Genomic DNA, 57,671 nt, shown 5'->3' on the forward strand with positions numbered 1-57,671 from the left:
CTGAGGAAGCTCTGGCAGAAAAAACACGGGAGGCAGCTGCCTTGTCCGCTCAAGTGGCTCATTTGTCCGAGCACCCTTACGGCGATTTACGTTCGGAAATGACGCGGGCGCAAGAAGAAATCGGCGAAGTGCTGATTTCAGCTAAACAACAGGCAAAAAGAACTGTCAGCGATGCTGAAAAAGAAGCCGAAAGAATCATCAGCACCGCAAAGCTCGAATTGCTGAGCATTCGCGGAAAAGCAAAACAGATTTTTGACAGAATCAGCGAGTCAGAACAGAGCGTTGCTGCGATTTATGCAGATATGCAAGAAAAAATCGCTGACTTGACTAAACACTGTTCCTAGATAAAAAATCTGCTGATAAAAAAACAAGATACTCGTCCGGCGGTCGTTTGGCAGGTATCTTGTTTTTTTCGGCGTGAGCCTGCGGGAGTTGTTCTACTGCCGGCGGAGTCAAAAATAGACAAATAATCTGCCCAATTTAATAAATAGCACATGATTCGTTGAAATTAGTAAGCGTTTTATTTTTTTTCTGGTAAAATAAAGCTATAAGCTTATCGAACGACCGCTTAACAGCCAGTTATAAAAAGCCGACGTTTTAAGAAAAGGAGTGGCACGTATTAACAATTGACGAAATTATATAATTTAGGAGGAAGAAGGTATGAGTTCAATTGATCGATTTTCAATAACAGACCTTGTTAAAAAAAATCCGCAATTATCAGAGTTCAAAGCAATTATTGAAAGTGTTTTTTATGAAAACCACGTACAACCAGTCAACAGTTTGAAAGAGGCATACCAGTTGGCAGCTGAATCACCAGGAACGATTGTGACCGATATCCCTGTTTATCAGCCAGAGAAACTGGACATTCCGGCAGATGCCAAAGTACTGGTTGACAATTGTGGCGAGATTGTCGGCAGAACAGCCGCCGCACGGAGACTGATGAATCAGGACACCATCGACAGAAAAAAGTATGCCGCACTCTTAAGGGAAGCTGTTTATGTGTCACGTGACCGCACATTCTATCGTAGTCAAGCAGTGGTGGGATTGGATGAAGAGTTTATGGTCAAGGCCAACATCATGGTATCGGAAGGCTATGAATCGTTATTATATTCTTATTTGCTTAATTTCCAGATAGTCAATCACTCGTGGCGTGACAGGTACCGTCAGTCAAAAGCGTATCCTGAAACGGATTTGTTTTTATTTGTTGATCCTGAATGGCGGCACCCGGAATTTCCACAGGGCCTGGCTCTATTCGATCCGGATCATAATGTGGCGGCTGTTCTCGGCTTGCGTTATTTTGGCGAAATCAAGAAAGCCACCTTGACGATGGCGTGGACGATCGCGCACCGCAGCGGCTTTGTCTCTTGTCATGGCGGCATGAAACAGTTTCAGCTGCCTGATGACCGGACATATACGATGGCGGCATTTGGTTTATCCGGTTCAGGCAAATCGACCATTACGCTGTCGAACCACGGAAACAAATACCCGATCAAGGTGTTGCATGATGATGCGTTTGTCGTTTCCCATGATGACGGCTCGTCCATAGCTTTAGAGCCGGCTTACTTTGACAAGACACAGGATTACCCGATGACGTCAGAAGCCGTGAAGTATTTTCTGACTGTACAAAATGTCGGCGTAACACTGGATGATGACGGCAGAAAAGTACTGGTGACAGAGGATATCCGCAACGGCAACGGCAGAACAGTGAAATCTTTCTTTTCGACTCCGAACCGGGTGAATAAATTGTCGGAAAAAATTAATGCGGTCTTTTGGATAATGAAAGATGACAGCTTGCCGCCGCTGGTGAAAATCAATGATCCGGTGACCGCCGCAGTGTTTGGTGCAACGCTGGCAACTAAACGGACGACAGCTGAAAACGTCAGCCCCGATGTTGACCTGAAAAGTCTTGTGATTGAACCTTTTGCCAATCCGTTTCGCGTGTATCCGCTGGCGGAAGACTATGAGGCATTTAAACAGCTGTTTTTCACACACAAAACAGACTGTTACATTTTGAACACAGATCATTTTAACGGGAAAAAAGTCACCCCTCAAATTACATTGGGCAGTATTGAAGCGGTCGTGGAAGGGCGCGCGTCATTTGAACAAATGGGAGATATGGAAGACTTGTCCTATTTAGTTGTGCCTGAGTACCAGCCTGACTTTAATGATGCTGCATATGTTGAAAAAATTAAACAACGATTAGCTGTCAGACGCCAGCACATTTTAGCGAACCAGCAGGAAGCAAGTGGCTTTAACGCCCTGCCTTCAGAAGCGGTTGAAGTTTTAGACAAGTTAATCCAATCATTGTAGATTAAGCTGATTAGACACTGACGAAGGTGATGTTTTCGTCAGTGTTTTTTTTCATGACAAAGGCCGGATATGGTTAATAGTTATAATAAATATACATATATCGTTAATAACGGTTGTAATTATCGTAAAACTTTTGACTGAGAGGAAAAAATGAATATAATATAACTGAATGTATGATAAAAAAACAAAAAAATAAGTTAAATGAGAAGGTTTAAAGAACAGGTAATGAAATAACGCTTTTTAAATATTTTTTGATTTAAAAAAAAAATAATTAAAAATTTTGACAGAAGACGATGCTATAATTTTGCTACAGATCACTGGTTTTTTGAATGAAACGCCAAAAATTTAAAAAACGTTTTCTTTAAAAATGAATATTATATTTATAACAATCATCAGTATTAAAATAGTTTTGTTTTATTGTATAAAAAAACAGACATCTTCACTAAAACCGGCACAATATAATGTTGAATGTCTGACTTTATTGATGACTGAGATGAAATCAATTTTGGGGAATTGATTATAAAGTTATGTTTAGCAGACGAACTTCAACTGCACATATCATTTTCAGTTATCTGTTCAAGGAAGGATTAATTAGGGAGATATCCTTTCTTAATAGCAGTACATTCGACCAGACACAGCGACGTCTGGATTTGCCTTCTTATGACGAAGGAAAAGGTCATTGGGATATTGATGATTGGTAATGTAAGTGAGAGTGGTGAAAGAATAAATGTTTGTCGAATTTTTAGAGAAAAAAGAGTCAAGAAAACTGCGGCTGCTGCGTTATTTAGAAGAGCAGCCTGCAATGTTGGCAATCAAGGACACAATCATGTCGGAATTAGGGCTGTCGACATTTCTTCTGAACAAAACGCTGGAAGAATTGTCTGAGGATTTCAAACAGCTCGGGTTGTGTACACGCATATCAATAAATGAGGATTACCGTTCAGTTCAGTTGGAAGAATCCAGCAGAATTGATGCCAATGTACTTGAAAATCTGTATATTAGACGGTCAATGGGCTTTTCCATGGTTTCAACAATTCTTTTTGGCAGATTCGATTCAGTGGAAAAGTACGCAAATGACAACTTTATCAGTTATCCGGTTGTCTATAAAAAATTGAAAGTATATAGAAAAGAACTTGGCAAGTTGGGAATCACTGTTAACAGAGAATTCTTAATAGAAGGCTGTGAGCAAAGTATCCGAAAATACTTTTTATGGTTATTTTCAGCTGTTTATGAAGATGACTATTCTTATTATCCGGCCTCGGTTTTAAAAGCAGCTGAGGAGTTGTGCCAGATTATTTTCAGGTATATCAAACAAACGATTCCCCTGTCGTCCAGAAGAGACTTGAAACATTTCATTTCACTTTCGTTGCTGCGCATGCAGCAAGGTTTTTTTCTGGAAAAAACGGACGAAAACAAATTGCTGCGGGATTTTGAGTCGTACGATATTTTCGTTAGTCTTGATCAATGGTTCACCAGCAAAAATTATCGTTTTACCGAAGAGCAGAAAAACGTGGAAGTCTCTGAACTCATGTTTTTTCTGGTTGCACTCGACACCTTCCCAAAATCGTGGTTGTCGGATGTGGTCACCTCGGACTTGATAAAGGAAATGAATCAGGCGTTTATCAAAGGAGTAAGTCGTGAATTTTCTGTCAGTGCAGCAGAAAAACAACGGTTAAATGAAGAATGCAACCTCGTCCATTATCAGGCGTTAAATTTTTCATTTGAAGTCAATCGGATGCTGAAAGAGTACGATGTGGCTTATTTTCTGGAAGTTTTCCCTGAATTTGTTGATTTTTCCAAAAAATTTATCTCGAATCAGAAGAATAATACTATCATCTGGGAGTTAAGAGAGGTATTGTTCCTGAAATACTTGCTGATTTTAATCAATATCCTGTCTTTAAAAGACAGTTTGCCGCCGATTTATATTTATGTCGATTTTTCATACGGTCGTCTATACAATGAATTGATTCAAAAAGAGATAAAGAAAATCAACGATTTAAATATTATTTTTGATACGCATGTTACGAGGCGCACCAATCTTATTTTGTCAGACCGGAACTTTCAAACAAGTGTTTCCGCTGAAAAAATAATCTGGATATCCCCTCCGCGAGTGACAGACTGGTCGCACTTCAATGAAAAAATACTCGAAATACGCAAGCGCACATGATTGTTTATGATGGTGTGTGAGTCAAAATATCACTGACAGCTTCATCCCAATTTCGTATTGGGATGAAGCTTTTTTTCTATACCGATTTATTTGCCGGTAGTTGGGGTTGACTAAATCTAATAAAATAACGAATAAAATTATATTTATATAAACGAACACACATTATGTTATCATTATCCGTTATGTTATTAGCATAAACAATACATGGAAATCACATATAAATGCCTTTTATATTAAGTTTTTGCCATTTAAGCCCGTTTGCACATGGATAGGAAAAATGTGAATGTTTAATCAATCACAAATGACTGGATTTTTAAATAAATAACATTTAGTATGGTCTCCGTAGAAACGTGCTGCCACTGGCTGCATGCGAGATAGGAAAGTCGCTGAAGGAAAAATGGTCTGCAGCAATACTGGTTAAAACTTGTGCAACATGAGAAGTGTTTAACAGGAAGCTTCTTTGTTCCAGCAAGTTTTTTAATAAATGGGGATAAAGACTGTATTAGGGGCATAATTTATGCGCCATGTTGGGAAAAAATTTTATTTGTATAAGGGAGAGATACACTATGAAGAGAGAAAGACTAGTAGAGACGTTTAAAACAATGGTACAGATTGACTCGCAGTCTGGCGAAGAAGGTGCTATGCATGAGTTTTTGACAGACAAGTTCAAACAGCTTGGTCTGACAGTCAAAGAAGACGATTCCATGCTGAGTACAGGGCTTGGGGCAAACAATTTGGTTGCCACCCTGGCTGGCACTAATACTGCCAAAGAGCCGATTTTCTTTTCTGCCCATACAGACACTGTTTCACCGGGGAACGGTATCAAAGTAGTTGAGCGGGACGGAGTGCTCTATTCTGACGGCACAACTATTCTAGGTGCCGATGACAAAGCAGGCATTGCCATCATGCTTGAAGCGATTGAGACAATCATTGAAGAAGAGCTTCCAACTGGCAAAGTTGAGTTTGTATTGTCGCCAGGGGAAGAAATCGGATTGGTCGGCTCAAGTGCCATGTCTATGGATTTAATCGAGAGCAGGGTCGGTTATGTGCTGGACAATGCGGGACCAGTCGGCAGTGCGATCATTGCCAGCCCGACACTGTACATGTATGATGTGACAATTACCGGGAAAGCAGCACATGCCGGGTTGGAGCCTGAAAAAGGCGTGTCAGCAATGGCTGTTTTGGCACAGGCGCTGCCGCACATTCAAACAGGCCGGATTGACGCAGAAACAACGGCGAACATCGGCGTGATTTCAGGCGGACAGGCAACCAACGTCGTCATGGATGAAGCAGTACTGAAAGGCGAGGTACGTTCGATTTCCAAGGATAAAGCCGATGCGTTGATTAAAGAAATGACGCAGGCATTTGAAACGGCAGCCAAGGACAACGGGGCGGAAGTCGCCATCAATGTAGATTTGAAAGCTACCGGCTATCGTATGACAGATGATTTGACTGTCATGAAGCTGTTCAGACGTTCAGTCGAAGCGTTGGCGATTGCGCCTAGAACGGAAGTCAGCGGCGGCGGAAGTGACGCAAATGTGTTCAATGCTAAAGGGAAAGAAGTTGTAAATCTGTCGATTGGGTATGAGGAGATTCACACGACATCCGAATACATTCCGGTGTCGGAAATGGAAAAAGGAGTGGCGCTTGTTTTAAGGCTGATAGAGCATTCTCCAACAAAGAAATAAGGTGTGTATATGGTTAAAGTAGTTAAAAACATTGTCCAGATTCTGGTATCGGTATTCATTTTAGCAGTCGCCATCAATATGTTTCTAGGGCCGCATGATATTGCAGCAGGCGGGGTCAGCGGCATAGGGATTTTAGCAGAGTCGGCTTTGAATATTGACCGGTCAATCGTTGTGTTTGTATTGAATGTCATCATGCTGCTTCTTGCCATCATGTTTCTCGGAAAAAAAGTGTTTCTCAATATTTTATTCGGAAGTCTGGCTTTTCCATTTGCTCTTGCAGTTGTGCCTGAGGTGACGCTGACCACAGACAGACTGCTGTCAGTGATTTTTGGCAGCGCGGTCTTTGCTATTGGAGTGGCGATGCTTTACCGCATCCGGGCTTCCAGCGGAGGAACTACAATTCCCCCTTTGATTTTCGAGAAGTATTTCAATCTGAACACATCCATTGGCTTGTTGCTGACAGATATGGTGATTGTGTGCATGAGTCTGGTAGTTTTTGGCTTCGAAGAATTTTTGTATGCAATTCTGTCCATCATCATCACATCAATGGTTATGACGTATATCGAAACGGGTACCAAACGCCGCAAAGCACTGATGATTGTCAGTCCTCAGAATACCGGTGCCATTCGCGAAGCACTGAAAGTCAACTTGGCACGAGGCATGACAATCTTCGATGTGCGCGGCGGTCATGATGACAATGCGCACGAAATGATTCTCCTGACGATTTCAAACAAGGAGTATCCCAGAGCGCTCGAAATCATTGATGCAATTGACCCAAAGTGTTTTTTGATTACCTATAATGTTGCTGAAGTACATGGATTGGGTTTTACGTATCACCCGATTCAGTAGGATAAATAATGGAGGAATAATATGGAACCCGTATTAGCTTTTACAATAGTAATGGCGATCTGGACGATTGGAGAGTTTATCTCATCCAAGACCCGAGCGCTGATTTCAATGATGCTTGTTGCATCGATGATTTTTTTAATTGGTTTTTCGGCGGATTTTTTTCCGCATGATTTGATATTAGATTCGGGTTTGCTGAATCTGGGCACTGCAGTCATCGGTATTATCATCGTACACTTGGGCACCATGATGAGCTTTGAAGATTTAAAAGCTCAGTGGAAAACATTTGTCATCGGCGCTTCCACGGTCGTGGTGATGACGCTTGTGTTGCTGTTGGTCAGCCAGTTATTCTTTGACCGCAATATTGCGGTTGCCGGTACTGCTGCGATTACCGGCGGTACTGTTTCTGTATTAATGGTACAAGATAAAATACAGGAAATTTATCAGGCCGGTCAAAGCACAGGTCATTTAAGCAGTTATTTACTGGCGGTCTTTCCGCTTCTGATTCTAAACATGAAAAATTTAGTCGGCTTTTTGGTAACTGCCAATATTCTGAAGAAGGAAGCAACTCGTGTGAAGGGCGAGTACCGCAAGGGCAACTTGAGCTTTTATGAAGAAGAAGTAGCAGCTAACACTTCTGCTGATGTCAAAAGTGTGCTGCCTGACTTTTTGCAGACACCGTATGCAACGCTGTTTTTGCTCGGGTTGACCGTGTATGTTTCCGGCTGGCTCAGCCGGATGTCGGGAGGCTATATCAATACATTTGTCATCGCACTCTTGCTGGGGATTATTTTAAGGCACTTCAAAGTGTTCAAGCCGAATGCGTTGACTCCGACTGACAGTTTCGGTTTGCTGATGATTTCAATTATGGTGATTGCTTTTGGCCCGTTAGCGGATATCCAGCCGAAGGACTTGCTGGCGCTTGTTTGGCCAATCATCTTTTATCTGGTTGCCGGTGTGTTGATTATCTTTGCTTCTGCTTATGTTATCGGACGACGTGTCGGCTATTCCGGTCCGCTGTCCATTGCAGTCGGCATGACAAGCTTTTTTGGATTTCCGGGAACGATGGTCTTGACCAAAGAAGCAGCGGCAGCTGTCGGCGAGACGGAAGAAGAGATTGCTGTCATCGAACAGAATATTTTGCCGATAATGGTTACCGGCGGTTTCTCGACGATTACCATTACCTCAGTCATCACCGGCGGCTTGATAGTCGGTTTGATGATGGGCTTGTAACCTCAAAAAAACAACTCACAATCGTTAGATGTGCAACTAACGATTGTGAGTTTTTTTTCTTTTTCTAAAATTGAAAAAAAGTATTAAAAATAATCGATATGTTCCATGTTATATTTTTTCTAACCTGATTTGCTTAAATTAAATATAAATTTATGCGGAAAAAAGGATACGTGACGGCAAACGCATAAAATTTCTGAAAATTATAAATTTAAGACATGCAGGCAGATGTATTGCAGATGGTAAAACCGACGGATGGGAGAATGTTAACAGTGACGCAATTTGACAACCAAACAGACACAGCGGCTGCTGTGTCTAGGAAAAAAGCAGATGACAATCATACCATAGTAAAAAAGATAGGAGGGCTGCTTTGGCACTTCTCTTTTTATCTCTTCATTATTCTGATTATCAGCGGTGCCGTATTGTTTAAATTTAGTGATCATCCGGATAAATCGTTCTTCGGTTTCCGCATGTACAATGTTTTAACAAATTCGATGAAGCAAACAAGTCCCGCCCAATCAGGTAATTTTGTCGCCGGGGACATGATTATTGTGAGAGTGACACCGCCGGAGGAAATAGCAGTCGGTGATATTATCACGTTTAATCCGGGCGATGATGCGGAAGCTTTTCTGACACATCGGGTCATCCAAAAAGAAAAGCTGGATAATGGAGAAATCAGTTTTGTGACGCAAGGCGATGCCAATAATTTGGCAGATCCCGAGATTCAAAGCGGGCAAGTGATTGGCAGAGTCGCTTTTGTGATTCCATTTGGCGGCAAAGTCATGACATTTATTCGAGATAATCTGATGTTTGTCAGCATCATGATAATCGGTATTCTTGTTCTTTCTGTGCTAATCAAATACTTTATATCGTTATGATTGCCGCGGAAACAAATGTCAGGATATGAATCGCGGCCGTTGGGCTGTGTTTTATATATAAATTTTATAGGAGGAGAGTTGTTTTATGAAAAAATCAACTAGGAAAAAACGTGTTTTGGGAGCGACACTCGTGTTGTCAGCCGGTTTATTGCTTGCTGCAACCTATGCGTGGTTCTCATCCACCGACAATGTGACCAACAAATTTACTACAGGGGCACTGCCTGACGGCTCAGTGAAAATCTGGGAAATCTTTGAAGAACCGACAGCATGGCTTCCGGGCGAAGAAGTTGAGAAACAAGTTGGTGTGATTAACAATAGTGAAGGTGACGTCGTCGTTCGTTTGGCTTACAAAGAAGCGATGACTAAACTGGAAGCTGACGGCACGAACCTGAAAAAATATGTTTTTCCTACCAAACAAACAGGAAGCGAGTATGTTCCGGCACCATCTGTCGACTATTCTGTGACAGGCGATTATAAGGAACTGTCCATACTTGGTTTGACTGTTGACGGCAGCCTGCCGGATGGTGTCAAGCTGCTGGGTAAACGAATTGCGGAAGATGCTTCTGGTCAGACGAAGTATGCGTTTGTCATTTATGAAAAAGACGGTGACAACTTCCATTCAATTGCCGCAGACATTTCCATGAATGACGCAGGCACTGTTGTTAGTGTAAAAGATGTCCAATATGTTTACTACAAACCAACTGCTGAAGTAACTAAAGACTGGGCACAAGCGAAACCAGCTGGCACAAACACATCTGCTATTGACGACAAGCTGCTCTTCACATACAACAGCTTGACAAACACACCGACTGCTGAAAATTGGGTTTATGGCGAAGACGGTTGGTTCTACTACATCGGCAAATTGTCAACAGGTGAAGTTTCGCCAATACTGCTTTCCAGCGTGACACTGCACAGCTCTGCTGACAACACTTACCAGCTGATGAACTACAGCTTGGATGTCAGAATCGAAGCATTGCAAGCGACACCAGAAGCAATCAACGAAGGCGGTTTCCCAGGTATTCCTGACGCAATCAAGCAAGCAATGATAGATGCACTATAAGCACAGTCAAGTCAATCTCCAGTGAGGTTGCAGTGAACAGGAGTTTTGCACATGAAACAAATGCTTAAATTTTTTCTTAGCGGCATTCTCATCGTTTTTTTCTGTTCGACATCCCCGCATGTTGCAGCGGCTGCCAATCTTCCTGACGGTTTTTTAGTCGGTGATGACGAGGGTATTACCATCTCAAAAGATGGCGGCTATTTCTTTCACTTGGAAGATTTGCAACCTGGAGATACCATAACGAGGAAACTGATTGTAAAAAATACCAGAGATGAGGACTATCATTTAACACTTACAATTGAGCCGAAATCCAAGTCTGGAAAAATTGATTTAGTTGAAAAAATGTCTATGACAATCTTGTCAAACGACCGGGTAATCTATTCAGGAAATTTAAGCAGCGACTCTTCTGGAAAAACAGTCGCTAAATGTGAAGTTCCTTTTGGAGAGATTAAAAACAACTCGGAGAAAACCTACACGATTCAATTAAACGTGGCAGATGATATAGCTTATTGGGATTATTATTCAGGTAAAAGTGAAGCAATTGTTGATTGGCGTTTTGACGCCAAAACAGTGCCTAGCGAGAGCAAATCGTCGTCAACAGGCGGTTTTCTGCCAAAGACAAACGAACAGCATTCAGTGATGCTGACCTATTTAGGGATGACATTAACTTTCCTGACACTTATCTATATCTTTGTTCACACGCAAAAGAGTCGTAAAAGGCATATCAAAGAAATTGATGAATAATCGTAGACAAATCAAGTAAAAGCTGTTTGGACAGCACATGCTTGATTGGTGTAAGAAACGAGGTGTGGCAATGCTAAAACAAAAAAGTGCGGCTGTGTCGGCCGCACTTATAAAGAGAGTGAAAAGACTGAAGGAACAACACCCGAAAAGGTTATTCCTCGCCTGTCTTGTCACAGCTCTCTTGATTCTTACTTCCACCTTGGCTTGGTTTTCAGCGGCAGATTCAAAAGAAAATAATTTCAAGTCAGCGCATTATGAGTTTCAAGTGAATGTAGTCGATCACTTTTTGCCGCCGCTTGAAATTGAACCAGACAAGGAAATAACAAAAATAGTAAGTGCGACTAATACTGGTACAGTAGATGCTTTCGTTCGCGTTATGGTTTTTCCAGTCGCATTAAAAGACGGAATACCAATGGAAGTAAATTTAAATGACCGCGTTCAGTTGTCAAGCCCGAACATCACTCATTGGCGGTTTGGCAATGATGGTTATTATTATTATCTGGGAAAACTTTCTCCCGGAGAAACGGCTCCGACCCTGTTTGAGTCAGTAACGTTGACTATTCCTGCAGGCGCATCCGAATATGCCGATGCAGAATTCGATATTATCGTTAAAACTGAAGCTGTTGACACCGTCAAGTGGAACTACCGAAGCTCTTGGTGGGGGACACAGGAAGAACAGGATGCCAGTGATACTGCCTATAAAGCAATTGATGACATATTGTCATCACTTACTAAATAGCGGAAGGGAGTCGCAAAATGAAAAATAAACTGAAAAAGAAACGATTCATTAGGCTTCAGCTGCTGGCTGTCCTTCTTTCTGTCACCGTAGGCAGTGTTACCTTATTCAATGATCCAGTATCATTAAAAGCGGCTGAGCTGACCAGTTCAGAGATAAGCGAGTCAGTTCAGACGACTGACCAGTCTGTTGCCGAGACAATGGCATCGTCATCAACATCTGCAACAGCAGAAAGCATAAATCAGCCCTCAGGGAAAGATGACGCAAAGATAAGCAGCGAGGACACGGCCATTTCGGAAGAAAGTCTGCCCGGAGTGCCAACACTCAGGGCAGCCGCTCCATTTTCTGCTGCTGAAGATGCCTGGATTCCGGAGCAGCAATCCATTATCAAATTTGAACAGGCTGAGACAAACTATCTTGGAGGGATAGCCCTTGACGCTGCAGGGAAAGTTTGGACATGGGGCTATAATATTCACGGTATGCTGGGCACCAACAGACCGATAGTTCCGGCAACTTATGCCGGCGGTATGGAAAGACTGGATTATTTTGTCAAAAACAATATCGAAGTGGTTGATATTGAAGCTGGTTATCACACGAACTACGCAGTTGATATAAATGGTGTCGTCTATGCGTGGGGCAGAGGTAACGAAGGACAGATGGGGAATGGCACAGTAACTCCAAATAACCCGGTACCTGTCGTAGTGACGTCCTTAACAGGCAAAAAAATCGTTAAAATCTCAACAAGTATTGAAGCATCAAGCTTTACCTATGCTATGGATGACAAAGGCAACGTATATGCTTGGGGCTATGCAGATGATTACCGCATTCCGGATAAAATCAGCTATCAGTCTGTTGCCAGTGAAGTCCCGTCTTTGTCAGCGATTGACATTGTAGATTTCGATTTGGGCAACAAACACGGTATCGTACTGGATAAAGAGGGACGTGTCTATGTTTGGGGGTCGGATGCCTTCGGGCAAATCGGCGATGGCAGCAGTACTACACCCGCTGTCTATCCCAAAGAAGTAGCCTACTTCGCAGACAAAAAAGTCAAGCAGGTCTCTGCTAGCTTTGAGAGCAACTTGGTGCTGACAGAAGACGGCAAAGTCTTTCAGTGGGGGCAAATTTACAAAACCGCTGCCCCAGTAAATGTTAGCCTGCCGGAAGAAGTCAAAATCGACAGCTCTTCAGCGGGATATATGCCGCAAGTTGCTTCAGTGACTGCCGGAAGAATGGTCAATTATTTCACCGACACGAACGGTAGAGTCTGGAGTTGGGGGTACAACACCTATTACAGCTGGGGAACGGACGGCTCGCTGCCTTCCAAATTAAACCATTCCGTCGCTGTGGCAACTCAGATGCCGAAGACACTCGGTGACGGCGATACTGAAGGAGTCATCAATGTACCGAAAGCACCGGTTTTCTCCGGCCACACATATGGGCAAGCATATGCATCGTTTTTAAGCTATCAGAATCACGGTCAGTGGTCGTCAATCGGTGACGGATTGCACCCCACTATCTATGACAAGAAATACTCTGTCACAGACAAAGAGCCGACAGGCGATTCGCATACCAATGTTTACTTGCTGAACAAGCAAGGTGAACGGCTGGTTTATGTCATTAAAGTTGATGATGACGGTACATACCACGGCAACTACTATATTGCTGAAGACAGTTATAACGGCGCTTGGGCAGTCATGTTATCCAACAAAGAACTTCCGGCGGGAGTGACGTCTGAAACCAGTTTTCCTGCTATCAAAGAGTCGGAACGCGGCTGGATAGGATTGTCAGTGGATATTGATACGTTCGATTTTACAGGCAATAACTTGAAAGAGATGCCTTATGTTCAGAGTATCAACACGTACCAGTCTTCTACGTTGTTCCTTGACCCTGCCGGCAACTTGTACAAAACAGGTCTGGATGGTTCGGGGACAGTGGCGTGGGGTTGGGATTATTCAACCTATGAAAGAGGAACAGCAGGGAATAATGCCGCCAACGGTTTGTACAATATGTACACTTATGAAGTGATGTTCATGCGCGGTGCACCGCGGATGAGCGCGCCAAGCGTCACTGTTGATAAGCCGGAAAGCAAAAAATACGTGTCACAGGACTTGAGCGAATCCGTGAAATTGACGATTGAATTGGATGGTGCAATGCACGATGAACAGCTGAATATATCTGTCGAACCAGAATTAAGAGAGGCTAAATATGTCGTCATGCCTTATGACAGCTCAGATGAGAACGTCGTTAACAGCACACCGACGAAAGAGGATTTCATGAGTGCCTATAATAGTGGCGCTTATGAGAAAGGTGATTACATCCAAAAAAATCCGGACTGGGATCTGGTGCATAATTTGTCAGAAAAACCGATTACGCTGACTGATGACAGTGTAACAGTCAAAGACAATTCAGTTGTTTGGGTTTACACGGAAACCTTGGCCTACACGCAAAAAATGTCGCAAGTGACACGGGCTGTGTATGATAATTTCTATACAGATGCTGTCATTACCCATAATGGAATGGCCTACGGTCAGACTGACGAACTGTACCAAAAGACAAGTCAGAATGTCACCAAAGTCACTAAGGATAAGATTGCGGATAAAGTCGGATTTCCTCTTGATACAGAGGGGAATATTATCGGAGAGCCTAGTCAGCCGCCAACTTACGGCTATGACGAGGTTTCAGTCAGCAAATTCGACGAGGCAGTTCTGCCGACTTTTATCACATCCGATGAAACAACGATAGCAAAACTGAAAGAACAATACCGCTCGGACATGCTTGAAAAGGCTGAAAAGGACTACACCGACTCAGGTGCAGCTTGGAACAAGGAAATTGAGGATGCCTATCAAGCGTGGGTCGACACATGGTTTGATGACTGGTTTGAGAATGAGTGGCTGATGCGCTATGCAAGTGTCTGGAAATGGCACGAGCCTCAGAGCAGTCAAAAGACGTACACGCTGAACGGCGTTGACAAAACCAACAATGATGATTTGACAGCGGCAACCGGTGAATTGCCAGTGAGCGAAAGTTACACGCACACATTCTATTACACGAAAGACGCTGCTAAGTTTGCGCAAGTACATTATCTCGGAGTGGACCGGGAAGGCGACCAGCTTGACCAGTTCAGGATGAGCAGTGAGGAAGTACTCAAAGGTGTCACGTATCGGCGAATCCCCCCGGATTTATTAGAGACACTAAATGTCACCGCTAAAAAGTACATGACTCAAGATGGACAGCCGCCGACTGAATTTCCGTTGGACTTGTCAGTCGCTGCCGAGCTGGGGTCAGCCGGTGAAGCAGAATTTATGATTCCGCTTGGTCAAGACCTCAATAGTGAATTGACTGTTATCTTTATTTATGAACCGCCAAATGTGCATTTGAACGTCAGACAGGTGATATTGAACGCAAATTATCTGATTCCCCTTCCGGATAACGGCTATTTGAGCGTGGCTAATGTCAAACTGACCGACAGCCAACAAGCAGCCAGTTCTAAAAATCTGATTTCAGCCAGCGGAAAAAGTGATACTCGAGTTGCGTTTACCCCTTACATCTTGACTAAAGAAAAAGGGTATGACGGGATGCTCGTTTCATGGATCACACCGCAATATTATCAGTATGAAGGGTATGTCCTCACATCGGAGGAGGACGCACACAATTTGTCAGGACTAGTAACATCCCCTGAAGTCAAACTTGACTATACGTCAACCGATGCCTATTGGCTGACTATTTACTTGAGTCCGACAGATGAAACAACAGGTCTTTTTTCATGGGACAGCGCGACTAATGATTTCGGCACAATCAAGCCGTAATTCAGAACAGGAAAAGTAGCTTTATCCGTCGAATCAGTTGCTGTACCCTTTCATGAACCGTTAGTCAATTGGATAAAACAAGCGGACAATCAGCTGATTGTCCGCTTTGTTTTTATTGATAAACCGCGCGTTCGCCGCCGATTAGTTTTGGCCGTGACGTCAGTGCCGTGACGTGGGCGCCGCCGAGTTCCTTTTTAACAGGACGGATAGGAATCTGGACGTGTTTGATGTGCATGCCGATTGCCGTATCGCCGATATCAAGTCCGGCTTTTGCCGTGACAAACTCCACTACGACGGGGTCGTTCATCTGCCGGAAAGCAGCTACAGAACAGGCGCCTCCCGCATGCAGCGCAGGGACGACGGAGACGATGTCCAGCCGATGTGCGGTGGCTGTCTGGCGTTCGACGGTCAGGGCGCGGTTGATGTGTTCGCATCCTTGAACCGCCAAGTGAATACCGCGCGCAGTCAAAATCGGCAGCAATGTCTCGATAACCAGCTTGCCGACTTCTTCGCTGGATTGTTTGCCGATAACACCACCGACAATTTCGCTGGAGCTGCAGCCCAGTACAAAGATATCTCCTTCATTAATGTGTGATTGTTCGATGACATCTTCAATGATGTCGGTTAAATCGTCTGTTAACTGTTTGACGTTAATCATGTGACACACTCCTTTTACTTGTCAATCGTTTGGTTAAAATAGCGGCCAGCGGTACTGCAATAACCAGTCCTATCAGGTTTTGGAAAAGATTGCCGATAAGCGATGCCCATGCGGCAGCTGCGCCGTAGAGCACATAACTGGCAATAAAATAACCGATTATCATAACAGCGGATGCAGCTGCCAGAGAGAAGCCGCGGAGAAGCGGACGGGATTGCGTCCGCGCGTTTCCTGCGATGACACCTTGCAGTCCGTGAATGATTGCAGAAGCCAGAAGCCACTGCGGATAGCCGGAAATCAAATCCAGCAGCGCGCCGCTGATGCCCCCGACAAATCCGGCGGTCTTCCTACCGAAGAGCATAGCCGAGGTGTAGATGCCGACTTCCAGCAAATTCACATAGCCTTTTGTCAAAGGCAGAGGAATAATAAAAAAGAGTGCCAGTATGACTGATAAGGCGCTCATCAGAGCAACTAGCGCTATCGTACTGTTACGATGGTTCATGGCTGAGAGCACGCTCCTTTCGGTGTTTGGCCAGTCCGCCTTGCCAGACATTGCCGTAGTCTTCGGAAAAAGGCTGGCCATATTTGATGGCATAATAGACAAATTCTTTGCTGTCTGCCACAGCCTGTTCAGCAGGCAGTCCTTTGGCCAGACCGCAGGCGATGGCAGAAGCGAATGTACAGCCGGCGCCGTTAGTAGTATTGGTAGGGAGTTTTGAGACGACTAACTCACGGTATGTGCTGCCGTCGTAAAAGACATCTACTGCCTGACTGCCGGGGATACGGGCCCCGCCTTTGATGACTACTTGTTTTGCGCCAAAATTAAAAATGTTTGCTGCCGCTTGTTTCATATCATCAACAGAAGCGATATTGGTCATACCCGACAGCAGTTCCGCTTCCCGCAAATTGGGTGTCACGATGGTCGCAAGGGGCAGCAGCTGTTCTTGAAAAACAGTCACTGCATCCAGCTCAAGCGTCAGCGGCGACTCCTTCAGCGCGAGCACAGGGTCGATAATAACTGGGATGTCCTCACGCAAGCGTGCTAAAAATCGGGCAATTGTCACGGCGTTGTCGACCGTTCCCAGCATCCCTAGTTTGATGGCATTCAACTGCGGCAGGTAAGTCGTGATTTGGTTCAGCTGTTCGTTCAAAAGTTCTTCTTGAACGGCATCCACCTGAATCATTTGTGTATCGCTCAGCGTGGCAATGCAGGTTAAGACATTCAACCCGTTCATGCCGTATTCCTGAAATGTTCTTAAGTCCGCTTGCAGACCGCCGCCGCTAATCGTGTCTGAGCCGGCTATCGTCAGGATGTTGTTCATTAATCCATCACCTCTCTTGCTAATCATAGTACGAATAATCCAGAAAAAAAACAACCAATTGGGCTGTTTTTCACTCATCCATTTCAAAAAAGATGTTTTTTAAGTTACAGGGAAAATGTTTCATGATAAAGTGGGAGTAACAATAGACGAAAAAATGACGAGATTATTGCATGGGTTCATAGGATACCTGTACACTCGGAAGAAAAATCCTAAATACACAAAGCAAGGGTGAGAAAATCTTGGAAAAACCAGTGTTGTTGCTTGTGCCTGATATACCGGATGCGCTTATTTCGGCGGTAAAAAATGCTGCAGAAGGGTATGATGTGATGACCGCCGCTGACTGGCGTGACAAAATATTTGATACCGCGCGCATTGAGATTATGTTCGGCTGGAACAGGGAAATCGGCAAACAAGTGTTGCAGGAGGTGGACAGCCGCTTGAAATGGATTCAGGCAGATTCCGCCGGCGTCAATCAATTTGATTTTTCTTTGCTGCAAGCAAAAGGCATACTGCTTTCCAGTGCCAGCGGCATTCACAGTTTTCAGATGACGGAATCAGTGCTGGGCATGCTATTGTCGCACACGCGGCGTATCAGGCAAGCCGTCATCAATCAGGAACGCCGGCAATGGGTTCGCGGCGATAAAGGGTCTGATTTGAGCGGCAAAAAAGTTCTGATTGCCGGTACGGGGCAAATCGGCCAGCATTTGGCTAAAACATTGGGAGCCTTCGATGTGTCCGTCTACGGCGTGAACCGCAGCGGACGGCAGCCGCACGGATTTGTCAAAACGTATGTGTATCAGGAATTTTTGGCAGTCCTGCCGACGATGGATGTAGTTATCAATCTGTTGCCGCTGACAAAAGAAACGTACCACTTTTTTGACAGCGAGGTGTTCAGTCGCATGAAAAAAGGAGTGATGTTCATTAATGCGGGACGCGGCGAATCAGTGAAGACGCTGGACTTGATGACCGCGTGTCAAGATGGGACGATTGCCTTTGCAGGGCTGGATGTTTTTGAAGAAGAGCCTTTGCCCGAAGCTCATCCGCTTTGGGGGATGGAAAATGTCCTTATCACGCCGCATATTGCAGGCAGTTCGGATAGGTACTACGACCGTTTGCTGCCGCTTTTTCTGGACAATCTGGCTTCTTATTTGCATGATGGCACGTTGCAGAAAAATCACATCGACTATACTGCCGGCTACTAGCAAAACAGACAGCCCTGTTTCAATCATGGATGATGAAACAGGGCTGTCTGTTTGCTAATATTAGTCGTTGGCCGGGACAAAGAATGTGCAGACCGTCTCAGGTGCGTAGATGTCTTTGGCAAGCAGAGTCAGTTTGCCTGATGTCTGGTCCCGTTGGATGAGAGTCAGATTGTCAGTGTTTTGATTAGCCACAACGATAAAACGCTCAGTGTTATCCAATGCAAAATCGCGCGGGAAATCACCTTCTACACTGATCAGCTGAATCAGTTGAATACTCTCGCTGTTGTCGGCAACTGAAAAAACAGCCAGCGAATTATGCCCGCGGTTGGAGGCATATAAAAACTTGCCGTCACTGGAAATCCGGATGGCTGCTCCGCCGTTGAAGTCGTGAAAGTCTTCCGGCAAGGTGCTGACAGTTTGCAGAGCTTCGAAAGACCCAGCTGCTGCATCATAGGCCAGCACTGTAACAGTATTGGCCAGTTCGCCAAACAGATAAGCCGTTTGCTTGTTTGGATGAAAAACAAGATGACGTGGTCCGGTGCCTGGCTCTGCTGCGAAGCGGGCTGTTTCGGTCAGTTTGCCGTCCGGTGCAACGTGATACGTATAGACTGAGTCATTGCCCAAATCACAGACAACTAACCGGTTATCCGGTGTCAAATCAGCATAATGAACATGCGGACCTTGCTGGTTGGCATGGGGGCCGTTACCATCATGCTGGATTAAATCTGCCAGTTCAAGGCCGCCGTCTTCACGAATCGTATAAGATGCCACACTTCCCTGATGGTAAAAGGCCGAATAAACCAGCTGGCGTTCTTCATCAACCGCAACGTAGCATGGCGGTGCGCCGTCGGTCACTTCACGATTGATGAATGAAAACGTTCCGTCTTCATTCAGCTGATACGCAGCCACCCCGCCTTTGTCGGCTGCTTTGGTAACACAATACAGACGTTTGTCAGCTGACAATGTAAGGTATGTCGGATTATCTTCCTCAACCAAATGATTTAGCTCGATGAGTTCAGGTTTATCAGTGTCCAGTGATATTTGATAGACACCTTTGCTGTCGCGTTTGGTATAGGTACCAAGAAATAGCGTTTCTTTCATAAAAAAAATCCCTTCTTTTGCAGTTTTCATCATTGATTATAACATAATTGCGAAAAAGAGTTAAAAGGCTTCACAATAATTTTTATTTAAATGCACTTATGCTATAATAAAATTTGAATCAAGATAAGAGAGGTTATATTATATGTTAACATCAATCGTGCGTGAAATAGGGCCACAAGCATTGGATGCCAAAGACAAAATGCTGATTTTGTTTGACGATAAAGCAACTGATATGTTGAAGCAGTTTTCAGTTATTCAAAAGTTTAACAGTGATGAACCAGTGGACTTGACCGTCGGCGACAAAATTATGTTCGACCGTCAAGCTTATACCATCAAGCATGTAGGCCCGGTTGCCAATGAGCATCTAAACTCAATGGGACATGTGTCGCTCGTGTTCGGCAAAGTGCCCGAGGAAGATTTGCTGGCCAACGGTTTGTACTTGGAGCCGTTTGAATTACCTGTTGTGAATGAAGGGACGGTTATTTCCTACAGCCAAAATGGAGGAAAATAGCCGCTATGGAAAAAAATAAGGGAAAGCACAGTACCACTTGGTTTTTCAAGTGGTTTCTGAATAATCAGGTTGTCACGGCATTGCTGATTGTTTTGCTGTGTCTGCTGATTATTTTCGTCTTTACGAAAGTATCTTATTTATTTACACCAGTTATCGAATTTGTCGGGATAGTCGGGCTGCCTGTCATCATATCGGGCTTGTTGTTCTATCTTCTGAATCCCCTTGTCGATTGGCTGGAAAAAAAAGGTATCACCCGTGTGTGGGGGATTACCATTCTTTATATTTTGGTCGTGGCGTTAATCAGCTGGGGTGTCGTCATCTTAATTCCCCAGATTCAGCTTCAAACCAGAAGCCTGATTCAAGAATGGCCGAATTACTGGCGTGTCATCGAAGAAAAATTTACCGAGCTGCTGACGAACCCGCTGTTTGAACAGTTCCGGACACCGCTAGAGAAAACGGCCAATGAGATTTTCGACTCTATCGGCCAGATGGTCAGCACGTATTCGAAAAATGCTTTTCAAGGTATCGGCAATATTGTCGGTGCAGTGGCAAGTATTGTCGTGACGGTTGTAACAGTACCGTTTTTATTGTTTTTCCTATTAAAAGACGGTTCGAAAATGTTGCCTTACTTTACACAGTTTTTGCCTACGAAAGCGAGAAAGCCGATTACAGATGTGCTATTGGATATCAACAAGCAAGTTGCGTCTTACATTACCGGTCAGCTGACAGTTGCTTTTGCCGTTGCGGTCATGTTTATCATTGGCTTTTCGGCCATTGGGTTGGACTATAGTGTGACGCTTGGTGTTTTGGCCGGCTTTCTGAATCTGATTCCGTACGTCGGTTCGGCTTTGGCAACAGTGCCGGCAATCGTTATTGGGATAGTTGCCGGACCTAAGATGCTGATATCTGTTATTCTGGTTTTCATTATTGAACAAACGCTGGAAGGCAGATTTGTTTCGCCGCTTGTTTTGGGCAGTAAAATGGAAATTCATCCGGTCACGATTATCTTTGTCTTATTGACAGCCGGCAAACTGTTCGGGCTGATAGGCGTGATTTTAGGAATACCCGGTTATGCGGCCATCAAAGTTGTTGTGACACATTTCTTTGCTTGGTACAAGCAAGTGTCAGGGCTGTACGATGACGATATATTAGAAGAACAGCAAAAACAGGAGTCTTAGACTCCTGTTTTTTATCTTAAAATTGTTCGCCGATTTTTTCAGCTTCGCTCAGTGCGGCATTCAGGATGACATCGCGTTTTTCAGGGTCGTAGTCGATTCCTTCGATAAACAACTGAGTGACATCATTGACGCCGATAAAGTTGAAAATGCCTTTAATATATTGTGATGAATAATCATTACCGTTGTACACACCGCCGTTTGACTGGATATGCAGCAGCTTTTTATTTTCTGTCAGCCCTTTTGGCCCGTTTTCAGTGTAGCGGAATGTTTTGCCCGCAACATTGATGGTGTCAATCCATGCTTTCAGGCGAGTCGGTATATTTAAATTCCAAAGTGCGTTAGCGATAACGACTTTATCAACGCTTAAAAATTGTTCTGTCAGCTCACTAAACCGTTTGACTTTGGCCGCTTCCTCTGCGGAAAGGTCGTTTGCTTGAGCTGATTTTTGCCATCCGTTCAGCAAGTCGAAATCGATTTCAGGGATGAAATCATTGTACAAATCCAGTGTCGTAATCGTGTCGCCGGCATGTGCTTTTCGATATGAAGCTGTAAATGTATCGAGTGCTTTTAGCGTTTTTGATTCATTTGCTGTCAACGGATGTGCTTTAATAACAAGTAATTCTGCCATGTCTCCACCTCAAAAAAAATTTTTAAAAACATAATCAATATACATGAATTGAAAGACATTCTCAATTAAAATGCTTGCACTGTTTTAAAAACCTCCTTTTTTAACTAAAAATTAAAATAAAAGGCGCGATTGCACCTTATTTTTATTTATGGTACAATTAGTATCAGAAATTTCATAACCATAGGAAAACAATGATATGGTGGGTTTTACAAAAAAAGAGTATATTATAAGCGTGGTTGAATAACATTTTTTACAAAACCGTACCGTAAAAAAAATAATTATTTAAAGTCTTAAGGGAGGATTATTAATGAAAACGGTAGTGTATGTACATCAAACTGGCAATGAGGAGTATGTGAATCTCCAGTTAAAAGAGGTTGAAAAGTACCCTCATGACGAACTCGTGATTGAAAACGAGAACGACAGCAAAGACGCGAAAAAAATCAATCGTTTGTTGGATGAACTTTCTGAAGGCGACCGCATTGTTGTCTACCAATTGCGCTCATTGGGCAAATCAATCATTCAGCTGGCGGACTTCTTAGGGAAACTTGACGACAAAGGCATTTCTTTGGTCGTAATCGAAAAAGACAAAGAATTCAATGGTCTCGACAATGACGTTTACTTGAATTTAGTCAAACGGATTGCTGAAACAGAAAAAATCATCATCAAAGAAAGAACAACAAAAGGATTGGAAGAAGCGCGGAAAAACGGACGTATCGGCGGCAGACCAAAGATTTCCCAGGAAAAGATTAACCAAATTCGTTTCCTTTACAACAACAACCGCTACACATTACGTCAAATTGCAGAAGAATGCAATATCTCTTTAGGTACGGCGTACAAATACGTTCAAGAAAGATAGTCATGCCTATTTAATGATTATAAAGTTATCTGTTTTCGAACAGATAACTTTTTTATATGTTCCAGTCTGAAAATGACGTATAATAAAAGCATCATTTTTATTAAACAGGGATGATTGAAAATTTGTGAACAGTTGAGCTATTATGATCGGGCAATTGTTCGTCAGGAAAGGGATGTGGAGCTGATGATACAGGTCGTTAGTTTCGCGGGACTTGTGATTTGCGGTCTCGTCGCATGGTATGTTTACAGCCAGTTAAAAGTAAAACAGAAAATAAGAAATGAATGGGGTAAACTGCCTTCCCCGACAAAATATGATAAGGAAGACAGTCTCGCCAAGGCATACGATGTTTGGCGCAAACAGCAGGCAAAAATGTATCAGATAGATGATACCACTTGGTACGATTTGGACATGTGGTCAGTTTTTCAGATGCTCAATAAAACTGAAACCAGTGTCGGCTCAGAGTCGCTTTATCAGCGGTTGCGCGAGTATGACGCATCAGAGGATTTGTCGGATTTGAAAAACATGATGACTTTTTTCGATAAGCATCCGGAAACAAGGGAAAAAGTTCAATATCATTTGGTGAAAATGGGCAAGCAAGATAATAACTATTTACTGCCGCACATTGAAACGCCTGAAAAACAGTCGATTCCATACGAACCGTATTACTGGTTTTTAGGTGCCGGCCTAATTGTGTCACTGCTACTGACGGCTGTGGCAGGCAAGATCGGCCTGTATCTGCTGCTGCTTTTCTTGTGTGTAAATGTGCTGACTTATTACAGGGTCAAATCATTTCTGGAAACCGAGTTCCGGACATTACGCTATTTATCTGAACTGGCGGGATTGTCGGCAAAGCTGAAAAAAACAAGTGTGCCGCTGCCGGCAGAGACGCACTCAGCCATCTCCGAAGTCCAGTCCCTGGGGCGGTATAGCAATGCGTTCCGCGTATCAGGTACAACAGAGGCGGAAATTTTGGTTGAATATGTTAATATTGTGCTGCTGTTGCCGGTTTTTGCCTACATCCGTCTCAACCGTCTGTTGAAAAGCAAACAAGAGGCCATCAGAGCGGTTTACAAGGCGGTCGGGCAAATCGAAGTAGCACTTGCCCTGAATAATTTTAAGCTGGCAAAAACCGTCTGTGAAGCCACGGAGATGAAAAGCAGAGGTGTGGAGGCGGTCGGGCTGAGGCATCCCTTGATTGACGAATGTGTTCCTAATCCGGTCTGTTGGGAGCAGGCCACACTGGTCACCGGTTCGAACGCATCCGGCAAGTCGACTTATGTGAAAGCTATTGCCATCAACCTCATACTGGCCCAAACGGTGGGGATTGCCATAGCGGACACGTTCAATTATTTTCCGGGACTGGTGATGACGGCAATGGCCGTGGAAGATGATGTACTGGCAGGCGACAGCTATTTTATTGCTGAATTGAAATCCTTGCACCGCGTCATTTCGCAAGTTGAAGACGGAGTCATGGTTTACGGCTTCATTGATGAGATTCTGAAAGGTACGAACACGATTGAGCGGATTGCCTCGTCGGCCAGTGTCATGGTATGGTTGTCGCGTTCACAAGCACTGGTACTTGTTGCGACCCACGATATTGAGCTGACAGAAATACTGCACGATACATGTGCAAATATCCACTTCCGCGAAACAATTTCTGATGAGCAGGGGATGATGTTTGATTTTAAGGTGCGCTCTGGAGCGTCTACAACAAGCAATGCCATTTTATTGCTGGACCACTTGCTTTTCCCGCAGGAAATCGTCCAAGCGGCTAACCGCCGGGCGGCTGACTATAGAGATACCCGCGTCTGGACGTGATGACACCCAGCGTTTCTGTTTTTTTTTATTTTCGAAATCTGTTATACTACGTTATATGTTAATTGACTGAGGAAGTGTGGGGAAGCAAGATGAAGAATCTCTTAAAGATAATGACCAATCGCATCATTATTATTGTGTTTTTGATTATTCTGCAGCTGGCTGTCCTGTTGACAGTCGTCTGGCGATTCAATGATTTCTTTGTCTATTTTTATGCGACAAATATTGTTATTTCGATTTTTATTGTCTTGAAAATCATCAATAATCGGAGTAATCCGGCTTATAAAATAGCTTGGCTCGTGCCTATTATGCTGATACCCATTTTTGGCACAGCGATTTATTTGATTTTTGGCCGTGTCCGGTTTAAAAAATCTGAAAAGATTAAAATGTTTATTATCCAGAAAAAAGAAAAAGAGGCAAACGAGCGCACTGTCACCGCTTTGGACATGTCAGGGCTGTCGCTGGATGCGCGTGCGCAGGCGCATTATTTAAGTCATTTTGGTGAAAGTTCGTTGTTTGTCAATTCAAGCAGCCGCTATTTTCCTTTAGGCGAAGAAGCATTTCAGGCGATGCTGGAAGAAATGGAAAAAGCGGAAAAATATCTTTTCTTGGAGTATTTTATTATTGCGGAAGGCAAAATGTGGGACACTATTTTGGAAGTCATGGTCCGCAAAGCCAGAGAAGGGGTCGACGTGAGGCTCATGTATGATGATTTCGGCTGTTTGCTGACTTTGCCGCATAATTACGACAAAGAACTTGAGCGGATGGGCATCAAGTGCTGTATATTCAACCAGATAAATCCGGTATTGTCCCCGATCTTTAACAACCGCAATCACCGGAAAATTTTGGTCATTGACGGCAAGGTCGCATTTACTGGCGGAATAAATCTGGCGGATGAATACATCAATCAATACGAGCGGTTCGGCCATTGGAAGGACAATGCCATCATGGTCAAAGGAGAAGTGGCATGGGGCTTTACGCTGCTGTTTCTGTCTTTATGGGAGTACTCGCGGGGGAAAGAGCGGGACTATGCCTATTATTTCCCTGGTTACGAAGCGTTGCGTCTGGCTGCAGGGGAAGAATCTCAGGGCTATTACCACCCGTATGTGGATTCCCCTTTTGATAAAGAAGACGTGGGCATGAACGTTTACCTTAATTTGATTTACCGGGCTGAAAAATACGTGTATATCACAACACCTTATCTAGTGATTGATAATCTGCTGACCGAAGCGCTGACGACTGCCGCCAAAAGTGGTGTGGATGTCCACATCATCACCCCGCATATCCCGGATAAATGGTACGTTCATGAAGTCACCCGTTCCAACTATGCGCGGCTGATGGAGTCCGGCGTGAGGATTTTTGAATACACACCGGGATTTATCCATTCCAAAACCTTTGTCGTGGACGGTGAGTATGCGACGGTGGGGACAGTCAATCTGGATTACCGCAGTCTGTACTTGCATTTTGAAAACGGGATCTGGATGTATCAGTCGCCGTCAGTTCAAGAAGTACTGCAAGACCACTTGCATACAGAGGCACTCAGTCAGGAGATGACTCTTGAGGATGTCCACCGGGTATCTTGGCTGCGGACGATGCTTCGCGCCGTGCTGGGTGTCTTTTCACCGCTACTCTAATAAAAACCAAAGTGTTTTACGGATTGTGCGGTTCATCGTATACTGTAGATAACGGGTAAATAATAAAGAAAAGGACAGTTGAAAATGACACACATCTATTTAGATCATGCTGCAACGACACCGATGCACCCGGCAGTCGTTGATGAAATGACGCGGATTATGACAACCGTTTACGGCAATCCATCCAGTATCCACCAATTCGGGAGACAGGCGCACAGCGAACTGGAAAAAGCGCGGGAGACAGTGGCACAGGCGATTCACGCGGAACCGCAGGAAATCATCTTTAACAGCGGCGGTACCGAAGGGGATAATACGGCCATCATCCAGACTGCTTTAGCCAGAGAACATCTTGGCAAACACATCATAACACTGAACGTCGAGCACAGCGCGGTGCTGAAATCGCTCGCCTTTTTGGCGGCACGGGGGTTTGATATCACTTATCTGCCTGTTGCTGAAGACGGTTCGATTCAAGCGGCAGATGTGGCTGCGGCACTGCGGGATGATACCATACTGGTCACTATGATGTATGGCAACAATGAAACAGGTAATCTTTACCCAATCGCCGAAGTCGGTCAGCTGCTGGCCGCACATCAAGCCTACTTTCACGTGGATGCAGTTCAGGCATTCGGGACGGAAGCAATTGATGTGAAGCAACTGCAGGTGGATTTTTTAAGTGTTTCAGCACATAAAATCAATGGGCCGAAAGGTGTCGGCTTTCTCTATCTGCGCGGCGGCATTTCAATAGAGCCTTATGCCCATGGCGGCGAACAGGAATTTAAAAAAAGGGCCGGCACGGAAAATTTGGCAGGTATCGCCGGACTGGCCAAGGCGGTCCAGCTGCTGGACGATGATGCCAAAGCTGCAAAACGGCAGACGTATCAGCAGTTCAAAGATATCATTTTACAAGAACTGACCGCAGCGCAAATCCCGTTTGAAATCAATGGTGACCCCGCTAACAGTCTGGCGCACATATTGAATCTTTGGGTCAAGGGCATTAAAAACAATGTCCTGCTGTTGAATCTTGATTTGGCAGGTTTTGCTGTTTCGACCGGTTCGGCATGCAGTGCCGGTGATGTCAAGCCTTCGCGGGTCATTGTCGCGCTGCGCGGCGAATCATCGCCGGCGGCTACGGAATCTATCCGTATCAGCTTTGGGCTGGGACTGACTGAGGCGGACATCCGCCGCTTTGCCGCTGAGCTGGTTAAAATCATTACACGTCTCAAGCACCGGTAAAGCATGGCACATCGGCTGGAAATCAGATATAATGAAGTGAAACGTACATGGAGGGGGATTTTAATGGCATTTTTAAAAAAGGCTGCGGTATTAGGCAGCAATGATTACTATGAGGTAAATCCGCAAGCTAAAAAATATTTGTTCAGGGATTACGGGTTTAAGGAAACAGCATCTGGCAATCTGCAGCTGATTCGTCCGTTGGATACGAATCTGCAAAATAAACAGAGCCCGAAATTAAAAATAACAGTGGCGGAAGATTTGCAGACGCTGAAGATGTCCATTACAACAGCTAACGGCATGAAGGCGCTGAATATTTTCAACAGTGCGGCTCATCAAGATAAACAGGAACAATTCAATTATTTAATGGCAGACATGGTTCATGCCGGCTGTCTGGTTAAAAGCGAATAGTCAGTCAAACTGCTGGAAACAATGAAGTCGTTGCGGAAAGGAATGTGACCCATGACGAAGAAAGTGCTCATTATCAATTTTGATATGGAAAGTTTATCATACCAAGCTTTTTCAGAAATAAAAAAATTACATGCTCAGCGGGCAATTGTCGGTGAACAGATGGCAATTATTCATCAGAAAAACGACAACAGCCATCAATTTGAAATCAAGGACTTTATTGATTTCACCGGCAACAATCACACGGCAAAAGACAGCACAATCGGTATGCTTGTCGGCATCCTGATGGGACCGCTCGGACTGCTTTTGGGCTGGTTTGCCGGCAGCATGATCGGTTCTTACCGGGATGCCAAGGAAATCCGCACAGCCAACAGTGTTTTTGAACATTTGGTCAAGAACATTTGCCCCGGTCAGACGGGGGTCATCTTAATTGCGGAAGAAGAAGACAACCGTCCGTTAAATCATATTATTTTTGATAATCTGGGCGGCCACATTGTGCGTCTGGACTATGACGATGTTGCTTCAGAGATGTCGGATGCCAAGGAAATAGAAGAAAGTGCCTGCAACCAGGCACAGCAGAAATGGTCTGACCGGCAACAATTAAAGAGATGACGTGTGTTCCTATGTGAGTCACATAGGAACTTTTTTTTGAATGACGGACGCATGTGGGCTTATATTTGCGAAACAACGTAAAATCCCATACAATAATGACAGAAAATCTCACAGAAAAGTTGGGTAATACATGGAAATACAATTTTTAGGAACAGGTGCAGGTGTGCCGGGAAGATTACGGAACGTCTCAAGCATTGCTTTAAAACTGCTGGATGAAATCAATGAAATCTGGCTGTTTGACTGCGGAGAAGGGACACAGCACCAAATTTTAAAAACGGCGGTCCGCCCCCGTAAAATAAAAAAAATATTCATCACGCATCTGCACGGCGACCATATTTTCGGTCTGCCGGGACTGCTCAGCAGTCGTGCGTTTCAAGGCGGCGATGATGAATTGATGATTTTCGGTCCAAAAGGGATTCAGCAGTTCGTCACAGTTTGTCTTAAGATTTCGGACTCTCATCTGAAATACCCGATCACCTTTGTAGAGATTTCAGAGGCAGGATTGATTTATGACAGCGGGACGTTTCAGGTGTATTGTGATTTTCTGGACCACCGCATTGAATCTATCGGTTACCGGGTTGTCGAAAAAAACCTGCCGGGCGAATTGCAGGCAGCTAAGCTGAAAGAAGCAGGCATTCCGTCCGGTCCGCTTTACGGCAGAATAAAACGCGGGGAAACCGTGGAATTGCCGGACGGCAGACGAATTGACGGCCGTGATTATATCGGTCCTGAGAAAAAGGGGCGGATTGTGACGATTCTTGGCGATACGCGCAAGCATCCTAACAGCGTCAAGCTGGCTAAAGACGCAGATGTTCTCGTTCATGAGAGTACGTTTAGGCAGGATGAAGCGGCACTGGCAAAAAGCTATTATCATGCAACGACCAAGCAAGCTGCCGAAGTTGCTAAGCAGGCTGGTGCCAAGCGTTTGTTTCTGACGCATATCAGCGCCCGTTATATCGGCAAAGAAGCGTTGAAGCTGGAAAAAGAAGCTCAGTCAGTTTTCAAACAGTCAACGATTGTCAACGACCTTGACAGCTTTGACATTCCATTTAAGAAGTAGAGGTATCATTCATGAGACAAAAACATAATAGGCTGGCAAATAAAACCGTCCTGGTCACAGGCGCATCATCCGGCCTAGGCGAACAAATCGCTTATGAAGCAGCAAAACAAGGGGCAGTCGTAATCGTGACCGCACGCAGAGCAGAGTGTCTGAAAGACGTTTCTGCCAAGTGCCGCCGACTCTCTCAGCGGGAATCAGCGTATTATGTCATGAACATAGAGGATTTTGACAGTGTGGAACAGACCAGTACAGCGCTGAAAGACGCTTTCGGCACAGTCGATGTGCTGGTCAATTGTGCCGGTTTCGGTTTGTTTGAACCGTTTCTCGATTTTGACATGACTGCAATGGAGCGGATGTTTCGTGTCAATGTTCTCGGACTGATGTACCTGACACAAAAAATCGGCATCGACATGGCAGCGAGCAGACACGGACACATCATCAATATCAGTTCCCAAGCTGGGAAAATGGCGACGGCAAAATCCACTGTCTACTCAGCCACGAAATTCGCTGTTCTCGGTTTTTCCAATGCCCTGCGGCTTGAACTGAAGCCTTTGGGTGTTCATGTGACAACAGTCAATCCCGGGCCCATCCGGACAGATTTTTTCCAGATTGCTGATAAAAGCGGCACTTATTTGCAGGCAGTTGACCGCTTTTTGCTGGAGCCGCAGCCGTTGGCCCGGAAAATTGTCAGCATCATGGGAACGCCCAAACGCGAAGTCAATGCGCCGTTCATTATGGAAGCCGCCAGCAAAGCTTACACGTTGTTTCCAACTATCGGCGATTTTCTTGCGCAAACGATTTTCAACAAGAAATGAGGTAAAAACTAATGAAACGGACTTGGATAACCATCGCTTTCGTGGTAATCTTATTTATCATCGTATTGTTCTCCGTTGTCAATGCACAACCTGTTGTCATCAACTTCGGCTTTACGAAGGTGAATCTGCCGCTGGTCCTTGTCATTCTGGGCTCTTTTCTCGTTGGCGCGCTTTTTTCAGCGGTGTTCATGGGCGTCGGTTATTTCCAAAAGAAGCGCCAAATCAAGGACTTGAACCAGCAGCTCTATCAAGCTGAACAGACCGCAGCCGAACAAATCAGAGAAGCGTCTTCTGACCGGGAAGCATCGCTTTTGGCCCAGATCGAAGCACAAGAGAACGAACTGTCGGAGCTGCGCCAGTTGCTGTCAGCGGATTTTCTGGATAATGATTATTTATCCTAGCGGTGAGTCGATGAAAATTAATTTTCTTATAAACTAGTCAAATAATTCATGGATTCTTATGAATTTATGGCTATACTAATAAGCAGGACAAGAACTAGAAAAGAGATGAAAAATGGAAAGACTTGAGCGTTCTACAACAAAACAAATTGACTACGGCGTGCTGCTGCCTGTGTTTATTCTCTCAGTTATCGGGATGCTTTCTTTATATGTTGCTCTTAGTAACGACCCGGCTCAAAAAAATGTGGTTACGAATCTGTTGTCTCAAGGGCTGTGGTATGTAGTTGGGAGCGTCATGATTTTTATCGTGATGCAGTTTAACTCGAAAGCAATCTGGAAGTTGACACCAGCGGTCTATACGTTGGGACTGGGAGTGATGACAGCCCTTTTGTTTTTTGGTGATAAAGATATGGCCACATTGACCGGTTCTTTAAACTGGTTCAGAGTAGGGCAATTTACTTTTCAGCCTTCCGAGCTAATGAAGATAGCCTATATTTTGATGTTGGCTTATGTCGTTACTCACCACAACATCGCGTATCGGGAGCGTGATTTGCGTTCGGACGGGCGCCTTATTTTAAAGATGGGCTTAGTAACTCTGCCGATTATTGTGTTGCTTCTGCTTCAAAAAGATTTGGGAACGATGCTGGTGTTTATTGCCATTTTAGGCGGTGTTTTCTTGATGTCCGGCATCTCGTGGAAGATTATTATTCCGACTGTCATCGCTTTTGCCTTGTTGTGTGCGGGATTGATTTTTCTAGTCACTACCGACAGCGGCCGGGAATTTTTAAAGATTTTCGGGGCAAAAGAATATCAGTTTAGGAGAATCGATGCTTGGATCGATCCGTTTTCTGATGCGACTTCCAGTAGCTATCAGCAGGCGAATGCTTTGCTGTCTATTGCGTCGGGAGGGATTTTCGGAAAAGGATTCAACGTGGTGGAAGTGAACGTGCCCGTCCGCGAATCCGACATGATTTTCACCGTCATTGGTGAAAACTTCGGCTTTGTAGGCAGTTGCTTTGTCATCTTTTTATACTTCATTTTGATTTACCGCATGATTCGTGTCTGCTTTGATACAAACAATGAGTTCCATTCGTATATCGCCACAGGTATCATCATGATGATTTTATTTCATGTGTTTGAAAACATTGGCGCCAATATCGGTCTGCTGCCGCTGACAGGTATCCCGCTGCCGTTCATCAGCCAGGGCGGATCCTCGCTGATAGGCAATATGCTGGGTATCGGTCTGATACTCTCCATGCGCTACAATCATTCAGTGAAAGAAATAGATTATTGAAAGAACACCTTGCAACAACGGTTCGTCCGTCCTGTTGCAAGGTGTTCTTTTTTTTGAGCCATACTCTTATTTGTCGGCAAACAGCATGCCGGCCTGTTTTTCATTAATATGAAAGACCGTCTGGCCATCATTGATTGTGAAACTGATAATCTCATTGAATGCATCTTTGTTTTGAATCGTCAACTTGTCGCCCACTTGCAAATTGATGGATGCCAGAAATTCCAACAGACTGGCTGTATCGACAACCCGCTTCAGTGTGACCGTCTGCCCGGGTATATAGCTGGTCAGCGGTGTCGTATACAGCTCGTTGTAGTGTGTCTCTGTCGGGATTATCCCGCCATGAGGACAAGTCTTCGGTTCGCCGAGGAAATGATACAGCTTAGAAAAGAAAACCGTGTCTTTGATGTGCTCCATCTCCTCGGACAAGCGGTGCAAGTCCAGCAGAGAATACCCGAGTTTTTCAAACAGAAAGGTCTCGATGATCCGGTGGTTGCGAATCACTTGGATGGTGTGATTGCGTCCGGTTTCTGTCAATTTTGCTCCGGTATAAGGTTTGTAATCCAGCAATCCGTCAGCCTGCAGTTTTTCAACCATCTCGGTGACGGAAGCAGGCGATACATTCAAGGTATTTGCCAATATTTTGTTCGGCACGTATGCATCGACGCCGTTATTTTCGTAAATTGCCTTTAAATAGTCTTCTTTGTTGCTTGATGACGTGTTCATGACATACTCCTCCTACTTAGTATCATTATAAAAATGACACGATACTTTATTTTATCATATTTTGGACAACACACGAAATAATTGAAAAATATCTAGTCATCCGGCAGTCTTTTTTTAAAAGGTCTGTGATATACTATTCATGAGTTATCAAACATGAGGGGGAGACATATGACGATTTTTTATTGGTATCCAAGATGAAGCACATGCAAGAAAGCCAAGGCTTGGCTTGATGAACACGATATTGTGTATGAGCTCAGAGATTTGATAGAGGATACACCTTCAAAAGAGACCATCCAACACTGGCTGCAGACCGACCGCTACACGGTCAGACGGTTCTTTAATACAAGCGGCATCAGATATAGGGAGATGGGTTTGAAGGACAAGGTAGACTCATTATCCCATGAAGAAGCCGCCGAACTGTTGTCCTCAGACGGCATGTTGATTAAACGCCCTGTGCTTATCACAAACGGGTTGATTCAACTGGGATTCAAGGTGTCAGAGTATGAACTGTTGTTTGGCAAGGAGGAAGGCAAATGAACGAGCAAAATTTGTGGATAGATGAAACTGACGGTGTGGTGACACTGGGTCTGACCAGCGAGGCTCAGGAAGAACTGGGGAAAATCAATTTTGTGACTTTCCCGGAAATAGGTGCGGTTCTGCAAAAAGGCGAAGCATTTATTGAAATGGAAGCTGAAAAAGCAGTCATTGAATATGTTGCGCCGCTTTCCGGAACGGTGCTTGAAATTAATGAAGAAGCGAAAAATAATCCGGCGGTGCTGGACAGCGAGGATGTCAAACAGGCATGGCTCGTCCGGCTGCAAAAAGCCTAATGCGGTTATCGGTTATCAATACCAGCAGATAACAGAAACATTTAAGTAAAGTAGAGACAGCGGCTCTACTTTTTTTGTGTCTTATGGGCAGTTTTTTTCAGCGAGAGATTACCTTATAAATGTTCTCAATCAGCATAAATTTTATGGTAAAATCAAGTAAAAGAAAAACATTTAAAACACAAAAGCCAATCATAAATAAATCTTTAAGAGCTGGCGAACTGACATTTTACCAGTAGTGGACAAGGCGAATTTGCTCAGTAACTATCAATTGGGAATATGCTGGTTTAGTACCATCCGTGACTTTCGGGAAACGAATCTTTTTTTAAAGTGAACCGTTTAATTTTGTCAAATACAGTTCTAAAGTTAGTATAAGCATAATGAAATAATAGCATGAAATTGACTGATAAATATTTTGCCAGACGTTTATTTATCAGATGTTTATTGTAGAAGTAATACCAAAGACGAGCTTTCCCGTGATTGAAAGAGGAGAAAAAATGAAAAAAAAGAGGATTGTTCTAGCTGTTTTCTGTCTAACAGCGGGCATCACTATCACAGGCTGTAAAGAAACTGAGAATCAGAAACTAGTCAAAGATTCGCGAAAAGAAGTTCTGCAAATCTATGATGCAGATGATAAACTATTTGACGCAGAAAATCATGCACTTGCCACACTGACCGATGTGTACACCTCTGACTATACAGTGGAAGATTGGGTTGTCACTGATGTCAAGGAACCAGCTGGAATCGTCTGCAGAGACAATGAGGTGATTATTTCTGACAGGAAAAATGATTGCCTGATAAAAGCTGATTATGATGGCAATGTCCTTAAAAAAATCGGACAAACCGGCAGCGGTAAAAGTGAATTTCTGTCACCGGGTGCTATCGCAGAGTATGATAATGAAGTGTATGTCATCGATCAGGGGAATAATCGAGTGCAAGTATTCGATACGGATTTATCATATGTGAGAGAAGTAAAATTAAAGGATAAAACGAAGAGTGATCCGCACTTTGAGCCAAACCGCATTTCAGTGAATCATGAAGGGTTATATGTCACAAGTCTCTTATTGAGTGACGAAGGAGCTGTCGACAATTATATGGATGGTCAATCGAAAGAGGCAGGTAAAAATTTTATCGGTACATCTTCTAGGTATAACAACAATATCTATTTAATCAATTCAATGGTCCGCTATTACGACAAAAAAGAGGATAGCTTTGGTGCTCGAGGTGGAGGACCAGAATGGCTGATAAAAATCAAAAACGATACTATTGAAAAAGTATGTGAACTGCCTCAGGGACTCTATATCACAGACTTTGCCTTGGATGACAAGGGGATCGTTTGCCTTTCTGGATCAGGAGAGGGCGTGTATCGCTTGAACTGGCAAGGGGAGTACGTTGAAACATTTGCTTACATCAAGGGCCTGAACGATGAACTAGTCCCACAACTGTCAATCACGAAGGAGCAGGAGCACTATATCGCAATGCCGGAGGCCGGAAAAATAGTAAAATGCTATAAAAGCAATTGATGGAACAACTGGCGTTTCGGGCAATCATCAACGGACCGGCTGTTTTACTGGTCGATGAGCCGACCGGGAATCTCGATCAGGAAAACTCAAAGATCGTGATGGTGCTTCTCTCCAGCCTGAACGAGCAGGGGCTGGCCAAATACAGTTCGCGCATCATTGATATGCAGGACGGGCATATTACAGAAAAAGCAATCAGTTGAAGCAACACTTAAAAAGCGCATGAAAAAACGATTTTTCATTTTTTCATGCGCTTTTTAAAACTGACATTTCCATTTTGTTACTTGGCGTCGATATAATTGTACAGTGTGTATTTTGAGATATTAAAAAAGTTAGCGATTTTATCCCCCGATTTGGTCACTAAGAAGGCGCCTTTGTCATTCAAAAACTGGATACATCTTATTTTGTCCTCTTTTGTCATCATCGCAACCGGTTTTCCTACGAGTTTGACGGATTCTTCAATCAAGTCGTCAAGCAGTTCATTAATGTTTTGAGGAATATAATCAGGTTCTCTGTCCTTATCCTCGTCATCGTGAATCGAAATGAAAGAAGAAATGGTTTCGGAAGCAGCTGCTAAAGCGCTGATGTCATAGTTGATTGCAAAAATATACTCGACTTTGCCTTCCTCATCTTTGAAATAGACTGTACTTGATTTGAGAATTTTTCCATCATGGGTACGTGTAAAATAATTGACATGGTCATTGAGCGATCCTGCCTGCTTTTTGAGTGCTTCCAGCACAATCTGGGAAGGACCATCGCCAACCTGACGGGAAGACACATGCCCATTTTCGATAGAAATGACAGTGTTGTTTATGTTATCCTCGTTAATTCTATGGATAACAACTTCACAATTTTGTCCGAACTGGCCTGCTATAGCCTTGGAAATTTTTGACAAAAAATTGAATTTTTCATCTGGAAGCATAAACTCCCTCCTCCTTCTGACTGTAACTCCCTACATTACAACCTAGTATCTTAGATTATGATAGCACGCAAATACACTTCTGACAAGGATTAAGAAAAAACTAAAAAATATTTTTTAGCTAGCATTGTTTTTTTTCAGGCTAAGTGATATACTTTGATTGTATGAAAATCACGGTCGCATGAAATGGCTTTTTAACTGGTAAAGTGAATGTTGTCTGTGTGAATAAAATAACTATGATTCATTGTGTTTTGATTGTAAGCGTTTGCTTTTGTATGTGAAAATAATAACACAGGAGGATATTGTATGTTACTAATTGGAAATGGAAAACTCATTACTCGAAACCCGGAACAAATGCTGATAGAGGATGGTTGTGTGGCTATTGAAGGCACGCAGGTCAAACAAGTTGGCATAACAAAAGACGTGAAAGCTTCCTACCCTGACGCCGATTTTATTGATGCGAAAGGCAAGCTGATCATGCCCGGCTTCATCAACATGCACAATCATATTTACAGCACATTTGCCAGAGGCCTGAGCATTAGGGGCTATCATCCGAAAAATTTTATGGATATCCTGAGAGACCAGTGGTGGCGCATTGACAGCGAACTGAATCTGAAAGACTGCTACCACAGTGCGGCAACAGCGTATTTGGACAGTGTCAAAAATGGCGTCACGACAGTCTTTGACCACCATGCAAGCTATGGTGAAGTGTCAGGCAGTTTGGCAGAATTGTCCCGTGCTGCTGATGAAATCGGTGTGAGAACATGTCTCTGTTATGAAGTTTCCGACCGCAATGGTGAAGAACAGATGAAACAAGCTGTTAAGGAAAATGCTGATTTTATCCAGGCAGCCGCATCCCGTACCGACGACATGCAAAAGGCGATGATGGGCATGCATGCTTCGTTCACCCTCTCCGATGCTTCCATGGCGCTATGCAAAGAACAGACTCCAGATGGTATCGGTTATCACATACACGTCGCCGAAGGCATGGACGATTTATATGATTCATTGAAAAAATACGGCAAGCCGATTGTCAACCGCCTGTTTGAACTTGGGTTGTTAGGTGAAAAAACCATGCTGGGACACTGCATTTATATCGATCCGCGGGAAATGGACATTATTCGCGAAACAGACACAATGGTCGTCACCAATCCTGAGTCCAACATGGGTAACGCTGTCGGCTGTCCGCCGGCCATGAAAATGTTCAACGAGTTCGGCATTATGATGGGGCTGGGAACAGACGGTTATACCAATGATATGACCGAATCATTCAAGGTCGCCAACATCATCCACAAGCATCATCTGGTTGATCCGAATGCGGCTTGGAGCGAAGTACCGGCCATGCTGTTTGACAATAATCCTAAAATGGCTAACCGTTACTTTGACAAACCGCTTGGCGTCATTAAGGAAGGCGCCTCTGCCGATATTATCGTAGTGGATTACCACTCGCCGACACCGATTACCGAGAACAACATCAACAGCCACATCCTGTTCGGTGTCAATGGACGTGCAGTGACCGACACAATTATCAACGGTACCGTCAGAATGAAAGACCGGGAAATGGTCGGTATAGACGAGGAAAAAATTTATGCCGATGCACAAGCACAGGCACATGATTTGTGGAAGCGCATCAACGGCTAAATCAATTTCGGATAAGAGAGGGTATAGAACATGAGCGATATAATGCATCCAATTTCAATTGACGCGCTATTCAATTGGATTATGAAGGAATACCAAGACGAACAGAAAATTTTTGGTATCAGAAAATTTTTCAAAGCCGACCCGGACAAGTCAGTTTCGCTTTTCGGCGAAACGATGGAAGTGCCGTGCGGTCCTGCTGCCGGCCCGCATACGCAACTCACGCAAAATATTGTGGCGTCCTATTTGACGGGATCGCGCTTCTTTGAAGTAAAGACCGTCCAAGTGCTGGACGGTGAAGATTTGCCGGTAGCTAAACCGTGTATCACTGCTGCCGATGAAGCCTATAACTGCGAGTGGTCGACAGAACTGCGTGTACCTCAAGCGTACGATGAGTATGTGAAAGCCTGGTTCCTGTTAAAAATTTTAAGCAAGGAATTAGGTTTGGGGTCTGAAAACGGGTTCATCTTCAATATGAGTGTCGGGTACGATTTGGCAGGTATCAAGTCCGAAAAAGTGGACAAGTATATCGTTGATATGCAGGATGCCAGCCGTACACCGATTTGGGAAGAATGCCGCCAAACAGCGTACAATTACTTGCCGCATTTCAAACACATTGACCGCGAGTACATCGATTCAATTTCACCAAATGTCTGCCGCTCGATTACGCTTTCCACGCTTCACGGCTGTCCGCCGGAAGAGATTGAGCGCATCTCGAATTATTTATTGGAAGAAAAAGGATTGAATACATTCATCAAATGCAATCCGACCATGCTTGGTTACGATTATGCACGCAGCACGCTGGACGCGCTGGGCTTCGATTATATTCAATTCGATGACCACCATTTCAAAGAAGACCTCCAATTTGAAGATGCCGTGCCGATGCTTCAGCGTTTGCAGGCAAAGGCTGACAAGCTTGGTCTGAGTTTTGGTGTGAAGCTGACAAATACCTTCCCGGTAGATGTCGCAGCTGACGAACTGCCGAGTGAAGAAATGTACATGTCGGGCCGTTCATTGTATCCGCTCAGTATTTCATTAGCGAAAAAGCTGTCGGACGTTTTCGACGGCAAACTGCAAATTTCTTATTCCGGCGGGGCGGATGTTTTCAATGTGCGGGAAATTTTTGATGCAGGTATCTGGCCGATTACGGTAGCTACCACACTGTTGAAACCGGGCGGCTATCAGCGGATGAACCAGATTGCAAATTTACTGAGTGATGCGGATTATCCTGATGCCGTCAATGTGAACAGTGCCCATTTGGCAAAACTGGTCGAAAAAGCTAAGGACACCGCCCGCTACCGGAAGTCGGTCAAATTGCCGGCCAGTCCTAAACTCAAAGAGCAGGTGCCGCTGACCAATTGCTACACGGCGCCGTGCCGCGGAGGCTGTCCGATATCGCAGGATATCCCGGCTTATCTCCGCTATGTGACCGAGGGCAGATATTTCGAAGCGATGCAGGTAATCGTGGATAAAAACCCGCTGCCATTCATCACTGGTACGATATGTGCCCATCCGTGCATGGAAAAGTGTACCCGTCAATTTTATGAGGACTCCATCCACATCCGGGCAGCCAAGCTTGAAGCTGCTGAAAATGCTTATGATGAGTATCTTGCCTCACTGACTAAGCCGTCACTCAAAGCTGATGCACCAAAAACAGCTGTTGTCGGCGGAGGACCGGCAGGTATTTCGGCGGGTTTCCTGCTTGCACGAGAAGGGATGCCTGTCACTGTGTTTGAAAAAGCGGACCAGCCGGGCGGCGTGTGCAGTCAAGTAGTTCCTGAGTTCCGGATTTCGATGGCATCGGTACAGCGGGATGTTGATTTGGCAAAATTCATGGGCGCAGAATTCAAAACAGGGCAAGCCGCACCGAGTCTCGCTGAACTACGTGCACAAGGCTACACTAATGTTATTTACGCAATCGGTGCCTGGCAACCGGGTGTGCTGCACTTGGAAGCCGGTTCCTCGTTGAATGCCATCAAATTTTTAGTGGCCAACCGCCAAAATCCGACAGACAATCCTTACGGTGAACACATCATCGTCATCGGCGGCGGCAACACGGCGATGGACTGCGCCCGTGCGGCCAAGCGATTGCCGGGCGTAAAAGAAGTGTCTGTCGTTTATCGCCGTGACAAACGCAATATGCCGGCAGATGAAGAAGAATTGTATCTGGCACTTGAAGACGGCGTTAAATTCAGAGAATTATTGGCGCCTGTCAAACATGTGGACGGTATTTTGACCTGCGAAAAGATGCGGCTGGGTGACAGAGATGCGTCAGGCCGCCGACGCCCTGTGCCGACTGGTGAGTTTATCGACATGCCTGCTGATCAGCTGATTGCGGCAGTGGGAGAGAAAGTCGACACAGCATTTTATCAGGAAATAGGGATACAGACAAACCAATACGGTTATGTTGTTGCACAACCGGATACGCTGAAAACTAATCTGGAAAATGTCTATGTGATCGGCGACGCTTACCGCGGGCCGGCCACAATTGTTGAAGCCATTGCCGATGCCACGAAAGCAGTCAGCAATATTTGCGAGATTCATAATAAACATTATGAACAGGTCAACATCAATCCTGATGTGGATAAAGTCCGGCAAAAACGCGGCGACATGCAGCTGCCGGGATGCACCATGAATCAGGCGGGACGGTGTCTGGAGTGTTCCACTATTTGCGAATCCTGTATGGATGTATGTCCTAACCGTGCGAACATAGTCGTTATTGTGAATGGTGCACCGCAAATCGTTCACGTTGACAGAATGTGCAACGAGTGCGGCAACTGCGAAACCTTCTGCCCGTATTCAAGTGCGCCTTACAAAGATAAATTTACTATTTTCACCAGTGCGGAGGACTTTGCAGACAGCACCAATTCCGGTTTTTATCTGGAAAATGCTGAAACCGGCGACTGCCGCGTCAGATTATGGGGCACTGTTTCAACGGTGAACCTGAATGAAGCAACAGCTACTATTCCAACAGATATTTTTGAAATGATGCAGACGATTGTAGCAGATTATCACTACACATTACAGCTATAAACCAGCTGAATCGGCTGTTTCGTTCTGATGGAGGACGACAATATGTCAATATTATTAAAAGGCGGTACAGTCGTGTCGGCTCACGGCAGACGCCAACTGGATGTACGATTGTCAGACGGTAAAATAATCGAGGTCGGCGGGAATCTTCTTGAAGAAGACTCCCGTGTCGAAGATGTGACCGGACGGTTTCTGCTGCCGGGCTTTATTGATGCGCATACGCATTTAGAATTGAATAACGGTCCCGGAACTCAAGGGACAGCAGATAATTTTGCAACCGGCAGCCGAGCGGCAGTTGCCAAAGGAACCACGACAGTGATTGATATGGCAACGCCGGATCAAGGGGGCACACTTCAGTCATGCCTGGCAACATGGAACCGGCTGGCTGAAAACAAAAGCAGCTGCGACTACACTTACCACATGTCGGTGATTGACTGGCATGCAGGAACTGCAGATGAAATCAAAGCCATGTTCAATCAGGGGATTACCTCGTTTAAGATGTATCTGGCTTATGATAATCTGCGGGCAAGCGACTCCGAGTTGTATGAAGCAATGCTGGTGATCAAAAAATACGGCGGCATGCTGGGGGTTCACTGTGAAAATGGCGAACTGGTCAATGAAATGATTGCCAAGCTCGTTGGCGAGGGGAAGCTGACACCTTATTATCATCCCTTATCCCGTCCCAATGCACTGGAGGCAGAAGCAGTTACGCGTTATTTGACCATTGCTAAAATGGCGGAATTGCCGGTCAATATCGTGCATCTCAGCACAAAAGAAGGGTTGGAGGCCGTCCGACGTGCCCGCCAGGCCGGACAGCAGGTATTTGTGGAAACGTGTCCGCAATACTTGGTGTTGGATGATCATCTGTATGATTTGCCGGATTTTGAAAGTGCGAAGTATGTCTGTTCACCGCCCTTGCGCAGTGTCGCTGACCAAGAAGCACTTTGGCTCGGCATACAGCACAATGACATCGACACCGTGTCAACAGATCATTGCAGTTTTAATTTCCACGGGCAAAAAGACCTCGGGAAAGCTGACTTCAGTAAAATACCCAATGGTATGCCGGGTGTTGAAACGAGACCGGAGCTGATATATACCTATGGCGTAGCCAAAGGGCGAATCACGCTGGAAAAAATGGTCGCGCTGTTATCAGAAAATATCGCCAGGCAATTTCATTTATTTCCGCAAAAAGGCGTGATTCAGCCGGGGAGCGACGCAGATATCGTTGTGTGGGACCCGAACGTCCAATCCGTTATTTCTCATACGACACAATTGCAAAATGTCGACTATACGCCGTACGAAGGCATGGCAACAATCGGCGCTCCTGAAAAAGTTTATTTACGGGGAATCAAAGTGGCAGAAAACGGGCAAGTCTTAATTGAAAAACAAGGAAAATTTGTGTACCGTCACACAAAAAATCAACCGGATTAGCCTGATTAACGACTGTTTAACGGCTGGGTTGCGGGTTTTCCGCAACCCGGAAAAATAGATATTGGAGGAAGATTCATTGGAAAAAATTAAATGGGCAAATAATGAGATGCCTAAGACAGATGATCAGTATTTTTCACTGATGGGAGACGAGAAAATCCAAAAAGCACTGGCATTTCACCGTAGTTTTCCACAGTACAGCGAAACACCGCTGGCAAAATTAAACCAAATGGCCGCGTACCTTGGGCTGGGGGATATTTTCATAAAGGATGAATCCTATCGATTCGGCTTAAATGCATTCAAAGTGCTTGGCGGCTCTTTTGCGATGGCCAACTATATTGCCGACAAGCTTGGAAAAGATGTGTCAGAGCTGACTTATGATGTATTGACTTCCGACGCGCTGAGAGACGAATTTGGACAGGCGACATTTTTCACCGCAACTGACGGCAATCACGGCCGCGGTGTTGCATGGGCGGCGAATAAGCTCGGCCAAAAAGCAGTTGTTTTGATGCCTAAAGGTACAACTCAGACACGCCTTGAAAATATTCAAAAAGAAGGCGCCACAGTGACGATTGAAGAGGTCAATTACGATGAGTGTGTCCGTATGGCAAATGAGATGGCCGAAAATACCGAAAACGGCGTGATGGTTCAGGATACGGCTTGGGAAGGCTACGAAAAAATTCCGACTTGGATCATGCAAGGCTACGGCACAATGGCACTGGAATCCTCCAGACAGCTGGAAGAAGCAGGAAAAGACCGTCCAACGCACGTATTCGTGCAAGCAGGTGTCGGCAGTCTGGCAGGTGCAGTGGTCGGTTACTATGCGAATAAATACCCAGATAATCCGCCTAAGATGATCGTAATGGAGGCAGAGGCAGCCGATTGCTTGTATCAATCAGCCATTGCCAAAGACGGCAAAATCCGGTTTGTGACCGGCGACTTGCAGACGATTATGGCAGGTCTGGCCTGTGGAGAACCAAACACGATTTCGTTCGACATTTTAAAAAATCACGTGGACTGTTTCGTCTCCTGCCCGGATTGGGTGGCTGCTTACGGCATGCGTCTCTTGGGAGCACCGCTGAAAGGCGACCCGCAAGTCATCTCCGGTGAATCTGGTGCTGTCGGCATGGGATTGCTGGCAGCCATCATGCAAAATGAGGAGTACAAAGAATTGAAAGAAGCGCTTGAGCTGGATGAGCACTCTACTGTTGTGATGTTTTCAACAGAAGGCGACACTGATCCGGATCATTATAAAAAAATTGTATGGGGGAAAGAATAATGGATTTTAATGCAATCAAAGAAGCTGCACAAGCATACGAAAAGGATATGACAAAATTTTTACGCGATTTAGTCAATATACCGGGCGAAAGTGCTGAAGAAGGTCCCAAAATGGCCAGAGCCAGAGAGGAAATGGAAAAACTGGGCTTTGATAAAGTTGAAGTCGATCCTCAAGGCAACTTGTTGGGCTACATGGGGACTGGTGAGACACTGATTGCGTTTGACGGTCATATCGACACAGTCGGTATCGGCGAGCGTTCTAACTGGAAATTCGACCCGTATGAAGGGTATGAAACAGATGAAGAAATCGGCGGACGCGGTACGTCTGATCAAGAAGGCGGTATCGTATCAGCCGTTTACGGGGCAAAAATCATGAAAGATTTGGGTCTGCTGTCTGATCAGTACACTGTGCTGGTTGCTGTCACTGTGCAGGAAGAAGATTGCGACGGTTTATGCTGGCAATACATCATCAAAGAAGACAAAGTTCGTCCGGAATTTGTTGTTTCCACAGAGCCGACGGATGGCGGTATTTACCGCGGACAACGCGGACGGATGGAAATCCGTGTTGACGTCAAAGGTGTATCAAGCCACGGTTCAGCTCCGGAGCGCGGCGACAACGCGATTTACAAAATGGCAGATATTTTACAAGATGTACGGGCACTGAACAACAATGGCGATACAGAAAGCACAGCCATCAAAGGGTTGGTTAGAATGCTTGATGAAAAATACAATCCGGAATGGCAGGAAGCGCGCTTCTTGGGCCGCGGTACAGTCACCGTCTCTCAGATTTACCATTCATCGCCTAGCCGCTGTGCGGTGGCTGACGGCTGTACGGTATCACTCGATCGCCGTATGACGGCCGGCGAAACATGGGAAAGCTGTCTGGAAGAGATTCGCAATTTGCCGGCAGTGAAGAAGTATGGCGATGACGTGACGGTTTCCATGTATGATTACGACCGTCCATCATATACCGGACTAGTTTACCCGATCGAATGCTACTTCCCGACATGGGTGATTCCAGAAGACCATGATGTTACCAAGGCATTAATGGAAACCCACGAACAATTATTCGGTACCGAGCGTCAAGGGTCAGAAGGCACAGTTAAGATGCGCCAATCACGTCCGCTGCTTGACAAATGGACGTTCTCAACTAACGGCGTGACCATCATGGGGCGTAACGGCATCCCATGTATCGGTTTTGGCCCGGGAGCAGAAGCTCAGGCCCATGCCCCAAATGAAAAAACTTGGAAAGAAGATTTAGTGCGTTGTGCCGCTTTCTATGCAGCGTTGCCTAGTATTTATATGAAACATAAACAATAAATGAGGAGCCTAAAAAAATATGACAACTTTACAGGATTTTATTGAGAAACTGGACCAACTTGATTTTGAAAACATGTACGACAATGATTTCTTTCTGACATGGGAGAAAACACCGGAAGAATTGGAAGCAGTCTTCACAATCGCCGATACATTGCGTTACATGAGAGAAAATAATATTTCGACTAAAATTTTTGACAGCGGCTTAGGTATTTCGCTGTTTCGCGACAATTCTACCCGTACGCGCTTCAGTTTTGCGTCAGCTTGCAACCTGCTTGGGTTAGAAGTTCAAGATTTGGACGAAGGCAAGAGTCAAATCTCCCACGGTGAAACAGTCCGTGAGACAGCCAATATGATTTCCTTTATGGCTGATGTGATAGGAATTCGCGATGATATGTTTATCGGAAAAGGCAATGCCTACATGCACGAAGTAGCAGATTCTGTCAAAGAAGGCCATGATGACGGTGTGCTGGAACAGCGTCCAACGCTTGTCAACTTACAATGTGACATCGACCACCCGACGCAGTCAATGGCGGATGCGCTTCATCTAATCCATGAATTCGGCGGCATTGAAAACTTGAAAGGCAAGAAAATCGCCATGACTTGGGCCTACTCGCCTTCATACGGCAAACCGCTGTCTGTTCCTCAAGGCATTGTCGGTTTAATGACAAGACTGGGAATGGATGTTGTGCTGGCTCATCCGGAAGGTTATGAAATCATGCCGGAAGTAGAAGAAGTTGCCAAACGCAACGCTGCTGAAACAGGCGGCTCGTTCACAAAAACCAATTCAATGGCTGAAGCATTCAAAGATGCAGACATTGTGTATCCGAAAAGCTGGGCACCGTTTGCTGCCATGGAAAAAAGAACGGAACTTTACGGCAAAGGTGATTTTGACGGTATCGACAAGCTGGAGCAGGAGCTGCTGGCACAAAACGCCAACCACACCGACTGGGAATGTACAGAAGAACTGATGGCAACGACCAAAGACGGCAAAGCTCTTTACATGCACTGCCTGCCGGCGGACATTACAGGTGTCAGCTGTGATCAGGGTGAAGTGGCAGCGTCTGTCTTTGACCGCTACCGGGTGCCGTTGTACAAAGAGGCCAGCTATAAACCATATATCATTGCAGCGATGATTTTCCTGAGCAAAGTGAAGGCACCTCAAGATGTCTTGAAAAAACTTGCCGAAAAGGGGACACCAAGAGAATTTCATAAATAAACGTTGTGCCGTCACGGTTCAGTGACTGCAGCTCATTTAATCACTCACTTTCAGCAGTTATGATGTTAATAATGTGCAGGACTGCGGGCCTGGCCAGACCTGCTGAAAGTGGGTGTTTGTGATTTTTAGAGAATGTAAGGAGTGGATAATATGGCAAAACGCGTTGTTGTTGCTTTAGGCGGCAATGCCCTCGGAAACAATCTGAACGAGCAGATGACTGCTGTTAAACACACATCTCAAGCGATTGCGGACTTGATTGAAGCCGGCTATGAGGTCGTCCTCTCTCACGGAAATGGTCCTCAGGTAGGGATGATTCAACTGGCAATGGAGGAGCTGAGTTTGAAACAGCCGGAAAAATATCCGACCGTGCCTTTGTCAGTTTGCGTGGCAATGAGTCAGAGCTATGTGGGGTATGATTTGCAGAACGCCTTACGGGAAGAACTGCTGAACAGAGGCATCACTTGCCCGGTTGCAACTGTCATCACACAAGTCGCAGTCGACCCGACTGACAAAGCTTTTGAGCGACCTACAAAACCGATTGGCCGTTTTATGTCAAAGGAAGAAGCAGACCGGCTTGTGCAGGAAAAAAACATTACGGTAATGGAAGATGCCGGCCGCGGATACCGGCAAGTCGTGGCATCGCCAAAACCGACAGAGATTATTGAAATCGAAACAATCAAAGCTTTGATTGATGCCGGTCAGACGGTCATTGCTTGCGGCGGCGGGGGGATTCCGATTGTTAAAGAGAACGCCAATCACTTGAAGGGCGTCGGGGCTGTCATCGACAAAGATTTTTGCAGCGAGATATTGGCAGAAGCAGTGGATGCCGATTTCCTGATTATTTTGACAGCTGTGGAAAAGGTCTGCATTAATTACGGCAAACCAGATCAGCAGGCACTTTCTTCTGTAAGCGTTCACGAAATGGAAAAATTAGCGGAAGAGGGTCATTTTGCACCAGGCTCAATGCTGCCTAAAGTTGAAGCAGCTATTAAATTCGCCAAATCCAAGCCGGGGAGAAAAACACTTATTACGTTACTGGAAAAAGCGCATGACGGCATTGAAGGGAAAACAGGGACGTTGATCCGGCATTAGTCTATTTGAAAGGGATGAAACAATGAGCAACAAGCAAATCAACTCACAAAGTGCACCAGCCGCTGTGGGGCCTTACTCGCATTCGGTGTTGGCGGGCAATACATTGTATGTATCAGGTCAATTGGGGCTAGACCCAGTGACAGGAGAATTGAAGACAGATATTTCAACTCAGACAATTCAAGCGTTGGATAACTTGGGCAGCATCTTAACAACAGCAGGTATGTCTTACATTGACGTGGTCAAAACGACAATCTTTTTGACGGACATGTCGGATTTTGCGACCGTGAATGATATTTACGGCATTTATTTTTCCGAGGCATTACCGGCACGTTCCTGTATCCAAGTGTGTGAATTACCAAAAGGCGGACTTGTGGAAGTTGAAGCTGTAGCCGTTAAGTAACTATTAGCGGCTGCACTGTCAGCTAAACTCAAAAATTTAGCTGCATACAATGAATTGAAGGAGTGAGATTGCATGAAAGAAGAGAAAGATGCACTGTTTAAGTATGATGACAAGCCGGCTTTAAAGGATATTATCCCCATGGGGCTCCAGCACGTGGTAGCCGCAGTTGTCGGAATTGTGACTCCAGGTATCATGATTGCCGGGGTGTCAGGATTGAATCAGAGTGATACGACATTGATGATTCAGACCTCACTGCTTTTTTCCGGTATTGCGACACTGGTACAGGTTTTTCAGCCGTTCGGCATTGTCGGCTCGCGTCTGCCGGTGATGATGGGGGCCAGTTTTGCCTACGTGCCGGTACTGATGACTATCGGAGCGGACTTTGGTATCGCAACGATTTTCGGCGCCCAACTGATTGGCGGAGTGGTTGTTATTTTAATCGGCTTTTTCATCAAAAAAATACGCATACTTTTTCCGCCATTAGTCACTGGGACAGTTATTTTGAGCATCGGGTTATCACTTTTTCCAGTAGCGATTAAATACATGGCTGGAGGCGCCAGCAGCGATAATTTCGGTTCTCTGCAAAATTGGCTCGTCGCACTCGTTACCTTTGGCATTGTTTTTTATCTTAATAATTTTTCAAAAGGAACTTTGAAACTAGCTTCCATACTTTGCGGCATGATTGTCGGTTATGTGTTAGCTCTTTTCCTGGGCATGGTAGATTTTGAGCCGATTAAAAATGCCTCGCTGTTTCAAGTGATAATGCCTGGACATTTCGGCCTGTCTTTTAAAGTCGTACCGATTTTTACATTAATCATTATGTTCATCGTTGATTCCGTGCAAGCCATCGGTCAATTTACAGCAACAACAGTCGGTGCAATGGACAGGGAACCGACTGACAAAGAATTGTCCGGCGGGATTATGGGAAGCGGATTGACCAACGTCATTGGCGGCTTTTTCGGCTCAGTTCCGGTGGCGACGTTCGGACAGAATGTCGGCCTGGTTTCTGTGACAAAGGTCATTAATAAGTATGTGTTTGCTTTTGCTTCAGCGGTATTGATTATTGCAGGTGTTGTGCCTAAAATTGCCGCTGTGTTGACGACGATCCCTCAACCAGTTATAGGCGGTGCGACAATTTCCGTCTTTGCCACCATCTCTATGACTGGAATCCGCATGATATCTTCCCAAAAGCTGACGCCGGAAAATACCGCGGTTGTCGGTCTGTCACTGGCATTTGGTGTCGGTGTCGCATTATCTGCCGGCTGTTTGAACGGCTTTCCGGCATGGGTTGACACGATTTTCGGCAGTTCGGAAGTCATTTTAACGACACTTGCGGCGGTCCTGTTTAATTTGATACTGAATCACGGCAAACGCAGCAAAGAAAAAACCGAACCGGCTTAAGACAGACATTCTGGGCGGCAGTTGCTTGACAATCAATGACAAAGGCTGGACTTGTTTTTGAAAATCGTTATCTAAATTTGAGGTATAGCTGTGTTGCGATGATTTTTGATAAGGGAGGGGATGGTTGTCGTGACAGATCATGAGAAAAGGTTTGGTTACTCGTTAAACCTGAAACTAAGTACGGATAAGCCTTTTTTTGGCCCAGGTGTCATTGAATTGCTGGACAGAATCTGTGAAACGAAATCGATAAATTCTGCTGCGAAAGGGATGGGGATGTCTTATAATAAAGCGTGGCGAATTTTAAAACGGGCGGAACAGGAAATCGGCTACCCGCTGATTATCACGAATATCGGCGGAGCCAATGGCGGCGGCTCGATTGTTACAGAGGAAGGCAAATGTTTGATGAAAAAGTACCAGTTATTTCAACAGAAAACGTATGAAGTGGTCGATGAATATTTTAATGATATTTTTGCGAAAGAACTTGAATGGTAAGCATAAGGAGAAGTTTGAACCAATGAATAAAGCAATTGTGGATTTATTAACCAAATGTGTACGTGAAGGCATACCAGCCGTGCTGATGACTGTTGTCAAAACTATAGGCTCGACGCCCAGAAGCAGCGGTGCAAAACTATTGCTGTCAGCCGCAGGAGAACAAGCAGGAACAATCGGCGGCGGTGCGATTGAACACCAGTCGCTTGTGCATGCCCGCATTTGTCTTGATGAGCAAAAAAATGAGGTAAAAAAATTCATTTTATCACCAAACCGCGAAGATGATATCGGCATGGTCTGCGGCGGGACGGCATTTGTGCTGTTTCAATTTTTAGATACAACTTCCCGTCCTGTCATAAAATTGCGTGATGTGCTCCAGCTTCAGAAACAGGTCGACCGCAAAGCCTGGCTGGTCACCCGCGTGGCATCACAACAAGTCAGTTCTTTTTCATTAGTTGAAGAAACACAGGGCTGGACAGGGCAGCCATTTCCAGAACTGAAGAAAGATGCTTTTAAAGCGGGCTGTCACAGTGAACAAATCGGTGAAACAACCTATTACATCGACGAAATTTCATTAAGCGACAGAGTGGTGATTTTTGGTTGCGGTCACGTGTCGCAAGCACTGGCTGCTGTGCTGTCTACACTGGACTTTGATTGCACGGTTGTTGACGACCGTCAAGAGTATGTGTCAAAAGAGCGATTTCCAACAGCTGGCGAATTGATTTGCGGCGATTTTCATGCAATCGACTCACTCGTGACAGTATCAACAGATGACTACGCTATTGTAATGACAAGAGGGCATAAGCTGGACTTTTGCGTCCTGACTCAATTGCTGGAACTGTCGCCCTTCTATATAGGTGTGATGGGAAGCAAACGGAAAGTAGCGATCCAGAAACAGAAGCTAGCAGAGGATGGTTTTTCAGAGACACAAATCGAACGTGTCAACATGCCGATAGGTTTAGACATCGGTGCTGAAACACCTGAAGAATTAGCCATCAGTATTGCCGGAGAGTTGATTCAAAAAAGGTCTGAACAAAAACTGTTGGACAGAAAGTGATAAAAGAGACTATCATCTTTCTGTTACAATAAACATGATATTAGACTAATTAATAGGAAGTGGGGAGAATAGTTCATGTATTCAATAACCATCAACGGTAAGGTTGAAACGTCAACAGTCAATAAAACTTTGTTGGAGTTTCTCAGGGATGATTTAGGTTTGACAGGAACGAAAGATGCGTGTGCATCGGGTCAGTGCGGTGCCTGTTCAGTTCTGATTAACGGCAGAGTGTCAAATGCCTGTTTGTTCAAATTAGAGAAGCTGGAAGGTAAAGAAGTCCTGACGATTGAAGGGTTGAGCGAGAGGCAAAAAGAAGTTTATGCATACGCATTCGCAGAAACCGGGGCGGTGCAATGCGGTTTTTGTATTCCAGGTATGGTTTTGGCGGCACAGGGACTTATTAATAAGAAGCCGGACCCAAGTGATAGTGATGTCAGAAAGGCGATTCGCGGCAATATCTGCCGGTGTACTGGCTATGTCAAAATCATTGAGGCGATTAAACTGGCAGCCAAACTATTCAGAGAAAATCTTGCCATTCCGGAAAATAGTGCCAGTGGCAAGCTGGGCACTGATTTTCATCGCGTGGATGCAGTTGAAAAAACATTGGGGACAGGTAAGTATGTGGATGACATTGTGGTAGAAGGGATGCTTCATGCGTCAGCAGTCCGCACCAAATACCCTCGCGCCCGGGTGTTGGCAATAGACAGCAGTCAGGCATTGGCGCATCCGGATTGTGAAGCCGTACTGACAGCAGATGACGTACCCGGCAACAATAAAATCGGCCACTTGGAGTTTATTTCTGACTGGGACGTTATGATTCGCGTGGGCGATATTACCAGATATGTCGGTGATGCGGTAGCATTGGTCGTATCGAAGAAAAAAGAAACACTGGAAGAAATAAAAGAGCTTGTTCAGGTGTCCTATGAAGAATTGGAGCCTCTCACAAGTCCGGAACAGGCACTTGCGGAAGGCGCACCGAACATCCATGAAAAGGGCAATATTTTATCTCATGAACGCCTGATTCGGGGAGATGCTGATGAAGTGATTGCCCGGTCCAAGCATGTTGTGACTCAGCACTACTCTGTCCCGATCAATGAGCACGCCTTCATGGAGCCGGAGTGCGCGATCGCCATGCCGGAAGGCGAAAACGGCCTGCTGTTATATACAGCCGGACAAAGCATCTACGATGAACAGCGCGAAGTTGCCAGAATGTTGGGTGTGGACAAAGAACAGATTCATGTTCAAGGAAAACTGGTCGGCGGAGGCTTTGGCGGTAAGGAAGACATGAGCGTCCAGCACCACGCGGCACTGGCAGCCTGGTGTTTGCAAAAGCCTGTGAAAGTTCTGTTTACTCGTCAGGAAAGCATCATGATCCACCCTAAACGCCATGCTATGGAAATGACCTTTACGACAGCCTGTGATGAGAACGGGTACTTGACTGCCATGAAAGCGGTTATCGTTTCGGATACGGGGGCGTATGCGTCGCTGGGCGGTCCTGTTCTGCAAAGAGCATGTACCCACGCCGCCGGTCCTTACAAATATCAGGCCATTGACATAGAGGGCACTGCTGTGTACACCAACAATCCTCCTGCCGGCGCATTTAGAGGATTCGGTGTAAGTCAATCGGCATTTTCAACAGAAAGCAACCTGAATATTCTGGCTGACAAGGTCGGTATTTCACCTTGGGAAATTCGTTATCGCAATGCTGTCGCTCCGGGAGACAGTCTGCCGAACGGGCAAATCGTTTCCGGCAATGCAGCTTTGAAAGAATGTCTTGAAGCGGTCAAAGAAGAGTATGAGTCGGCTGAGTTTGCCGGCATCGCGAGCTTTTATAAAAACAGCGGTATCGGTGTTGGTTTGCCGGATGTCGGCCGTTGCATCGTTTCGGTAGAGGAAGGAAAAATCCATCTCCGGACAAGTGCGGCGTGTATTGGACAAGGAATGGCGACAGTCACTACTCAAGTTGCCGTTGAAACGCTGAATGTGCCGGCAGACATGATTGTGGCGGAAGCGCCGGACACAAGACGGACACCTGACTCAGGAACGACAACAGCTTCACGGCAGTCGCTATTCACTGGCGAGGCGACCCGCAGAGCATGCCAGCAGCTGCGTTATGAGCTGGATATGGGGCGCACACTGGATGATTTAGAAGGTCAGGAGTTTTACGGGGAATACTCGGCTAAAACAGATCCGTTGATTAATGACAAAAAGCACCCGGTCAGTCATGCAGGATACGGTTATGCGGCAGAAGTTGTCACATTGAAAGCTGACGGAAAGCTGGAAAAAATAGTCGCTGCCTACGATATGGGGCAAGTTGTCAATCCTAAAGCGGCAGAGGGACAAATCGAAGGCGGCATCGTCATGGGGATGGGTTATGCCCTCACCGAAAAATTTGATATGACAAACGGCTACGTGGATGCGAAATACGGTACTCTCGGATTGACGCGGGCGGTTGACGTGCCTCCGATTGAAATCAAGCTGGTCCAAGCAAAGGACATTCACGAGGGGTTGGCATATGGCATCAAAGGGGTTGGCGAGTTGGCTACGATTCCGACCGCACCAGCAATTGCCGGAGCATACTTCAGTATGGACAAGCAGTTGAGACCGGTACTGCCGCTGGCTGACACCCCTTACCAAAAAAAGAAAAAGAAATAACTGACAAATAAACTGCTGTGCTAGTCGTGAAAAGCTTCGGCCGGATTTACGATTTGCCGATGTTTTTCGCGACGCATTGTGGTATCCTGTTGATAAGGAGAGCAGACAATGAGTAAAGTTAGCATCATTATTTTAGCCTCTGGTCTTTCCAAACGACTGGCATGCAATAAGTTGTTTTTACCCTATCAAGGCTTGACTTTTATTGAGCATACATTCAGGCTAGTCCAACAAGTGTCTGCTGTTGAAAAGCTGCTGGTCATTTCACCGGAAAATGCTGCTGGAGTATCCGTACCCGAGCAGATAAAAGTCATTTTCAATCATGAAGCCGAGACCGGACAAAGTGCAGCTGTACGTTTAGGGGTCAGTCATGCCACCGGCGACAGCTATTTGTTTTTACCAATCGACCAGCCGCTGCTGTCAGCCGCCTTACTCAATCGTATCGTTAATGCTTCGGAGGAACATCGTATTGTCGTACCAGTGGATGAAACAGGGCAAGTCGGCAGTCCGGCAAGTTTCGGCAAGAGATTCAGGGCTGAACTGCTGCAGCTGACGGGCGATAAGGGCGGCAAGGAAATCCGCGACAACAACAAGTCGTCATGGTACTGCATCAATACTACCAGCCGTCAACTGATGGATGTGGACACACAAACTGACTTCCGAAAATTGATTGCACTTGCTGCTGAAGACAAAAAGGATGGTATCGTATGCGGCCGTTAGTTGATTGTTTTCAGTTAAAAAAACGTGAGATTATTTCGCTGGTCGGCAGCGGCGGCAAAACAACCTTGTTATGGCACTTGGCAGGTCGTTTGTCTGATGAAGCGCTACTCATTACAACAACGACCCATATCGGCTACCCGTTCCCGCCTTTCAGGGACATCTCCTTTTATCCCGGCTCTGTCTCGAAGGAACAGGTGGCAAGCGGAATCACTGTTGTCGGAAAAGTTTTGCCGGGAAAATCGAAAATAACTTCCTTGCCTTTATCGCAATTGCGGGAAATTGTCCCATTATTTCAAAAGGTTGTGATGGAATGTGACGGTTCCAAAACACTGCCGCTAAAAGCTTGGAAAAGTTATGAACCGGTGATTATCCCGGAAACGACGATGACAGTGGGGATTCTCCCTTTGACAGTAATCGGGCGGCCGGTTTCAGAAGGGACTGTGCACCGGCTGGCACTGTTTGCAAAGGATTTTGAGGTTTCTTTAGGCGACCCTATCAGTGCAGAGCTTCTTGCCCGAATCGCGACACATGACAATGGCCTTTTCAGGGAGGGCGCCGGTCAACGTATCCTATTTTTAAACCAGGCCGATGTTAACGAAAATGCGTTGCAACAAGCCGTCCGTATAGCAGAACTGTCTTCAAAAAAAAGGGCCGGTATCGACAAAATCATTGCAGGGAGCGCACAAAAGGGACAGGGGGTGATTCTTTGGGAGAAAAACGAGTCAACACCGGTCAGCTTGTAATCGTTCGGGGCGGCGGCGATTTGGCTACGGGCGTCGTCCAGAAACTTTGGCGCTGCGGCTTTCTGGTCATTGTGCTGGAAGTTGCAAAACCGCTAGCTATCAGACGCACTGTTTCCATTTCCACAGCTATTGAATATGGCGAGTATCAGGTTGAGGACGTGCCGGCTGTGTACGCTGCCGACAGTGAAATGTGCCAGGAGATACTGTCCTCCGGAAAAGTTCCGGTATTAATTGATGAAGAAGGTGCAGTGATTGAAAAGCTGAAACCGGCGTATGTCATAGATGCTATCATGGCCAAAAAAATCTTGGTACATCTAAAGCAATGGCGCCTTTCGTTGTAGCTTTGGGTCCAGGGTTCAGTGCTCCGGATGAAGTAGATGTGGTTGTAGAGACCATGCGGGGGCACAACTTAGGAAGGTTGATTTTTCAAGGCACAGCTTTGCCGAATACCGGTATCCCTGGATTAATTGCCAGCAAGAGTTCGGAACGCGTGATTCATGCACCCGTGTCAGGCCGCATTAGCCATAATAAAAAAATAGGTGATTCTGTTTTGGCGGGAGACACTCTTTTCAGTATCGCTGGTCAAAACGTGACAGCTCCTATATCCGGCGTGTTGAGAGGTCTCATCTCTGAAAATGTCCGGATAACTGAGGGATTAAAAGTAGCTGACATAGACCCTCGCCTTGAAGAAAAAATGAACTGCTTCACAATTTCTGATAAAGCAAGGGCGTTAGGCGGCGCTGTTTTGGAAGCGGTGTGTATGCAAAGAAAAAGATATGGGTAGAAACTAAACAGAAAAAATTTTTTTTCGCCTGAATATTATTGTAGTTTTGACATGATATGGTATAGTATATTTATAGATTGTAACGGGTTTCTAAAGTTCTTTTTATGAGCGTTTTCATAAAAAGAATGCCGCATTGATTTGTCCATTTTTCAGCTGCATTTGCTGCTGAATAGGTATAATTATTTTTGGAAAGAAAGGAAAGTTGATTATGACACTAGCGAAAATTGTTTATGCAAGTATGACAGGTAACACCGAAGAAATTTCTGAAATCATCGAAGAAAAACTGCAAGAGGCTGGGGCAGAAGTCGAACGTGAAGAATGTTCGGACGTGGATGAGGATTTCTTCGAGGATGCAGATATTTGTATTGTAGCAACCTACACATACGGCGAAGGTGACTTGCCTTTTGAATTCGAAGATTTCTTTGATGAATTAGGCGAACAGGATTTAGATGGCAAAATTTACGGTGTTGTTGGTTCTGGGGATAAGGAATATGGTGAATTCTATTGTAAATCAGCTCATGATTTTGTGGAAGAATTTGAGAAAACCGGTGCCAAAAAAGGTGCTGAAACAGTAGAAATCGAAAATAATGCTGAAGACGAAGACATTGAATTGCTCCAGAAATTTGTAGACGATTTAATGGCAAACGTTTAAGGAACCACAGGAAATTGGCGTAATATGCCAATTTCTTCTTAGAAGGGAGTTTGTTTGTGAATAGAATAACTAAATACCGGCAGTTGTCTGATAATGAGTATGAAATCTGGTTTGAGAATGACCGGATTGCCAAGAAAGCACAGCCAGGACAGTTTATTATTCTGCGGGTTGACGAATTAGGTGAGAGAATTCCACTGACGATCGTTGATACTGATAAAGATAATGGGACTGTCTGTCTGATTTATCAGGTTATTGGAAAATCCACCAAAAAACTGTCGACTTTAACAGTAGGAGATCATATTTTAGATGTTTTAGGTCCGTTGGGCACACCGACAGAGATTAAACAATACGGGACTGTTCTTTTAGTTGGAGGCGGCGTCGGGATTGCCGCTTTATTCCCCATTGTTAAAGGTCTGAAGGAAGCCGGCAACAAAGTTATTACAGTGTTGGGAGCGCGGACAGCTGACCTGATTATTCTGAAAGAGCAGTGCGAAGCATACTCCGATGAACTAATAGTTATGACAGATGATGGCTCTCTTGGGGAAAAAGGTCTGGTAACAGATGCCATGGAACGGATATTCAAACGTGAAACAGTGGATACTGCATGGGCAATCGGGCCGAGTGTGATGATGAAGTTTTGCACATTGACAGCTGAGAAATACGGCGTGCCGATTTATGTTTCGTTGAATCCGATCATGATTGACGGCACAGGCATGTGCGGCGGATGCCGGGTGTCTATCGGCGATACGACGAAGTTTGCCTGTGTGGACGGTCCTGAATTTCTTGGAACAGACGTCCATTGGGATGAATTTATCCAGCGAATGAAGCAGTATCGTGACGAAGAGGCCTGTTCTCTTGAGACTTATCAGAAAGAGCAGGTGATTGATAATGGCTAGAAGAAGTCGGGAAAAAACTGCGATTGCAGAACAGGCACCAGAAGTACGTGTGACCAATTTTAATGAAGTGTGTCTCGGTTACACGCTCGATGAAGGCAAGCTGGAGGCGGCTAGATGCCTTCAGTGCCGCAATGCGCCGTGTATTGAGGCTTGTCCGGTCATGATTGATATTCCGGGTTTCATTTTACAAATTCGTGAAGGTAATTTAGAAGAAGCGGCTAAAATATTAAAAAAGTACACTAATTTGCCGGCTATTTGCGGACGGGTATGCCCTCAGGAAAAACAATGCGAAATGGTCTGCAAGCTTGGCAAAGCCAAGAATTTCGAGCCAGTCGCGATTGGTAAATTAGAACGTCTTGTAGGTGATTGGGCGCTTGATAATGATTACAGTGAAGATCTTGTCCTGCCTGATGAGAAAAAAGGCAAGGTTGCAGTCGTTGGTTCTGGACCATCAGGGCTGACAGTTGCCGGTGATTTGGCGAAAGCCGGGTATGATGTCACTATTTTTGAGGCGCTGCATAGCGCAGGCGGTGTACTTTCTTACGGTATCCCGGAGTTTCGCTTGCCTAAAAAAATCGTTAAGCAGGAAATCGGTACGATTGAAAAACTCGGGGTAAAAATTGAGACGAATGTCGTCGTCGGCAAGACAATTGACATGGAAGAAATTATGTCGGAATTTGATGCCTGTTATTTAGCAGTGGG

General features: G+C 45.1%; 51 protein-coding genes and 2 pseudogenes (2 of these 53 cut by a window edge). 46 read left to right on the plus strand and 7 right to left on the minus strand.

Annotated elements, in window-relative coordinates:
• The 11 genes from CBF27_RS06580 to CBF27_RS06630 all read left to right on the plus strand — a co-directional run.
• Positions 1–344 carry the end of a coiled-coil domain-containing protein gene (locus CBF27_RS06580; RefSeq protein ID WP_126813528.1) on the plus strand. 1,342 nt of this gene lie to the left of the window's left edge, so only the last 344 of its 1,686 coding nucleotides appear in the window; its start codon lies beyond the left edge, outside the window; the stop codon is at positions 342–344.
• 316 nt (positions 345–660) lie between these two features.
• Positions 661–2,310 (plus strand): phosphoenolpyruvate carboxykinase (ATP), encoded by a 1,650-nt coding sequence (locus CBF27_RS06585; RefSeq protein ID WP_126813529.1) that lies wholly within the window; start codon positions 661–663, stop codon positions 2,308–2,310.
• A 727-nt stretch (positions 2,311–3,037) separates the two neighbouring features.
• Positions 3,038–4,477, plus strand: a complete 1,440-nt coding sequence (locus CBF27_RS06590) for a helix-turn-helix domain-containing protein (RefSeq protein WP_126813530.1) — start codon at positions 3,038–3,040, stop codon at positions 4,475–4,477.
• Between the two features lie 566 nt (positions 4,478–5,043).
• Positions 5,044–6,165, plus strand: a complete 1,122-nt coding sequence (locus tag CBF27_RS06595) for a M20/M25/M40 family metallo-hydrolase (protein WP_126813531.1) — start codon at positions 5,044–5,046, stop codon at positions 6,163–6,165.
• Positions 6,166–6,174: 9 nt separating this feature from the next.
• A complete protein-coding gene (locus tag CBF27_RS06600) occupies positions 6,175–7,014 on the plus strand; it encodes a YitT family protein (protein ID WP_126813532.1) in 840 nt (279 codons plus the stop codon).
• Between the two features lie 21 nt (positions 7,015–7,035).
• Entirely contained in the window at positions 7,036–8,244 is a 1,209-nt protein-coding gene (locus tag CBF27_RS06605) for a hypothetical protein (RefSeq protein ID WP_126813533.1), read from the plus strand.
• A gap of 260 nt (positions 8,245–8,504) precedes the next feature.
• Complete coding sequence (locus tag CBF27_RS06610; protein ID WP_211334628.1) at positions 8,505–9,119, plus strand: signal peptidase I; 615 nt, start codon at positions 8,505–8,507, stop codon at positions 9,117–9,119.
• 85 nt (positions 9,120–9,204) lie between these two features.
• A complete protein-coding gene (locus tag CBF27_RS06615; RefSeq protein WP_126813535.1) occupies positions 9,205–10,179 on the plus strand; it encodes a BsaA family SipW-dependent biofilm matrix protein in 975 nt (324 codons plus the stop codon).
• Between the two features lie 51 nt (positions 10,180–10,230).
• Complete coding sequence (locus CBF27_RS06620; protein ID WP_126813536.1) at positions 10,231–10,923, plus strand: LPXTG cell wall anchor domain-containing protein; 693 nt, start codon at positions 10,231–10,233, stop codon at positions 10,921–10,923.
• 70 nt (positions 10,924–10,993) lie between these two features.
• A complete protein-coding gene (locus tag CBF27_RS06625; protein ID WP_170175028.1) occupies positions 10,994–11,662 on the plus strand; it encodes a SipW-dependent-type signal peptide-containing protein in 669 nt (222 codons plus the stop codon).
• Between the two features lie 17 nt (positions 11,663–11,679).
• On the plus strand, positions 11,680–15,465 hold the full coding sequence (locus tag CBF27_RS06630) for an RCC1 domain-containing protein (protein WP_126813538.1): 3,786 nt from the start codon (positions 11,680–11,682) through the stop codon (positions 15,463–15,465).
• Positions 15,466–15,577: 112 nt separating this feature from the next.
• Here the strand turns inward: CBF27_RS06630 and CBF27_RS06635 are convergent, their stop codons facing one another.
• The 3 genes from CBF27_RS06635 to CBF27_RS06645 are packed head-to-tail and all read right to left on the minus strand — an operon-like array spanning position 15,578 to position 17,469.
• Positions 15,578–16,120 (minus strand): TIGR01440 family protein, encoded by a 543-nt coding sequence (locus CBF27_RS06635; RefSeq protein ID WP_425469921.1) that lies wholly within the window; start codon positions 16,118–16,120, stop codon positions 15,578–15,580.
• Positions 16,116–16,622, minus strand: a complete 507-nt coding sequence (locus CBF27_RS06640) for an ECF transporter S component (protein ID WP_126813540.1) — start codon at positions 16,620–16,622, stop codon at positions 16,116–16,118. The genes CBF27_RS06635 and CBF27_RS06640 overlap by 5 nt, the downstream gene beginning before the upstream one ends.
• Entirely contained in the window at positions 16,609–17,469 is an 861-nt protein-coding gene (locus CBF27_RS06645) for a bifunctional hydroxymethylpyrimidine kinase/phosphomethylpyrimidine kinase (RefSeq protein ID WP_170175029.1), read from the minus strand. The genes CBF27_RS06640 and CBF27_RS06645 overlap by 14 nt, the downstream gene beginning before the upstream one ends.
• Positions 17,470–17,681: 212 nt before the next feature.
• Here CBF27_RS06645 and CBF27_RS06650 point away from each other — a divergent pair, with 212 nt between their 5' ends.
• Positions 17,682–18,644, plus strand: a complete 963-nt coding sequence (locus tag CBF27_RS06650) for an NAD(P)-dependent oxidoreductase (protein ID WP_126813542.1) — start codon at positions 17,682–17,684, stop codon at positions 18,642–18,644.
• Between the two features lie 60 nt (positions 18,645–18,704).
• Here CBF27_RS06650 and CBF27_RS06655 read toward each other — a convergent pair whose 3' ends face one another.
• Positions 18,705–19,745, minus strand: a complete 1,041-nt coding sequence (locus CBF27_RS06655; RefSeq protein ID WP_126813543.1) for a lactonase family protein — start codon at positions 19,743–19,745, stop codon at positions 18,705–18,707.
• A gap of 142 nt (positions 19,746–19,887) precedes the next feature.
• On the opposite strand from CBF27_RS06655, the gene CBF27_RS06660 reads away from it, so the two are divergent.
• Positions 19,888–20,256: a PTS glucitol/sorbitol transporter subunit IIA gene (locus tag CBF27_RS06660; RefSeq protein WP_126813544.1), complete on the plus strand. Its 369-nt coding sequence runs from the start codon at positions 19,888–19,890 to the stop codon at positions 20,254–20,256.
• A 5-nt stretch (positions 20,257–20,261) separates the two neighbouring features.
• Entirely contained in the window at positions 20,262–21,434 is a 1,173-nt protein-coding gene (locus CBF27_RS06665; protein ID WP_126813545.1) for an AI-2E family transporter, read from the plus strand.
• 16 nt (positions 21,435–21,450) lie between these two features.
• On the opposite strand, the gene CBF27_RS06670 is transcribed toward CBF27_RS06665, so the two are convergent.
• Positions 21,451–22,062, minus strand: a complete 612-nt coding sequence (locus CBF27_RS06670) for an FMN-dependent NADH-azoreductase (protein WP_126813546.1) — start codon at positions 22,060–22,062, stop codon at positions 21,451–21,453.
• Between the two features lie 307 nt (positions 22,063–22,369).
• On the opposite strand from CBF27_RS06670, the gene CBF27_RS06675 reads away from it, so the two are divergent.
• From CBF27_RS06675 to CBF27_RS06720, 10 genes are all read left to right on the plus strand, one after another.
• Positions 22,370–22,918, plus strand: a complete 549-nt coding sequence (locus tag CBF27_RS06675) for a recombinase family protein (protein ID WP_126813547.1) — start codon at positions 22,370–22,372, stop codon at positions 22,916–22,918.
• A gap of 132 nt (positions 22,919–23,050) precedes the next feature.
• Positions 23,051–24,736, plus strand: coding sequence for a MutS-related protein (locus CBF27_RS06680; protein WP_148112280.1), 1,686 nt, complete (start codon positions 23,051–23,053; stop codon positions 24,734–24,736).
• A gap of 62 nt (positions 24,737–24,798) precedes the next feature.
• On the plus strand, positions 24,799–26,367 hold the full coding sequence (gene cls, locus CBF27_RS06685) for a cardiolipin synthase (protein ID WP_211334629.1): 1,569 nt from the start codon (positions 24,799–24,801) through the stop codon (positions 26,365–26,367).
• Between the two features lie 84 nt (positions 26,368–26,451).
• Positions 26,452–27,600 (plus strand): cysteine desulfurase family protein, encoded by a 1,149-nt coding sequence (locus CBF27_RS06690; protein ID WP_126813550.1) that lies wholly within the window; start codon positions 26,452–26,454, stop codon positions 27,598–27,600.
• A gap of 63 nt (positions 27,601–27,663) precedes the next feature.
• Complete coding sequence (locus CBF27_RS06695; protein ID WP_126813551.1) at positions 27,664–28,008, plus strand: cysteine desulfurase; 345 nt, start codon at positions 27,664–27,666, stop codon at positions 28,006–28,008.
• A 51-nt stretch (positions 28,009–28,059) separates the two neighbouring features.
• Positions 28,060–28,617: a DUF1269 domain-containing protein gene (locus CBF27_RS06700; protein ID WP_126813552.1), complete on the plus strand. Its 558-nt coding sequence runs from the start codon at positions 28,060–28,062 to the stop codon at positions 28,615–28,617.
• 130 nt (positions 28,618–28,747) lie between these two features.
• A complete protein-coding gene (rnz, locus tag CBF27_RS06705) occupies positions 28,748–29,677 on the plus strand; it encodes a ribonuclease Z (RefSeq protein WP_126813553.1) in 930 nt (309 codons plus the stop codon).
• Positions 29,678–29,688: 11 nt separating this feature from the next.
• Positions 29,689–30,492: an SDR family NAD(P)-dependent oxidoreductase gene (locus CBF27_RS06710; protein WP_126813554.1), complete on the plus strand. Its 804-nt coding sequence runs from the start codon at positions 29,689–29,691 to the stop codon at positions 30,490–30,492.
• Positions 30,493–30,503: 11 nt separating this feature from the next.
• A complete protein-coding gene (locus tag CBF27_RS06715; protein WP_126813555.1) occupies positions 30,504–30,893 on the plus strand; it encodes a LapA family protein in 390 nt (129 codons plus the stop codon).
• A gap of 112 nt (positions 30,894–31,005) precedes the next feature.
• Entirely contained in the window at positions 31,006–32,184 is a 1,179-nt protein-coding gene (locus CBF27_RS06720; protein WP_126813556.1) for an FtsW/RodA/SpoVE family cell cycle protein, read from the plus strand.
• A gap of 66 nt (positions 32,185–32,250) precedes the next feature.
• On the opposite strand, the gene CBF27_RS06725 is transcribed toward CBF27_RS06720, so the two are convergent.
• The gene (locus CBF27_RS06725) at positions 32,251–32,907 is read right to left on the minus strand and encodes a metal-dependent transcriptional regulator (RefSeq protein WP_126813557.1); all 657 of its coding nucleotides are present in this window, start codon (positions 32,905–32,907) and stop codon (positions 32,251–32,253) included.
• 210 nt (positions 32,908–33,117) lie between these two features.
• Between CBF27_RS06725 and CBF27_RS06730 the strand changes: the two are divergent.
• The 4 genes and pseudogenes from CBF27_RS06730 to CBF27_RS06745 form a co-directional block, all read left to right on the plus strand.
• Positions 33,118–33,444 (plus strand): annotated as a pseudogene (locus CBF27_RS06730) (arsenate reductase family protein); the annotation flags it as partial.
• Positions 33,441–33,737, plus strand: a complete 297-nt coding sequence (locus CBF27_RS06735; RefSeq protein WP_126813559.1) for a glycine cleavage system H family protein — start codon at positions 33,441–33,443, stop codon at positions 33,735–33,737. The pseudogene CBF27_RS06730 and the gene CBF27_RS06735, both read left to right, overlap by 4 nt.
• 494 nt (positions 33,738–34,231) lie before the next feature.
• The gene (locus CBF27_RS06740; protein WP_126813560.1) at positions 34,232–35,257 is read left to right on the plus strand and encodes a 6-bladed beta-propeller; all 1,026 of its coding nucleotides are present in this window, start codon (positions 34,232–34,234) and stop codon (positions 35,255–35,257) included.
• Complete coding sequence (locus CBF27_RS06745; protein WP_148112281.1) at positions 35,254–35,457, plus strand: P-loop NTPase family protein; 204 nt, start codon at positions 35,254–35,256, stop codon at positions 35,455–35,457. The genes CBF27_RS06740 and CBF27_RS06745 overlap by 4 nt, the downstream gene beginning before the upstream one ends.
• A 77-nt stretch (positions 35,458–35,534) precedes the next feature.
• On the opposite strand, the gene CBF27_RS06750 is transcribed toward CBF27_RS06745, so the two are convergent.
• Positions 35,535–36,176, minus strand: coding sequence for a helix-turn-helix transcriptional regulator (locus CBF27_RS06750; RefSeq protein ID WP_126813562.1), 642 nt, complete (start codon positions 36,174–36,176; stop codon positions 35,535–35,537).
• A 303-nt stretch (positions 36,177–36,479) separates the two neighbouring features.
• On the opposite strand from CBF27_RS06750, the gene ssnA reads away from it, so the two are divergent.
• From ssnA to gltA, 18 genes and pseudogenes are all read left to right on the plus strand, one after another.
• Complete coding sequence (gene ssnA / locus CBF27_RS06755; RefSeq protein ID WP_126813563.1) at positions 36,480–37,814, plus strand: putative aminohydrolase SsnA; 1,335 nt, start codon at positions 36,480–36,482, stop codon at positions 37,812–37,814.
• Between the two features lie 30 nt (positions 37,815–37,844).
• A complete protein-coding gene (gene ygfK / locus CBF27_RS06760; RefSeq protein WP_126813564.1) occupies positions 37,845–40,844 on the plus strand; it encodes a putative selenate reductase subunit YgfK in 3,000 nt (999 codons plus the stop codon).
• A gap of 42 nt (positions 40,845–40,886) precedes the next feature.
• On the plus strand, positions 40,887–42,272 hold the full coding sequence (hydA, locus tag CBF27_RS06765; protein ID WP_126813565.1) for a dihydropyrimidinase: 1,386 nt from the start codon (positions 40,887–40,889) through the stop codon (positions 42,270–42,272).
• Between the two features lie 76 nt (positions 42,273–42,348).
• A complete protein-coding gene (gene dpaL, locus CBF27_RS06770) occupies positions 42,349–43,548 on the plus strand; it encodes a diaminopropionate ammonia-lyase (protein ID WP_126813566.1) in 1,200 nt (399 codons plus the stop codon).
• A complete protein-coding gene (locus tag CBF27_RS06775) occupies positions 43,548–44,867 on the plus strand; it encodes a YgeY family selenium metabolism-linked hydrolase (protein WP_170175030.1) in 1,320 nt (439 codons plus the stop codon). Before dpaL ends, CBF27_RS06775 begins: the two co-directional genes overlap by 1 nt.
• Before the next feature lie 19 nt (positions 44,868–44,886).
• Positions 44,887–46,083: a knotted carbamoyltransferase YgeW gene (gene ygeW / locus CBF27_RS06780; protein ID WP_126813568.1), complete on the plus strand. Its 1,197-nt coding sequence runs from the start codon at positions 44,887–44,889 to the stop codon at positions 46,081–46,083.
• Positions 46,084–46,233: 150 nt separating this feature from the next.
• On the plus strand, positions 46,234–47,175 hold the full coding sequence (gene arcC / locus CBF27_RS06785; protein WP_126813569.1) for a carbamate kinase: 942 nt from the start codon (positions 46,234–46,236) through the stop codon (positions 47,173–47,175).
• A 22-nt stretch (positions 47,176–47,197) separates the two neighbouring features.
• Positions 47,198–47,575 carry a RidA family protein gene (locus CBF27_RS06790; RefSeq protein ID WP_126813570.1) on the plus strand — a complete coding sequence of 126 codons (378 nt, stop codon included), beginning with the start codon at positions 47,198–47,200 and terminating at the stop codon, positions 47,573–47,575.
• A gap of 72 nt (positions 47,576–47,647) precedes the next feature.
• Complete coding sequence (locus tag CBF27_RS06795) at positions 47,648–48,976, plus strand: uracil-xanthine permease family protein (RefSeq protein WP_126813571.1); 1,329 nt, start codon at positions 47,648–47,650, stop codon at positions 48,974–48,976.
• Between the two features lie 120 nt (positions 48,977–49,096).
• Positions 49,097–49,468: a winged helix-turn-helix domain-containing protein gene (locus CBF27_RS06800; RefSeq protein WP_126813572.1), complete on the plus strand. Its 372-nt coding sequence runs from the start codon at positions 49,097–49,099 to the stop codon at positions 49,466–49,468.
• Between the two features lie 22 nt (positions 49,469–49,490).
• Positions 49,491–50,522 carry an XdhC family protein gene (locus CBF27_RS06805; RefSeq protein ID WP_170175031.1) on the plus strand — a complete coding sequence of 344 codons (1,032 nt, stop codon included), beginning with the start codon at positions 49,491–49,493 and terminating at the stop codon, positions 50,520–50,522.
• 75 nt (positions 50,523–50,597) lie between these two features.
• Positions 50,598–53,177 (plus strand): selenium-dependent xanthine dehydrogenase, encoded by a 2,580-nt coding sequence (gene xdh, locus CBF27_RS06810; protein WP_126813574.1) that lies wholly within the window; start codon positions 50,598–50,600, stop codon positions 53,175–53,177.
• Between the two features lie 108 nt (positions 53,178–53,285).
• The gene (locus tag CBF27_RS06815) at positions 53,286–53,894 is read left to right on the plus strand and encodes a nucleotidyltransferase family protein (protein ID WP_126813575.1); all 609 of its coding nucleotides are present in this window, start codon (positions 53,286–53,288) and stop codon (positions 53,892–53,894) included.
• Positions 53,882–54,637: a selenium cofactor biosynthesis protein YqeC gene (yqeC, locus tag CBF27_RS06820; RefSeq protein ID WP_126813576.1), complete on the plus strand. Its 756-nt coding sequence runs from the start codon at positions 53,882–53,884 to the stop codon at positions 54,635–54,637. Before CBF27_RS06815 ends, yqeC begins: the two co-directional genes overlap by 13 nt.
• A pseudogene (gene yqeB / locus CBF27_RS06825) lies at positions 54,601–55,421 on the plus strand (selenium-dependent molybdenum cofactor biosynthesis protein YqeB). The gene yqeC and the pseudogene yqeB overlap by 37 nt, the downstream one beginning before the upstream one ends.
• A gap of 208 nt (positions 55,422–55,629) precedes the next feature.
• Entirely contained in the window at positions 55,630–56,073 is a 444-nt protein-coding gene (locus tag CBF27_RS06830) for a flavodoxin (RefSeq protein WP_126813577.1), read from the plus strand.
• 56 nt (positions 56,074–56,129) lie between these two features.
• Positions 56,130–56,969 carry a sulfide/dihydroorotate dehydrogenase-like FAD/NAD-binding protein gene (locus tag CBF27_RS06835; RefSeq protein WP_126813578.1) on the plus strand — a complete coding sequence of 280 codons (840 nt, stop codon included), beginning with the start codon at positions 56,130–56,132 and terminating at the stop codon, positions 56,967–56,969.
• Positions 56,962–57,671 carry the beginning of an NADPH-dependent glutamate synthase gene (gltA, locus tag CBF27_RS06840; RefSeq protein ID WP_126813579.1) on the plus strand. The gene runs 712 nt beyond the window's last position, so the window shows 710 of its 1,422 coding nt (coding positions 1–710); it begins with the start codon at positions 56,962–56,964; its stop codon lies beyond the right edge, outside the window. The genes CBF27_RS06835 and gltA overlap by 8 nt, the downstream gene beginning before the upstream one ends.

Source organism: Vagococcus acidifermentans (genome assembly GCF_003987655.1).
GTDB classification, from domain to species: domain Bacteria; phylum Bacillota; class Bacilli; order Lactobacillales; family Vagococcaceae; genus Vagococcus_B; species Vagococcus_B acidifermentans.

Coding starts and splice junctions, on each gene's coding strand:
- CBF27_RS06585 (WP_126813529.1), top strand. CDS start 661: ATGAGTTCAATTGATCGATTTTCAATAACAGACCTTGTTAAAAAAAAT.
- CBF27_RS06590 (WP_126813530.1), top strand. CDS start 3,038: ATGTTTGTCGAATTTTTAGAGAAAAAAGAGTCAAGAAAACTGCGGCTG.
- CBF27_RS06595 (WP_126813531.1), top strand. CDS start 5,044: ATGAAGAGAGAAAGACTAGTAGAGACGTTTAAAACAATGGTACAGATT.
- CBF27_RS06600 (WP_126813532.1), top strand. CDS start 6,175: ATGGTTAAAGTAGTTAAAAACATTGTCCAGATTCTGGTATCGGTATTC.
- CBF27_RS06605 (WP_126813533.1), top strand. CDS start 7,036: ATGGAACCCGTATTAGCTTTTACAATAGTAATGGCGATCTGGACGATT.
- CBF27_RS06610 (WP_211334628.1), top strand. CDS start 8,505: ATGTTAACAGTGACGCAATTTGACAACCAAACAGACACAGCGGCTGCT.
- CBF27_RS06615 (WP_126813535.1), top strand. CDS start 9,205: ATGAAAAAATCAACTAGGAAAAAACGTGTTTTGGGAGCGACACTCGTG.
- CBF27_RS06620 (WP_126813536.1), top strand. CDS start 10,231: ATGAAACAAATGCTTAAATTTTTTCTTAGCGGCATTCTCATCGTTTTT.
- CBF27_RS06625 (WP_170175028.1), top strand. CDS start 10,994: ATGCTAAAACAAAAAAGTGCGGCTGTGTCGGCCGCACTTATAAAGAGA.
- CBF27_RS06630 (WP_126813538.1), top strand. CDS start 11,680: ATGAAAAATAAACTGAAAAAGAAACGATTCATTAGGCTTCAGCTGCTG.
- CBF27_RS06640 (WP_126813540.1), bottom strand. CDS start 16,622: ATGAACCATCGTAACAGTACGATAGCGCTAGTTGCTCTGATGAGCGCC.
- CBF27_RS06645 (WP_170175029.1), bottom strand. CDS start 17,469: ATGATTAGCAAGAGAGGTGATGGATTAATGAACAACATCCTGACGATA.
- CBF27_RS06655 (WP_126813543.1), bottom strand. CDS start 19,745: ATGAAAGAAACGCTATTTCTTGGTACCTATACCAAACGCGACAGCAAA.
- CBF27_RS06660 (WP_126813544.1), top strand. CDS start 19,888: ATGTTAACATCAATCGTGCGTGAAATAGGGCCACAAGCATTGGATGCC.
- CBF27_RS06665 (WP_126813545.1), top strand. CDS start 20,262: ATGGAAAAAAATAAGGGAAAGCACAGTACCACTTGGTTTTTCAAGTGG.
- CBF27_RS06670 (WP_126813546.1), bottom strand. CDS start 22,062: ATGGCAGAATTACTTGTTATTAAAGCACATCCGTTGACAGCAAATGAA.
- CBF27_RS06675 (WP_126813547.1), top strand. CDS start 22,370: ATGAAAACGGTAGTGTATGTACATCAAACTGGCAATGAGGAGTATGTG.
- CBF27_RS06690 (WP_126813550.1), top strand. CDS start 26,452: ATGACACACATCTATTTAGATCATGCTGCAACGACACCGATGCACCCG.
- CBF27_RS06695 (WP_126813551.1), top strand. CDS start 27,664: ATGGCATTTTTAAAAAAGGCTGCGGTATTAGGCAGCAATGATTACTAT.
- CBF27_RS06700 (WP_126813552.1), top strand. CDS start 28,060: ATGACGAAGAAAGTGCTCATTATCAATTTTGATATGGAAAGTTTATCA.
- rnz (WP_126813553.1), top strand. CDS start 28,748: ATGGAAATACAATTTTTAGGAACAGGTGCAGGTGTGCCGGGAAGATTA.
- CBF27_RS06710 (WP_126813554.1), top strand. CDS start 29,689: ATGAGACAAAAACATAATAGGCTGGCAAATAAAACCGTCCTGGTCACA.
- CBF27_RS06715 (WP_126813555.1), top strand. CDS start 30,504: ATGAAACGGACTTGGATAACCATCGCTTTCGTGGTAATCTTATTTATC.
- CBF27_RS06720 (WP_126813556.1), top strand. CDS start 31,006: ATGGAAAGACTTGAGCGTTCTACAACAAAACAAATTGACTACGGCGTG.
- CBF27_RS06725 (WP_126813557.1), bottom strand. CDS start 32,907: ATGAACACGTCATCAAGCAACAAAGAAGACTATTTAAAGGCAATTTAC.
- CBF27_RS06735 (WP_126813559.1), top strand. CDS start 33,441: ATGAACGAGCAAAATTTGTGGATAGATGAAACTGACGGTGTGGTGACA.
- CBF27_RS06740 (WP_126813560.1), top strand. CDS start 34,232: ATGAAAAAAAAGAGGATTGTTCTAGCTGTTTTCTGTCTAACAGCGGGC.
- CBF27_RS06750 (WP_126813562.1), bottom strand. CDS start 36,176: ATGCTTCCAGATGAAAAATTCAATTTTTTGTCAAAAATTTCCAAGGCT.
- ssnA (WP_126813563.1), top strand. CDS start 36,480: ATGTTACTAATTGGAAATGGAAAACTCATTACTCGAAACCCGGAACAA.
- ygfK (WP_126813564.1), top strand. CDS start 37,845: ATGAGCGATATAATGCATCCAATTTCAATTGACGCGCTATTCAATTGG.
- hydA (WP_126813565.1), top strand. CDS start 40,887: ATGTCAATATTATTAAAAGGCGGTACAGTCGTGTCGGCTCACGGCAGA.
- CBF27_RS06775 (WP_170175030.1), top strand. CDS start 43,548: ATGGATTTTAATGCAATCAAAGAAGCTGCACAAGCATACGAAAAGGAT.
- ygeW (WP_126813568.1), top strand. CDS start 44,887: ATGACAACTTTACAGGATTTTATTGAGAAACTGGACCAACTTGATTTT.
- arcC (WP_126813569.1), top strand. CDS start 46,234: ATGGCAAAACGCGTTGTTGTTGCTTTAGGCGGCAATGCCCTCGGAAAC.
- CBF27_RS06790 (WP_126813570.1), top strand. CDS start 47,198: ATGAGCAACAAGCAAATCAACTCACAAAGTGCACCAGCCGCTGTGGGG.
- CBF27_RS06795 (WP_126813571.1), top strand. CDS start 47,648: ATGAAAGAAGAGAAAGATGCACTGTTTAAGTATGATGACAAGCCGGCT.
- CBF27_RS06800 (WP_126813572.1), top strand. CDS start 49,097: ATGGTTGTCGTGACAGATCATGAGAAAAGGTTTGGTTACTCGTTAAAC.
- CBF27_RS06805 (WP_170175031.1), top strand. CDS start 49,491: ATGAATAAAGCAATTGTGGATTTATTAACCAAATGTGTACGTGAAGGC.
- xdh (WP_126813574.1), top strand. CDS start 50,598: ATGTATTCAATAACCATCAACGGTAAGGTTGAAACGTCAACAGTCAAT.
- CBF27_RS06815 (WP_126813575.1), top strand. CDS start 53,286: ATGAGTAAAGTTAGCATCATTATTTTAGCCTCTGGTCTTTCCAAACGA.
- yqeC (WP_126813576.1), top strand. CDS start 53,882: ATGCGGCCGTTAGTTGATTGTTTTCAGTTAAAAAAACGTGAGATTATT.
- CBF27_RS06830 (WP_126813577.1), top strand. CDS start 55,630: ATGACACTAGCGAAAATTGTTTATGCAAGTATGACAGGTAACACCGAA.